The following is a 57671-nucleotide window of genomic DNA, read 5'->3' as shown; positions in this document are numbered from 1 at the left end:
TAGTCCACCGCTCCCCGCAGGCCGTCCACGCGCGTGATCGTCGAGCCGGTCACGAAGAGGCGCGCGTTCGACCGGGTGTCGCCCGTGCCGTCGATCAGGAGCCCGGCGCGGATCGTGAGGGGCGCCTCCTCCTGGGCGAGGCCGATCCCGGTCGCGGCGATCGCGAGCACGGCGGCGAAGAACGCCGGGCGGCGTATGCGGCGTGAAGACATGGCGGGTCCTTTCAGGATCAGGTGTACATCTTGCGCATCGCGCGGTGCATGACCCGGGTGCGTTTCTTCTCTTCGAGACGCGCCAGCTCGTCGCGCCGCCGAACCAGGTGCGCCCGTTCGTCGTGGAGACGCAGGTAGTGCGTCAGGCGGATGGCGGGCAGGCGGCCGGCGTCGACCGCCGCGCGGACCGCGCACCCCGGCTCCTGCCGGTGGAGGCAGTCCCGGAACCGGCAGTCGGCGGCGAGCGCGTCGATCTCGGCGAACGCATCCTCGAGCGCGCGGTCGTTGTCCCAGAGCTGCAGCTCGCGCATGCCCGGCGTATCGATGATGATGCCGCCGCCCGGCGCCGCGATGAGCTCGCGGTGGATGGTCGTGTGCCGGCCCCGGCTGTCGGCTGCGCGGACCGCCTGCGTCTTCTGCCGCGGCTCGCCGAGCAGGTGGTTGATGATGGTCGACTTGCCGACCCCGGACGAGCCGAGCAGGGCCACCGTCCGGCCCGGCGCGAGATAGGTACGGAGGTCGTCCAGACCCAGGCCGGATTTGCAGCAGGTCACGTGGACCGGGACGTCCGGCGCTGCCGCGCGCACCGTGGCCATGCAGGACGCCACGTTCTCTTCCAGGTCGGCCTTGTTCAGCACCACGACGGGCCGCGCGCCGCTGTCGGCCGCCGCCACCAGGTAGCGTTCGATGCGGCGCGGGCTGAAGTCGCCGTCGAGTCCCGCCACCACCAGCACGACATCGATGTTGGCGGCCACCACCTGCTTGGCGGTCGGGTCGCCGGCCGCCTTGCGGGCGAAGCTGCTCCGCCGGGGCAGGATGGCGCGAATGGTGCCGGCGCCGTCGTGGCGGTTGACGCGGATCGCCACCCAGTCGCCCACCGCCGGGAGGTCGTCCTGACCGGCCGCCCGGTGCCGGAGCCGACCGGCCGCCTGGGCCACCAGCTCGCCCCCGGAGGTCAACACGCGATAGAAGTGGTTGTGCTCGATCCCGACCCGCGCCGGGACGAGGCCGCGGTCTCCGAGCGCGTCGAACGATGCGGCGAAGCCGTCGTCCCAGCCCAGCTCTCCGAGTGTCATGCCTGTCGCTCTCTCATGCCCCGGTCGCCACGTCCCACAGCAGCGGCTCGCGTGCGTTCTCAGTAGCGGCCCGTGGCCGCAGTCCGTGCACGCCCACGCCGAGCAGCCTGACGGGCCGGCGGCCGGCGTCCGTACGGTCGAGCAGCGCCCGCGCCCGGCGCGTTATGTCGGCCGCGTCGACGGTGGCGACCGCCCGCGTGTCGCTGCGGGTGACCGTCTTGAAGTCGTTGTAGCGCACCTTGAGGGTCACGGTCCGGGCCGCGGTCTCGGCCCGCTGCAGCCAGTCGGCGGCCCCGGCCGCCATGCGGTCGATCTCCGCGCGAATCCTGTCGATCTCCCGGAGATCCTCGGCGTAGGTGTGCTCGGAGCTGCGGGACTTCCGCTCGCGGTCGCTGACCACCGGCCGCTCGTCGATGCCCTGCGCGAGCCGCTTCAACCAGTCCGCCTGGCGTCCGACGAGGCCGTGCAGGGTCTCGTCGTCGCCGGTCCGGACGTCGACCAGCTTCTCGATCCCGGCCGCCCGCAGCCGGCGCGCCGTCACCGGTCCGACGCCCCACAGGGCGTCCACCGGCAGCTTCTGCAGGAAGCTCTCCAGCCGCTCCGGAGCCACCACCGTCAGTCCGTCGGGCTTGCGCCAGGCGGAGGCTATCTTGGCCAGGAACTTGTTGGGGGCGGCGCCGGCCGAGGCGGTCAGGCCGGTCTCTTCCCGGATCCGCGCCTTGAGACGCTTCGCGACGTTGGTGGCGAGCGGCTCGCCCCACGCGTTGTCCGTCACGTCGAGGTAGGCCTCGTCGAGCGACAGCGGCTCGACGGCCGGCGTCACGGTGCGGTAGAGGTCGAACACCTGTCGCGAGACGTCGCGGTACTTGCGGAAGTCGGGCGGCACGACGATCAGCTCCGGACAGAGCCGCACCGCCTTGGCCATCGACAGCGCCGAGCGCACCCCGAACGTGCGGGCCTCGTAGCTGGCTGCGGCGACCACGCCGCGACCTTCGGGCCTGCCCCCGACCGCCACCGGCCGTCCCCGCAGCTCCGGCCGGTCACGCTGCTCGACCGACGCGTAGAAGGCGTCCATGTCGACGTGGATGATCCGGCGCGCAAGCAGGGTCACGGCGGAAGTCTACTACCATGGAGGTCATGACCACCCGTAACGAACCCATGGCGAAGAAGGCGGCCGGGGCAGGGGTGAAGGAGCGGTCCGCCACGCCGGAGAAGAAGCGCAAGCTGACGCCGGGCGCTTGGGCGGAGGCGCGCGCGCTGTTGAGGCGCTATCGCTATCGGCTCGCACTCGGGCTGGTCCTGATCTTCGTCAGCCGTCTGGCCGGGCTCGTGGTGCCCGCGATGGTCGGCTACATCGTGGACGACGTCGTTCCCAATGGCCGGATCGACGAGCTGTTCCTGCTGGCCGGCGTCGGGTTGGTGGCCTCGGTCGTGCAGTCGGCCACCGGTTTCGGCCTCTCGCAGGTGCTCGGCGTCGCCGCGCAACGGGCGATCACCGAGATGCGCAAGCGGGTCATGGCCCACGTCTCGCGCCTGCCGATCCGTTACTTCGACTCCACGCAGACCGGGATTCTGATCTCGCGCGTGATGACCGACGCCGAGGGGATCCGGAACCTCGTCGGGACCGGGCTGGTCCAACTGGCCGGCGGACTCCTCACGGCGTCGATCGCGCTCGCGTGGCTCTTCTACCTGAACTGGCAGCTCACGAGTCTGACCCTCCTCATTCTGCTGCTCTTCGGCGCCACGATGGCGTTCGGCTTCTCCAGGCTGCGCCCGGTCTTCCGCGAGCGGGGAAAGATCAACGCCGAGGTCACCGGCCGGCTTGGAGAGACCCTCGGCGGCATCCGCATCGTGAAGGCCTACGGCGTCGAGAAGCGGGAGCAGATCGTCTTCGCCCACGGCGCGCACCGGCTGTTCCGCAACGTCGCCAAGGCGGTCACGGGGGTGTCGGCGGTCACGTCCGTCTCGACGCTGGTCATGGGCTTGATCGGCGCCCTGATGATCGTGCTGGGCGGACGCGCGCTGATGAGCGGGGCGTGGTCCGAAGGCCAGCTCCTCCAGTACATCTTCTTCACCGGCCTCGTCATCGCGCCGGTAATCCAGATCTCGTCGATCGGGACGCAGATCACGGAAGCGTTCGCCGGCCTGGACCGGATCCGCGAGATCATGCAGATGGCGACCGAGGACCAGGAGGACGAGGCGCGCGAGGAGCTCGGATCCCTCGCGGGGGAGGTGCGGCTCGACGGGGTATGGTTCGAGTACGAGCCGGACGTGCCGGTGCTGAAGGGCGTCTCGCTGGCCGCGGCGCCGGGCACCACCACCGCGCTCGTCGGGTCCAGCGGTTCGGGCAAGAGCACGCTGATCAGCCTGATCATGGCGTTCAACCGGCCGACCGCGGGGCGGGTTCTCGTCGACGGCCGCGACCTGGAGTCGATCCGGCTGAAGGACTACCGGTCGCGCCTCGGGGTCGTGCTGCAGGAGAACTTCCTCTTCGACGGCACCATCCGCGCGAACCTGGGCTTCGCCAACCCGCATGCGACCGTCGAGCGGATCCGCGAGGTCAGCCGCATCGCCCACTGCGACGAGTTCATCGCCGGCTTTCCGGACGGCTACGACACCATCGTGGGCGAGCGCGGCGTCAAGCTCTCCGGCGGCCAGCGGCAGCGTGTCGCCATCGCCCGCGCCATCCTCGCCAACCCGCGCCTGCTCATCCTCGACGAGGCGACCTCCAGCCTGGACAGCGAGAGCGAGGCGATGATCCAGGACGGCTTGCGCGCCCTGCGCCGCGGCCGGACCACCTTCGTCATCGCCCATCGGCTGTCGACCATCCAGAGCGCCGACCAGATCCTCGTGCTCGAAGGGGGCGAGGTGGTCGAGCGCGGCACCCACGACGAGTTGCTCGTGCTCGACGGCCGCTACAAGCAGCTCTACGACAAGCAGTACGGTCTCGAACGGAACCGTTTCATCAACCCCGGCGAGGACTTCACACCCGAGCCGGCCGCAGTCGAGGTGGCGGCGGGGCACGGCCGGGGCGGTCTGTAGGGCGCCGCGAGGCGCCGCGCGAAGGCCTTCTCCGGTGTCACAGGTCGACGCCCTCCGCCGGCATCACGGCGCCGCGGCCCATCCTCCGATAGTGCCCATCGTCCCGACGCGCCGACGGATCCGTCCCCTGGCGGCCCGGCGGCCGTGCACCGGCCGCGCGATTCGGGCCCCGTCTACCGCCGGACGATTGCTTGCCCTCGCCAGCCGCCCGGCTGCCGATGGGGTACGTGTAGGATTGATTCTTCGGTTCGAAGGGGGGCGCGAGGCTGCATATGGATCGCCGCAATCGAGTGCGTGTACGGAGCGTGTCGGGGTTGGGCGCGGTTGTCGTCGGTGCCGCGCTGGTCGCGACCGTCCTCGCCGCATCGCCGGCAGTGCCGGTTGCCGGGGGCGGTGCGGGACAGGCGCACGGATCGATAGTCGGCCGGGTCGTGCTGACCGATCCGCCGGAGCCGCGGATGGTCGCGGTGACCAGCGACCAGGCGGTCTGCGGCACCGAGGTCGAGGACCAGGCGGTGGTCGTCGATGCGTCGGGCGGTCTCGCCAACGCGGTGGTCCTCGTCGCCGGCGTGCCCTGGAGCGAGCGGCCCTCGGACGCGTCGATCGACAACGCCGGCTGCTACTTCGTCCCGCGCGTGCAGGTGCTGCCGACCCGGACGGTGGTCACGATAAGGAGCCAGGACGACACGCTCCACTCGACGCACGCCTACGACGACCGGCAGCGCACGCTGTTCAACATCGCCATCCCGTTTCCCGGCCTGGAGGTTCAGCGGCCGTTCCGGCGTCCCGGACCCGTGCGCATCGAGTGCGACTCGCACGGCTGGATGCGGGGCTGGGTCTACGTCTCCGACGATCTCGGAACCGTGACCGGTTCGGACGGGACCTTCGAGCTGACCGGGGTCCCGCCCGGCGCCTACCAGCTCACCGTCTGGCACGAGCGCTACGAGGGCGCCACCCGGCAGGTCACGGTGACGGCCGGCGGGACCGTCGAGGCCGACTTCACGCTCGAGTAGACCGTGACGGTCAGTGGCGCCACCGTTCTCACGCCCGAGTAGATCGCAACGTCCAGTGTCCCGACCGCTCATCCGCCGGAGCGACGCTTCGTGAGCTCCACCGACGTCCCGTTCCGGGCTGCCAATCCGCTCGTCGCCTGGGCCGATCGCGCGGTGGCCGCTGCCTGGTTCCGGCACGGCGTCACCGCCGTTATCGCGATCAACGCCGTCGTCATCGGTCTCGATACCTCGGCGGCGCTGTCCGCCGCCTACGGCCCCCTGTTCGAGACCGTCAGCCAGTCCTTCCTGGCCATCTTCGTGGTCGAGGCGCTGATCAAGATGGCGGCGAAGTGGCCGCGCGTGGGGAACTACTTCAGGGACGGCTGGAACATCTTCGATTTCACCGTCATCGTCGTCAGCCTGCTGCCCAACACCGGCGAGCTGGCGACGCTCGCCCGCCTCGCCCGCCTGTTCCGGGTGCTGCGCCTCGTGTCGGCGCTGCCCGGGCTGCGGCTGATCGTCGCCACCCTGATCCGGTCGGTGCCGGGCATGTTCAACGTGCTCGCGCTGATGTCGATCGTCTTCTACGTCTACGGCGTCGCCGGCTACCACCTGTTCCACGAGATCGATCCGACGCACTGGCGCACGCTCGGCATCTCCCTCCTGTCCCTCTTCCGCATCGTCACCCTGGAGGACTGGACCGACATCATGTATGCGGCCCTGGAGCACCACTGGTGGGCGTGGGTCTACTTCGTGAGCTTCGTCGTGGTCGGGACGTTCGTCGTCATCAACCTCTTCATCGCCGTGGTGATCAACAGCCTGGACGAGGCGAAGCAGGAACGGCTGCAGGACCTGCAGGCCCCGCCGACGCGCGACGAGCTCATGGCGGAGCTCAACCGGACGCGCGCAGCGCTCGCGAGGCTGCAGGAGCGCCTGGAGCGCGACGGGAGCTGACGAAGGGCGTCGCTATTCCCGCGGTCCGTAGGTCCTGCTGAACCCGTTGCGGCTGTTCGTCACCGTGAACGAGCCGTCGCGGCGGGCCGAGACGTGGATCCAGTGGGACGTTCCCATGTGCAACCTGCGGCCGTCGGCCAGTTCGGTGTCCTCTTCCAGGTTGGCGATGAACTGCTCGGGCCGGTTGTGGGCCTCGCCGCCCGGGATGGAGTAGTGGTTCTGCCAGAGCTCCGGGGGATTGTCGGCGGCGGCCAGGATCTCGAACGTCTGCACCGCGCCGCCCTTGCGCGGGCCGTTGTTCATGATGGCCGCTCGCGGCGCGATGGCGTAGACCAGCGCCTCCGAGCCGGAGGTCTCCGAGCCGTGGTGCGAGACCAGGTACAGATCGATCGGGCCGATCCGGTCATCCGGGCACATCAGCGGGTGTTCCTTGTTCCAGTTCAGGTCGCCCATGATGACGCTGCGGAAGGCGCCGAAGCCGACGAACGTGCTGATGGACTGGTCGTCCTCGGCGTTGCCGTAGCGGCTGGTGATGTCCTCGCCGTGGAAGGTGAAGCCCTCGCAGTAGGGGTTGGCGCCGCCGGCGCCGTCGAGCGGGGCGTCGAGCACGGCGCCGCCCGAGGCGATGATCACCACGTCGAGGTCGCCCAACGTCAGACGGTCGCCGGGGGCCACGACCCGGTGCGCGCCGCCGCTGCGCAGGTCCGTGTAGAGCCGGAAGGCGGCCAGGCGGTTCTCGCCCTCGTCGACGGTGGTCCCGTGGTCGATGAAGTTGCGGATCGGCAGCCGCTCGGCGAGCTGCAGCGCGCCGCCCATGTGGTCGCCGTGGAAGTGGGTCACGACCAGGTAGTCGATGCGCGTCACCCCGGCATCGGCCGCCGCCGCCGCGATGCGGTCGGCGTCGCGGCCCTCGAAGCCGGGCCAGCCGGTGTCGAAGAGCATCGATTCGCCCGACGGCGCCACGAAGAGCGTGGCCTCGCCTCCCTCCACGTCGACCATGTAGATCTCCAGCGTGTCGTCGGACTCGCCCTGGGCGGTCGGCGCCGCCGCGGCGAGCGCAAGGCAGAGCAGCAGGGATGCGATGGCACGCATGGGACACCTCCTGCGCGCCATTGTCGGACGCGGCGGCCCGCGTTGGCAATGGCGGCGGACTGCTAGGATCCCAGAACCATGCCGCCACAGTACGTCTACACGATGAAGGGGCTCGGCAAGCGCTATCCCCCGGACCGCACCGTGCTCGAGGACATCTGGCTGTCGTTCCTGCCCGGCGCGAAGATCGGCGTGCTCGGCGCTAACGGCGCGGGCAAGAGCACCCTGCTGCGCATCATGGCGGGGGAGGTCACCGAGTTCGACGGCGAGGCGTTCCCGGCCCAGGGGCTCTCGGTCGGCTACCTGCCGCAGGAGCCGCGGCTCGATCCGTCGAAGACCGTCTCGGGCAACGTCAACGAGGGCGTGGGGGACATGCGGGCGCTTCTCAAGCGCTACGACCAGATCGCGAGCGACCTCGCCTCGAGCGGCCCGGGATCGCTCGAGATGGAGGAAGCGCTCGAGGAGCAGGGCGAGCTGCAGACCCGGATCGACGCCCTCGGCGCCTGGGATCTCGACTCGCGTGTCCAGATGGCGATGGACGCGCTGCGCCTGCCGCCCGGCTCGGCCGACGTCACGACGCTGTCGGGCGGGGAACGGCGGCGGGTGGCTCTCTGCCGGCTCCTGCTGCAGTCACCGGATCTGCTGCTGCTCGACGAGCCGACCAACCATCTGGATGCCGAGTCGGTCGCCTGGCTCGAGCGCTTCCTGGCGGACTACCCGGGGACGGTGGTGGCGGTCACCCACGACCGGTACTTTCTCGACAACGTGGCCGGATGGATTCTGGAGCTCGACCGCGGGGCCGGGATTCCCTGGGAGGGCAACTACTCGTCTTGGCTGGCCCAGAAGCAGCAGCGGCTCGATGTCGAGGCGAGGCACGAGGCGAAGCGGCGCCGCACGCTGCAGCGCGAGCTGGAGTGGATCGCGATGTCGCCGCGCGCCCGGCAGGCGAAGGGCAAGGCGCGGCTGAACGCCTACGAACGCCTGCTCGCCGAGGACACCGCACAGAAGATCGACGCGGTCGAGATCTACGTGCCGCCGGGCCCGCGACTTGGCGACGTGGTGGTCGAGGCGACCGACGTCATCAAGGGCTACGGCGACCGCGCGCTCATCGGCGGGCTGTCGTTCACGCTGCCGCCGGCCGGCATCGTCGGGGTGGTGGGGCCGAACGGGGCCGGCAAGACGACGCTGCTGCGGCTCATCACCGGCGAGGAGGAGCCCGACGCGGGCGAGATTCGGCTCGGCGACACCGTGCAGGTCGGCTACGTCGACCAGGGCCGCGAGCTCGATGCGGAGCAAACGGTCTGGGAGGCGATCTCGGACGGGCAGGACGAAATCACCCTGGCGAAGCGCACCGTCGCCTCGCGCGCCTACGTCTCGTGGTTCAACTTCCGCGGGACCGACCAGCAGCGGAAGGTGGGCACGCTGTCGGGCGGCGAGCGGAACCGGGTGCATCTGGCGAAGCTGCTGCGGGGCGGCGCGAACCTGCTGCTGCTCGACGAGCCGACCAACGATCTCGACGTCGACACGCTGCGCGCCCTCGAGGACGCGCTGGTCGAGTTCGCCGGATGCCTCGTGGTGGTCAGCCACGACCGCTGGTTCCTCGACCGCATCGCGACCCACATCATCGCCTTCGAGGGGGACAGCGAGGTGGTCTGGTTCGCCGGCAACCACGCCGACTACGAGGCGGACCGGCGCCGCCGGCTCGGGCGCGCCGCCGACCAGCCGCACCGCATCCGGTTCCGGAAGCTGACGCGGGTCTGACCGCGCCGTTCCGGCGCTCAACCGTGCCAGTCGACGACCTCGAGACCGTCGACGCGGTCGAAGTGGCGGCGGTCGTGGGTGACGATGGCTGGTTGCCGGCGGCTGTCCCGAACCGCACGGCAGAACGCCGTGGCGGGCGAGCCAATGGCACCGGAGCGGAACTGGGAATGACGTCCTACAGCGGCCAGTCCCGCAGGATCCGCTCCGTCTCCTCCAAGTGGCTGCTCTCGTCGCGGATGAAGTCCTCGAGCTGTACGGCGAGGCCCTTGTCGCCGTAGGCATCGGCCTCCTGCGCCCGCGTGGTGTAGCCCTTCATGGCGTGCGTTTCGGCCTCCACGACCGCTTCGAGCATCGCGCGGTTGCCCTCGGGCAGGGATACGTCGCGGGGCGCGGTGGTCGGCCTGCCGCCGAGGGAGACGATCTTGTTGGCGAGGAACTGCGCGTGCATCTGCTCGTCGGCCACTTCCGCGAGGAAGAACTGGGAGAGCTGCGGCCGGTACGGCCCGGTGGCGCGGGCGGCGTAGACGATGTACTGGATGATGGCGCCGAGCTCGTCGGCGAGGTCGCCGTTGAGCTTCTCGATCAGATCGTCCTTGGTCAACGTTGCTCCTTCGCTTCCGGTGTCTCGATCCCACTGTCGCCGACCCGCCGGATAGGCGTGGTAGAGACCACCGGCGACCGGACCGTTCCGCCGTTCGAGGGCCGGCCGAGGCACTTGCTCATCGTGGGGAGCGGAGCGACCGGAGCCGCCGGCCGGCCCGCCCACGAATCCGCGCGATGCCTCAATCGACGATCGCCTGGTAGACCAGCGACCGCACCTTCTGCTGATCGTCCAGGTTGATGGCCGGGATGATCTGCGTCAGGTAGACCACCACCATCTCCTCTTTCGGGTCCACCCAGTAGACGGAGTGGTAGGCGCCGGCCCATGCGAACTCGCCGACCGAGCCGGGCAGGCCGCCGGCCGCCGGGTCGTTGGTGATCGAGAAGCCGAGGCCGAAGCCCTGGCCGTTGCGGAACGGGATGTCGCCCAGGTGGTCGGAGATCATCGACTCGACCGTCTTGCGCGACAGGATGCGCGTGCCGTTCAGCTCGCCGCCGTTCAGCATCATCTGCAGGAACGTGGCGTAGTCGGTGGCGGTCGACAGCACCCCGGCGCCTGCCGAGAACGCCTTGCGCGGGCCGTTCACGTAGTGCCCCTGACCGACCATGTGGCCCGGGTCGGGCGCGCGCTCAAAGCGGCTGCCGCCGTCCACCGACGAATAGACGGTGGCCAGCCGGCCGAGCTTGCCTTCCGGCAGGAAGAAGTGCGTGTCGCTCATCCCGAGCGGGTCGAACAGCCGCTCCTTCAGGAAGTCGCCGAGCGTCTGGCCGCTGATCTCCTCGATCATCGCGCCCAGGATGTCGGTGTTGTAACCGTAGATCCAGCGCTCGCCGGGATGCGCGTCCATCGGCAGCTTCGCCAGGCGCGCCATCGTCTCGCCCACCGTCTCGTCGCGGTCGGCGAAGTACCAGCCGGTGATGCCCGCCTCCGCCCACGCGTCGGCGGCCGGCCCGCGGTTGGCGAGCAGGCCCATGCCGTAGCTGATGCCGGCGGTGTGGGTCAGCAGGTCGCGGATGGTGATCGGTCGGCGCGCCGGCACGACGTCGTAGCCGCCTTCGTCGTTCCGCTCGGCGACGGTCGTCTCGGCGAACGCCGGGAGGTACTTGCCGACCGGGTCGGTGATCAGCAGCTTTCCTTCTTCCTGCAGCAGCATGACCCCCACGCTGGCCAGCGCCTTGGTCTGCGACGCGATGCGGAAGATTCCGTCCGACGGCATCGGCGCCTGCGCCTCGACGTCGCGGTAGCCGATGCCCTCGCGGTAGGCGATCTTGCCCTTGCGGACCACGATGGTGACCGCGCCGGCCAGCCGGCCCTCGTCGACGTAGCTCTCGAGCGCCAGGCTCAGCCGGTCGAGCCGCTCCGACGACATGCCCACTTCTTCCGGACTGACGCGTTCGAGTCCCTGCGCGAGCAGGGTCTGGGGAACGAGCAGCAGGGCGAACACGACGGCGAGCGCCGTCAGGCGAATGCTTGATCTCATGGTGTTACCTCGACCTTCGGGATTATCTCAGCGGGTTCTAACCAGATGCAGCGCGATGGCCGCGCCGAACAGCACCAGTCCCATGATATCCGTCACGGTGGTCGCGTAGAAGAGCAGCAGGCCCCCGGCCACCGCGACGACCCGTTCGACCGGGTTCGCGGCCTGCCGCAGCCAGCCGCCGAGGCCCATGGCCAGGGCGCTGACGCCTATGACCGCGGTGCCGACGGTCCGGACGATGTCCGCGAGCGGCGCCTGCAGCAGGACGCCGGCGCCCTCCGGGCTGACCGTGAACGCGAACGGCACGAGGAACGCGGGCAGCGTGTACTTCCAGGTCAGCATCATCGTCTGGAACGGATTGCCGCCCGTGATGGCGGCGGCCGCGAACGGCGAGAGCGCCGTCGGCGGGCTGACCTCGGAGAGCACCGCGTAGTAGAAGATGAACATGTGGGCGGCGAAGTCGGGCACGCCGACCAGCGTCAGCGCCGGGGCGATCATGACCGCCGCGATGATGTAGGAGGCGGTGACCGGGACCGCGAGGCCGAGCATCCAGACCGCGACGGCCGCGTAGACGACGGTCAGGAAGATGTTGCCGCCCGCGAGATCGACGATGATGCCCGACAGCTTGAGGCCCAGGCCGGTGAGCGTCACCACCCCGACGATGATCCCCGCCGTCGCCGTCGTCGCCGCGACCGACAGCACCCCGCGCCCGCCCGCCTCGAGCGCCTCCACCAGCCGGCGCGGCCAGAGCGCGTTCTCTCGCCGGATGAAGCTGAGCCCGACCGCCAGCAGCGTCGACAGGAAGACGGCCCGGAACGGCGTCATCCCGCTCACCAGCAGCACGACGATGGCGATGAGCGGCAGGAACTGGTAGCCGTAGCGGCGCGTCAGCTCGCCCACCGACGGAACGTCGACGGTGACCGCCTTCGTCCCCAGCCGGCGGGAGTCGGCCTCGATCATCAGCACGATAGAGAAGTAGTAGAGGACGGCGGGGACGATCGCCATGACGATCACCTGCAGATAGGTGATCTGCAGGAACTCGGCGATGAGGAACGCGGCCGCGCCCATCATCGGCGGCGCCATGATCGCCCCGATGCCGCTGGCCGACAGAATGCCGCCGCCGACCTCGGCCGAGAAGCCCGCGCGCCGGAGCAGCGGCCAGACCACGGCGCCGAGGGTCACGGTGGTCGCGACGCCGCTGCCCGACACCGTGCCGAGCAGGAACCCCGACAGGGTGACCGTCCGGCCCGGCCCCGCCCCGCTCTCCGAGCGCCCGAACGCCGCCATCGTCCAGTTGATGAAGAACGGCCCGGCGCCCGACTTGGCCAGGATGGCGCCGAAGATGGTGAACAGGATGATGAAGGTGGCGCACACGTTCAGGGGCACGCCGAAGATGCCCTCCAGCGTCATGTACAGCGTGCCGACGAGGCGCGCGGCGTCGTAGCCGCGGTGTGCGAACAGCTCCAGGCCCACCAGTTCCAGGTACGGTCCGTAGTAGCCGTAGAGGAGGAACACGACCGCCGTCACCGGCAGGATCGGGCCGACCGTCCGGCGCGTGGCCTCCAGGACCAGCAGGGTCGTGACCACGCCGAGCACGAGATCGATGGTCAGCGGCGTGGCGGCGCGGTAGACGAACTGATCGAAGTCGATGACCGGCCAGGCGAGCGCCGCGACCGCGGCGGCGCCCAGTGCCCAGTCCATCCACATGACGCGCGGCCGCCAGCGGGGATGGGCCGGAAAGACGAGGAACGTCAGGACGAGGGTGACGAGGAGAAAGCTGACCCGGTAGATCTGCGGCTGGACGATGCCGACCACCCAGTACAGGGCGTACAGCGACAGCCCCGTGGCCAGCACGGTGACCAGTGTCGCCGTCCAACCCTGCAGCTTGCGGGTCGGGACATCCGCTTCGGGGTCGTCGTAGGCCGCGGCCGGCGAGTCGGGTGTCGTCACTCGGACCAGGCGCCCCGTTCCTGGTAGTAGCGGATCGCGCCGTCATGGAACGGAATGGGCGAGCCGGCGGTCGCGGTCTCCATGGTCAGGATGGCGGCCATCGGGTGCACCGCGGCCAGCTCCTCGTGGTGGTCGAACAGGACCCGCGTCAGATCGTAGGCCAGCTCTTCGTCCATGTCCGCGTGGACCACGAGCACGTTCGAGACCGCCACGACGGTCACCGTGTCCTCCATCCCCGGGTAGACGGTCGGCGGAATGGGGGAGTTGTGGTAGACGAGCGAGCCGTACTGCTCCTGCAGGGTCGGCAGCGTCCCGCCGTTCGGCACCACCTTGATCGTGCGGCCGGGGGTGGAGGCCAGGTCGAGGATGGCGCCGGTCGGCAGCCCGCCGCTGAAGAAGAACGCGTCGATCTTGTCGTCCTTGATGGCGTCCACCGACTGTGCCGCGCCGAGGCTCTGCCGGGTGATGTCGGTCTGGGGATTCACGCCCGCCGCCTCGAGGATGCGAAAGGCGCTCACTTCGGTGCCGCTGCCGGGAGCACCGGTGGAGACCACGCGGTCCTTGAGATCGGCGACCGTCTCGATGCCGGTCGCGGTGACCGAGACGAGGTGGTTGTAGTTGTCGTAGAGCACCGCGAGCCCGCGCATCGGCACCTCGCCGAAATCCGCGAACACGCCGCGTTGTTTCGCGGCGTCGTCGATGGAGTCGGCCAGGCCGAACGCCAGGTCCGCCGACCGGTTGGCGATGAACTTCAGGTTGTCGACCGTGCCGGCCGTCACCTCGGCGGTCGCCTCGACGCCCTCCACGTTGTCGCTGATTACCTTGGCGATGCCGCCGCCGTACGGGTAGTAGACGCCGCCGGTGCCGCCGGTCGCGATCGACAGGCGCACCGTCAGGCCGCCGCCCCCACCGCCGTCGGGCGCGGCACACGCCAACATCGTGGCGCCGATCACGGCGATCACCGCCAGTGCGAGCGGGCGCCGGCTGGTTTCCATCCGACCGGGAGCGTTTCCAGGGTGTGGTGTCGTCGTCATCTGCCGTCTCCTGTTCACGTGCGCCCCCGCGGCCGCAGCTTTCCGGCATTCTATCCCGATGCGCCGCTCGGGCGTTGCGACTCCTCGCGGCAGGGCCGGCATCTTGTCTCCGAGCATGCCACTTCGCCTATCCTGAGAGAATGACGACCCTTCGTACCCGTCTGGCGGCAGTCAGCGTCACGTGCGCCCTGGTGGTCGCGACCGTCGGCGGCAGTTCCGAGCCGGCCCGCGCCCGCCGCGGCATGGTGGTCGCTTCGGACAGCGTGGCCGCGGAGGTCGGCCGCGACGTCTTGCAGGCCGGCGGATCGGCCGTGGATGCGGCGGTGGCAACCGCCTTCGCGCTCGCGGTGACGTTGCCCGCGGCCGGCAACATCGGCGGGGGCGGGTTCCTGGTATACCGGGCGGCGGACGGATCCGACGCCGCGTACGACTTCCGCGAAACCGCGCCGGCCGCGGCCTCGCCGGAGATGTTCCTGTCCGGCGGTGCCTACGACTGGGCGCGCCACCACGACAGCCACGTCGCGGTCGGTGTGCCCGGGACGGTCGCCGGGCTCCATCGGGCCTGGAGCGACCACGGGCGTCTCCCGTGGCGGCGCCTGGTGGACCCGGCCGTTGCCCTCGCGCGTGACGGTTTCGTTCTCACCCACGCCCGCGCGGCGTCGCTGGCCGGCGTGCTGCCCCGCATGGCCCGGTATCCCGCCGCGGTCGCTGCCTTCTCCAACGCCGGTGCACCGTACGCGGCCGGCGAGCGCTTCCGGCAGCCCGACCTCGCGGGCACGTTGGAACGCATCGCGGCTGAAGGGCCTGACGGCTTCTACCGTGGACGGACCGCGGCGCTTCTTGCACGGGAGATGGCGGCGCACGGCGGGTTGATTACCGAGGCCGATCTGGCCGGGTACGAGCCGCAGGTCCGCGAGCCCATCCGGGGCGATTACCGCGGCTACGAGATCGTATCGATGCCGCCCCCCAGCTCCGGCGGGATCACGCTGGTCCAGATGCTCAACGTGCTGGAGGGCTACGACCTGCAGGCCGCCGGCTACGGTTCCGCCCTCAACGTCCACCGCATCGCCGAGGCCATGCGCCGCGGCTTCGCGGACCGGGCCCGGCACCTCGGGGATCCCGACTTCAACCCCGCCATGCCGGTGCTCCGGCTGACGTCGAAGGAGCACGCGGCGGGGCTACGCGCGACCATCGACCCCGATCTCGCCTCCCGGTCCGGTCCCGACACGTTCGAGTGGCCGGCGAGAGGGAACGAGACCACGCACCTGTCGGTGGTCGACGCCGATCGCAACGCGGTCGCACTCACCACCACGCTCGAGCAGTCCTACGGATCGAAGATCGTCGTACCGGGCGCCGGCTTTCTGCTCAACAACGAGATGGGCGACTTCAACGCCGCGCCGGGGCTGACCACCGCGGCCGGGCTGATCGGAACCCGGCCCAATCTCGCGGAGCCGGGCAAGCGCATGCTGTCGAGCATGACGCCCACGATCGTGGAGAAGGACGGCCGCCTCTTCATGGTCACCGGCAGTCCCGGAGGACGGACCATCATCAATACCGTGCTGCACACCATCCTCAACGTCGTCGATTTCGGCATGAACGTGCAGGAGGCGATAGACGCGCCGCGCTTCCACCACCAGTGGCTGCCGGACGAGCTGCGTTACGAGCGGCGCGGCCTCTCGCCCGACACCGTGCGGTTGCTGGAGGCGCGCGGCCACGTGCTCGCCGCCCGCACCAGTCAGGGTGCCGCGCACGCCATCGTGCTCGACGCCGAGGCGGACGTGCTGGAGGGGGCGGCCGATCCGCGCCGCGCGGATGCGGCGGTTGCCGGCTACTGAGACTACCGGGCGCCGTAGATCCGCTCGTAGGCGGCGTAGTTGGCCAGCACGCCGCGCGTGAAGTTGCGTGTCTCCGTGTAGGGAATGCTGTCGACGAAGAAATCGTCGCGCAGCGCGCGCGCCGCGGCCCACCACTCGCCGGCGCGGTCCTCGCCCGCATTGTAGGAGGCAATCACCGGCAGCCGCGCCCCGTCGAACAGCTCCAGCAGGTCTGCGTTCAGGCGCGCCGCGATGGCGATGTTGACGCGGGGTTCGGCCAGCGTGGCGTCGTCGAGGGGGCTGGCCAGGATCTCGCCGACCCCGGCCCGCTCGGCGAGCGCCTCGGCGGTGTACGGCATGATCTGCAGCAGTCCGACGGCCCCGACGGCCGAGCGGGCGGCGGGGTCGAAGCGCGACTCGCTCCGCATCAGCGAGACCAGCAGCACCGGATCCGCGTCGTGGGCACGGGCCGCGTCGACGACCGTGTCCCAGAAGGGCCGGGGATAGGCCATCCTCAGGAAGTCGTCCGGCAGTCCGCGCGCCGGCCGGTTGAAGTACGCCGTGAAGTGGTTGAAGAGCACCCGCGCGGCGCTGGCGTGATCGCCGGCCTGCGACGAGGCGCGGGCCGCGAGCAGGGCCAGGCCCCGGTCTCCCCGGCTGCGGTCCAGCAGGCGACGCAGGTACCAGGCCGCGTCGTCGACGAGGCCGGCGCGGGCCAGCGCCATGGCGGCGCGGAACTCCGCCCGCTCGCGTGATGCGGGGCGCAGCGCCAGGTTCGGGAAATCGAGGGGGGCGGGAGCGCCCAGGCCGCCGTCGGGCGCACCGCGGATCTCCACCAGCCGCTGTCGTGCGGTCAGGCCGTAGTAGTGGTAGGGGTAGCGCAGAGCGAGCGGCTCGAACACACGCTCGGCCGCACCTCGATCTCCGCTCCGCTCGTGGGCGACGCCCAGCCAGTACTGCGCTGCCAGGGCGAGCTGTCCACTCGGTTCCCTCTCGATGAGCCCGCGGAGATTGGTCAGCGCGCGGTCGTACTGTCCGGTTCGCACCGCCGCCACGCCGGCCCGCCAGAGGATCGCACGCTGATCGTCGGGTGTGGGAGCGGTCTCGAACAGGCCGGGGAAGAGCGCCAGGCCGCCCTCGACGTCGCCGGTCGCCGGGAGGACGGCGGCCAGCAGCACCCCGGCGCCGCGCCGTTGCTCGGGAGTGGCGCCGGAGACACGTCCCTCCCAGAGGTCGGCGCCGAGGCGTCGGGCGCGGTCCATGTCGCCCATGCGTACGGCCAGGCGGAATTCGGTCAGGCGGACGGCGGGGACCAGCGGGCTGGCCGGAAAGCGGTTGCGGAACGCGGCGCCGGCGGCGACCGCCGCTTCGTTGTCGCGCTGGGCGTACAGCGTTTCGATTCGTTCCGCGGCGATACGTTCCCGCGACCCGCGGCCGGGGAACGCCGCGGCCCATTCGTCGAGCAGCGAGAGTGCGGGTTCGAAGCGGGACGCGCTGCGGAGCCGGCGTACCAGACCCCGGTACTCCGTCTCGCTGAACGGCGACAGGGTCTCGCCGCGGGCGCGCGCCAACCGCCGGGACTCGCGGCGTCCTGCGACGAACGCATCGGAGGTTCGATGACGGAGCTGCGCCTCGCGCAGCGTCGCCAGGGCCCGGGCGCCGTCTCCCGCGGCTTCGAGCGCGGCGGCGAGGCCCAGGCGGGCGGCGTCGGCGGCCGCGCCGGCGCCGGTTGCGGCGAGCACTTCCCGGTAGCGTGCCGCCGCCCGGAGCGGCGCACCGGTGGTCAGATGCGCTTCCGCCACGTGCAGGACCAGATCCCGATGGCGTACGGGATCGCCGCGCGTGAGCTCGGCGAGGAACGGCTCTGCGTCCGCCGGCGCTCCCCGGCCGGCGGCGCTCTCGACGATGGCGCGCCGGGCGAAGGTGCGCATGAAGACGGCGCGCTCGATTACCGACCGCCAGGCGGACTCGGCTTCCGCCCCCCGACCTGCGGCGGCGAGCAGCGTGGCGCGCAGGATCGTGTGCTCCAGGGCGGGAGGGGCGGCGCCGGTCGGGGCGTTCCGCTCCAGTCTCGCCAGTGCCTCGGCGGGCCGGCCGGCGTGCAGCTCCGCCGCGGCGCCGGCAAAGGTCGGGGGCGGAAGCCGGAGGCCGGCCGGGGAGTCCCGTTCCTGCGCGAGAGCGGCAGCGGCCAGAAGCCAGGAGAGGCAGGCGATTCCGACTGTGCCGCGGCGTTTCGTTGTCGAGTGCACGGCGTGCTACCTCCTGGTTCCGGTGCCGGAGCGTTATGAGTTTCCAGTATAATATCAGTCGCTGTGTATGAGAATTGCTAATACAGGGAGGCAGCCGCCTGCCCGTGGAGGGAGTGGAGCCGACGTGAAGATCACACCAGGAAAGCTAGCCGGGATGAAGGCGGTGTCCACCGGGACAGGCACGATTGCGGCGGCCGCGATGGACCAGCGCGGGTCGCTGAAGAAGGCGCTCGGCAAGGCCGCCGGCGGCGACGCGACGGATGCGATGCTCGAGGAGTTCAAGTCGATCGTGACCGCGGCGCTGACCCCCCACGCCTCGGCGATCCTGCTCGATCCGCAGTGGGGTATCGAGGCGTCGAAGCGGCGGAGCGACAACGCCGGCCTCCTGCTCGCCTACGAGGAGAGCGGCTACGACAACACCCGCCCCGGGCGGCTTCCCGACCTCCTCCCGCACTGGTCGGTCCGCCGCTTGAAGGAAGCGGGGGCGGACTGCGTCAAGGTGCTCATCTACTACACGCCCTACGATGCGGCGGCCGTCAACCACGAGAAGCACGCATTCATCGAGCGCATCGGCGACGAGTGCCGCACGAACGACATTCCCTTCTTCCTGGAATTCGTCGGCTACGACCACGAGGGCGGCGACGAGAAGGGACCCGCGTTCGCGCAGCGCAAGCCGGACGTCGTGGCGGGGAGCATGGCCGAGTTCACCAAGGACCGCTACGGCGTCGACGTGATGAAGGTGGAGATCCCGGTCAACATGAAGTTCGTGGAGGGGACCCGCAGCTTCCAGGGAACGAGGGTCTGCACGAAGGAGGAGGCGATTCACTCCTTCCGCCAGGCCGCCGCGGTGGCGCAGAAGCCGTTCATCTACCTGTCGGCCGGGGTGAGCAACGCCGAGTTCACCGAGTCGCTGGAGCTGGCCACCGAGTCGGGCGTCGAGTTCGCGGGCGTCCTCTGCGGGCGGGCGACCTGGAAGGAGGGCATTCCGGTGTACGCCACGCAGGGGGGCGACGCGTTCCGCGCGTGGCTCGACACCGAGGGCGTGCGCAACATCGGCAACGTCAACGACGCGCTGCGCGGCGCGACCTCGTGGTTCGGGGCCTACGGGGTGGAGTCCGTCGAGCCGCAGCCGGCCTAGGCGCGCCGGGTACGGATCGATCGACGCGAGGTGGTTCGCCCCGGTGGGAGCGCGTTATCGCTATCGGCCACAGGTGCTCGAGGCCCTCGCGGCCCACGGCGTCCGCCCGACGCCATCCACCCGCCCGGAGCTCGTGCACGAGTTCGTGAGCGATCTGTACCGTTTCGAGCTGCGGCGGCTCCGCGCGCGGCAGGTGCGTGGGGAGATCCCGAGGCAGGAGTACTCGAACCACGTCGTCGCCCTGCGCCGACGCTATCTGCTTGTCTCGGTGCCGCTACGGCACTGGACCTGCGACGTGTGAGGAAACTCCTGCGGCAGGTCCGGTGGGGAAGACCGGGTCAGCGCCAGCCGAAGAGGTTGCCGGTGCTGATGGCGCGGGGCCGCCACTCGCGCGGCGTCGCGGCCTCCAGCATCTCGCGGTGGGTGGGTGAGCCGTACGAGACGTTCTCGCTGTCCAGATCGAAGTCCCGAAGCAGCTCGATGGCCGGCGCGCGCGCGTAGACGTCGACGTAGAAGTTCAGGTCGAGGAGGCCGCGGCGGCCTTCCCGCGTGGGCTCGGCCGCCGCCATCCGGCGCTTGATGCGTTCGAGCGACACGGGCAACCTGCTCGCGTCCACCGTCTCGACGGCGCTCGGCGCGTCCGGTTCCTGGGCCCCGGCGGCCGCCGGGACGGCAAGGCCCATCCCGAGAGCCACCGTGAAGCTGAAGTGCACAAGTCGCATCTGTCCTCGGCCTGCAGCCGATCCTCAACCTACGACGGCTCGGGCAGGCTGTCAAGATCCTCGGTACGGCTCGCCTCGGGCGGTTCGGGAGCGCGCGTCCAGGTGTGCGGCGTGCTGCCGGTAAGATCGCTCCGTGACCCTGCTGGGGGCAGCCGGTGTTCTCATCGGCCTGCTCCTCGTCCTTCTCGCGGGCCTGGTATGGCGGCTGCGGGCCGTCCGGGCCAGCCACGACAGGGCCCGGGCGCGGATCGCGGCGCTGCTCGAGAGCGACGGCGCGGGGCTGGCGGTCTGGGATTCCGGCGGCCGGCTCGTCGCTTGCAACGCCCGCTTTCGGGAGTTCTATCCCGAGGTGACCCTGCAGCGCGGTCTCGAGTTCGAGGATCTCGTGCGCTACACCGCCACCCGGGCGGTGGTGATAGTGCCCGAGGAGGAGATCGAGGACTGGATCGAGAAGCGGCTTGCCGGTCGCGCCGAGGCGTCGACCGAGACGCGCCGCACGCCGGACGACCGCCGGATCGAGATCCGCATGCGGCCCACCGAGCAGGGAGAGACCCTGCTCGTCTACACCGACGTCACCGCCGCCTGCGCCGCCGCGGCCGGCGCTGCGGCTGCCGCACCCTCGGCGACCGCGCAGGCGGCGGCGTTGCGCGTACTCCAGGAAGCCGTGGCCGTGGGTCACGAGGCGGGGTCGTTCCACCAGGCCGTCCGCGACGTGACCCGGCTGCTGGCCGAGTCGGGGGGATGGGATGCCGGCACCGCCTATCTCGCCGCGGCCGACGGCAGCGGCGCGCTGGTCTCGACCGGCGTGTGGCACGTCGCGAACGAACAGGTCGCACCACTCGCGACCCGCTCCGCGATCGACGCCTGCTGCGACGATGCGGACGATCAGGTGCTGCGGCGCGCCGTCGCCTCCGCGGCGGCGACCTGGATAGCGAACGTGACCGTCGATCCGCGACTGTCCGACGCGCGCCGGGACGCCCTGGGCGGCATTCGATCGATCTGCGCGGTCCCGGTTTCATCGGCAGGCCGGGTGGTCGCCGTGGTCGAGCTCTTCGCGGCGGCTTCGACGGCCCCGGATCCGATTCGGGAACGGCTCATCGTCAGCGCCGTCGGACAGCTCGCCCACGTCATCGAGCGCGAGCGGGCCGCCTTTACGCCCGCTGCGGCGCCGGACGCCGGATTTCAGCCGGGCTGACGGCCGGTGGCGCGGGGGCTCTTGCTTCCGCGGGGGCGTACGTGGGCGAGCACGGCGGCCAGGCTCGCCGCGATCGGCGCGGCGCCGTCGACCACGACGTCCGCGAAGCGCGCCGTCGGTTCGACGTGGCGCCGGTACATCGGCCAGACGGTCCTCTCCCACTGCTGCCGTACGGACGCCGGGCTGCGCCCGCGGGATTCGCAGTCGCGCGCCACCCGCCGTGCCAGCGCGGCGGCCTCGTCGATGCGCATGAAGACGCTCGTATCGTACAGGTTCCGCAGCATGGACCAGTAGAGGGCGAGAATCCCTTCCACTATCACGCAGCGGCCGGGCCGCACCGTCCACGTGGCCGTCGTGCGCCGGTGGATGCGGAAATCGTAGGTCGGCCGCTCGACGGCGCGACCGGCGCGAAGCTGCCGCACGTGCGCCTCGAGCAGGGCCGCGTCGACGGCCTGCGGCGCGTCGTAGTTGGCCGTGTCCAGCTCCGCGGCGGTTGCTTCCGGGCGATCCCGGTAGTAGGCGTCGAGCGGAAGCACCACCGCGTCGGGCGGTCCGAGGGCCGCGGCGAGACGTTGCGCCAGGGTCGTCTTGCCGCTCCCGGAGGCCCCGGCGACCGCGATCAGATGGGGCCGCGTCATTCGGTCATGCTACGCCGCGCCGGTCGCGGCGGTTCCTTCCGGGCCGCGATGCGGGATGCGGCGAGTCGGTTCGAACGGTCAGTATAGAATCGCTTCGATGTCCGACCCGACGACACTCGATCCGGCAACTGTCCCCGCCGGTCGGCCCGCCGCAGGCGGCCCGCCCCCCGGCGTTGCAGCTCGCGGCGGCGGTCACGACGAAGGCGCCCCGGACCTGCGGGAGCATGGCGCGCCGGTCCGCGGCGTGCCGCAGACCTCCACCCGCCGGCTGTTCGTGCAGCTCCACGTGTTCACCGACTGTCCCCCGCCGGACGGGGTCGTCGACGCGGTGCGGCGGAGCGGCCTCGACGCCGCCGTCTACGCCGATCTGAACGACCCGCGCGGCCTCGGGGTGGTGCTGATGAGCGAGGATCCGGCGTGCTTCGCCGAGGCGGGTCGCAGCCTGCTCACCGGCGTGTGCTTCCGGAGCCTGACGCGGCGGCCGGAGATGACCATGATCGGCCGCACCTATTCTTCCGGGCGCGAGGCCGACCTCGAAGACTTCCTGCTGCGCAAGGTTCCCCGCAACGTGTTGAGTCCGGACCATCCCTGGGCCGTCTGGTATCCGTTGCGGCGCATCGGCGCCTTCAATCAGCTTCCCCGTGCAGAGCAGGGGCGCATCCTGATGGAGCACGGCATGCTGGGGCGCCGCTACGGCGAGGCGGGCTACGCGGTGGACGTGCGGCTCGAGTGCCACGGACTCGACCGGGACGACAACGAGTTCGTGATCGGTCTCATCGGGCCGGAGCTGTACCCGCTGTCGCGGCTGGTCAAGGACATGCGCGCCACCCGGCAGACCTCGGAGTTCATCCAGCAGATGGGTCCGTTCTTCGTGGGCAGGGCGCTGTACCAGTCGCCGCTCCCCGGTTCGCCTTCCACGTAGGGGACCCGGAGCCTGCGCCGCAGGGACGGCGCCCGCACACGACGCGGACCAGGGGCCCGCGGGCGGTCTGATACGATTGCCGCCATGCCGAACGACCAGCCGTCCGCTTCCGCGCGATCCGGGTCCGCGGCGTCCGAGAGTCTGAATCGGCTTCCGCTGCCCGACACCGGCGCGCGCGGGCTCCTGCGCCACTTCGGGCCGGGGTTGATCCTGATGATGACCGGGATCGGCACGAGTCATCTCGTCACCGCGCCGGTGGCCGGCGGGCGTTTCGAATACGCACTGCTCTGGTGCATTCCGGTGGCCTACATCTTCAAGTACTACGGCTTCGAGATGGCGTTCCGGTTCACCAACGCGACCGGCCGCAGCATGCTCGACGCGTATACCACCGCCCCCGGCAAGTGGCCGGTCTGGTACGTGCTGATCACCACGATCGTCCAGTGCGCGCTCGGTCAGGCGGGACGTCTGGCCGCCGCCGCCGCCGTCCTGTTCTATGTCTTTTCCGAGTATCTCGGCCTCGGCCTGCCGGCGTGGCTGTACGGGCTCGGGCTCGGGGCCCTCTCGGTCGGCATCATCCTCTACGGGCGCTACGCCGCCGTAGAGCTGTCCACCAAGGTGCTGGCCGGACTGCTGTTCGTGTCGACGGTCGGCGTCTACCTCTTCGAGCCGGCGCCGATGTCGGCGATGGGTCGGTTCTTCGTCTTCGAGACGCCGGTCGGCTCGTGGCTCGTCATCGCCGCGTTCCTGGGGTTGCTGCCCACCGGCATCGACGTGTCGCTGCAGGCCTCGGAGTGGGGCAAGGCGAAGCGCGTCGGCATGGGGCGCATCCGCGAGCAGCTCGAGCGGGACGGGCTGGCGAAGCGGTTCGATCCGTTCGGCGGGTCGCCCAGCACGGACCTGGCGGTAGACGTCTCGAAGTTGCCCGAGCACGCGCAGGAGTACTGCCGGCGCTGGTTCCGCATCGGGCTCTGGGACTTCACGCTCGGTCACGTCGTGTCGTTCCTGCTCGCGGTCATCTTCCTGTTGCTGGCCGCGGTCTGGCTCTACCCGGCCGAGGTGGCGGGGAACGCCGTCATCGGCGAGATCGCGCGCATCTTCACCGACAGCATCGGACCGGGAATGATGCTGATCTTTCTGCTGGGCGCGTTCGCGGCCACTTTCTCCACCGCCTTCAACTACTTCGACGGCTGGCCGCGGGTGGTCGCGGCCTGCTGCCGGAACCTGTTCCGCGCCACGGCCGCGCTGCCCGGCATCGCCGCCGACCAGTTGACCGACGACCACCGACGGACCGCGGCCTCCGAGTACAACATCTACCGCATCACGATGTTCTACTCGCTGATCGCCGCCGTGCTGATCCTCGCCGGCCTGCCGCGCCCGGTGTTCCTGGTGCTGGTCTCCTCGGCGCTCGCGTTCTTCATCGCGCCGGTGATCTTCTTCCTGAACCTGTACTACTGCGTGACGGTGATTCCGAAGAACGACACCGCCTTCTATCCCTCGCCGGCGGTGCGCGCCTTCGCGTGGTTCAGCCTCGTCGTGTTCACCGGCCTGACCGCCGTGGTAATCCTGGCCCGCGTGTTCGGAGTGACGCTTTTCGGATAGGAGTTCGTGGTGAAGGCCCGCGTTGCACAAAGATCGGCCAGGCGCCAGGATCGCGCCGCCCGACCTCGGATTCGCGTGACGGCGTGGTGCGTGTGCGCTGTCGTCACGGCGTTGCTGACGGGCGTTCCGGCCGCGTCCGCCGGCCAGGGCGCCGCCGATCTGATCGTCAACGTCACCCATCGGGCGCGCGCCCTGCATCCGGGGGAGATCGTGGTCCTCAACGTCCGGACCTCCGAGGCGCCGGCGGCGCTCGCGGCCACGGCGTTCGGCGCCGAGCTGCGTTTCTTCCCGGCCGGGCCCGCCAACGTCTGGTCGGCGCTCGTCGGGATCGATCTCGAGGTAGAGCCGGGAGAGCACGTGGTCGCCGTTCGGGCGACGGCCGTCGACGGTTCGCTGGCCGAGACCGACTACACGCTCGCGGTCGAGCCCAAGCAGTTCGCCACCCGGAGGCTGCGCGTCGAGCCGCGTTACGTCGATCCGCCTCCCGAGGTCGTGGAGCGGATCCTGCGCGAGCGGGATCAACAGGCGGCGCTCTTTCCCGTTTCCACCGCCGTGCGGTACTGGCGCGGCGGGTTCCTTCGCCCGGTTTCGGCGCGTGCGAACAGCGCCTTCGGGCGCCGTAGCGTCTTCAACGGCCAGCCCCGGAGCCCGCACAGCGGCGCGGACTTCCTGGCCGGGACGGGCACGCCGATCGCGGCGCCCAACGACGGTGTCGTGGTCCTTGCCACCGATCTCTATTTCTCGGGCAACGTCGTGATAATCGACCACGGCTGGGGTCTCTACTCCTACTTCGCGCACCTGTCCGCGATCGATGTCGCCGAGGGCGATCGCGTGCGCAAGGGCATGGTGGTCGGCAAGGTCGGCGCGACCGGCCGGGTCACCGGCCCGCACCTCCATTGGACCGTGCGCCTGAACAACGCCCGCGTAGACCCGCTGTCGTTGCTGGAGCTGTTTCCGGCCGGAGGCGGCCGCTGATGGGACGAATGGCGCCCCGGTCGATGCTCGGGCTGATCCTCGCAGGCCTGGTCGTTTTCCCGCCACCCCTTGTTGCGCAGCAGGTCGGGCCCGCGAGGGGATCGCTCGTGCTCGTGGGCGGGAGCATGCAGGACCCGGCCATCGTCGAGCGCTTCCTGGATCTCGCCGGCGGCCCGGATGCCCCGATCGTGCTCATCCCGACGGCAGGCGGAGCGGAGTCGTACGACGGGACATGGCGGGGCACCGAGGCGTTTCGGGCGTCCGGGGCGACCCGGCTCGCGATCCTGCACACCACGGACCGCGACACCGCGAACACGGAAGCGTTCGTCGAACCCTTGCGTCACGCCCGCGGCGTCTGGTTCGGCGGCGGGCGCCAGTGGCGGCTCGCCGATGCGTACCTGGACACGAAGGTGCACGAGGCGCTCCGCGAGGTGCTCGACCGCGGCGGCGTCATCGGTGGATCCTCGGCGGGGGCGACCATCCTGGGCTCGTACCTGGTGCGCGGCGATACGCGGACCAACACGATCATGATGGGCGATCACGAGGAAGGGTTCGGGTTGCTGCGGGGCGTCGGGGTCGATCAGCACCTGCTGCGGCGCAATCGCCAGTTCGACCTGATCGAGGTGGTTCGCGCGCGCCCGGATCTGCTCGGCATCGGTATCGACGAGGACACCGCCATCGTCGTGCAGGGCGACCGGTTCGAGGTCATCGGTCGGAGCTACGTCGCCATCTACGATCGCGAGCGGCTGCTCGATTCAGGCGGCCTCTTCTACCTGCTGGCGCCCGGCGACGTCTACGACCTGGCGGCCAGGGAGGCCTACCGTCCCCAGCCGGCGCTCGGACCCCTCGACCGCGTCGTGGCCGGGCCGTGGCCCGACGCGCCTCACTGACGTATCGCTGCGCCCAAGACGTCGATCAGCGCATCGAAGTCGGCGTCGTCGTTGTACAGATGCGGGGCGATGCGGATGGCGCCCCCGCGCAGCGACACGGACACCTGCCGCGCCCTGAGGTCGCGTCCGAGCCGGGGGATGTCGACGCCGGCCGGCAGGCGCACCCCGAACAGGTGCCCGGCCCGCCAGCGGTCGTCATCCATCCGGCAGCCGAGATCGCGGAGGCGCGGGACCGCGGCGGCGGTCAGCTCGCGCGTGTGGGCCGCGACCGTTTCCGGCCCCCAGTCGAGAACCTGCTCCAGCGCGGCCTCCAGCATCGGCAGCAGCACGAAGTTCGATCGCTCGCCCATGTCGTAGCGAATGGCTCCCGGCTGGTAGTCGTCGCGGTAGTTGACGAGCTCGTTGAAGTGGTCGCTGCCGCGGCGGGTGATCCAGTTCTCCTCCAGCGGTACGCCGTCGTCGAAGGCGGGGCCGTACCACGCCAGGCCGATCGCGTAGGGACCGGTCAGCCACTTGTAGCCCGCGCAGATCAGCGCGTCCGGGCGAATGCGCGCGACGTCGAACGGCTGTGCGCCCACCGATTGCGTACCGTCGACGACGAGCCGGGCCCCGGCGCCGCGCGCCCGCTCGCCGATGGCGTCGAGGTCGAACCGGAGGCCGTCGGTCCAGTGCAGCGGCGGCAGCACGACCGCCGCCGTGCGGTCGTCGATGGCGTCCAGCAGGGCTTCGTTCCAGGCCTCGCCCCGCGATCCCGCCGTGTCGGGGGCCGCCACGGTGCGCAGCGTGGCTCCGGCTTCGCGGCAGGCTCGCCGCCAAGTGTAGACCGCGCTCGGGAACTGCTCCTCGACGACGATCACGGTCCGGCCGGCGGCGAGCGGCGTATTCCGGGCTACTGTCGCCATGGCGTAGGAGACGGACGGCATGATCGCCACCCCGTCCGGATCGGGTGCGTTGACGAGGCGGGCGAAGAGCCCGCGGACACGCGTGGCCGGCTCGAAGAAGTCGCCGGTCTCCAGGCGGCTGGGGACGGCGATGCGGTCGATCGCGCGGCGTCCGGCGTCCGCGACCCGCTTCGAGGCCGGCGCCATGTACGCGCAGTTGAGATAGTGGAGACCGGCCGGCAGCGAGAAGAGCGCGCGGTGCGCGTTCGGGCGTGGGGGGCTGCGGAACCACCGGGAGATTGGGGAAGCGACCGTGCGGCCTACCGACGCCATGCAATCCAGCTTACTACCGTCCACGTGCGCGCGCGGCCGGTGGTATGCTCATCCGTTTCAGGAGTCTGCCATGGCCCCCAGGACGGCGAACGGATCACTGGCGCTGGCGCTCGCCGCCGCGATCGCCGGCGGGTGCGCCCTCGGGACGCCGGAGGAGCGCGCGGAGAGGGCGCTCACCAACCGCGCGACCGCGATTCACGAGCGTGTGTTGACGCTCGACTCGCACATCGACATCCCGCTCAACTTCGCCACCCGCGCCGTCGACCCCGGGGTGTCCGCCGACTTCCAGGTGGACCTGCCGAAGATGCGCGCCGGCGGGCTCGACGCCGGGTTCTTCATCGTCTACGTCGGCCAGACGGAGCGCACGCCCGAGAACGAGGCGCAGGCCAGGGCGGACGCGATGACGAAGTTCGAAGCGATCCACCGCATGGCCGAAGAGCTGTACCCGGACGAGATCGAGATCGCGTACACCGCGGCCGACGTGGAGCGGATTGCCGGCAGCGGGAAGCTGGTGGCGGCGATCGGCATCGAGAACGGGTACGTCATCGGCCGCGCTCTCTCTCTTCTGGAGACCTATCACGAGCTCGGCGCCCGCTACATGACGCTGGCGCACGGCGGACACAACGACATCGCGGACTCTGCGACGCCGCGCGAGGCGCTGGGCGACGGGGAGGCCGAGCACGACGGCGTGAGCGCGTTCGGGGAGCAGGTCATCGCGGAGATGAACCGCCTCGGGATGCTGGTCGACGTGTCGCACATCTCGAAGGCGGCCATGCTTGACGCGGTGCGTCTGTCCGAGGCGCCGGTCATCGCCTCGCATTCGAGCATGCACGCCCTGATGCCGCATCCGCGTAACCTGGACGACGAGCAGCTCCGGGCGCTGGCCGCCAACGGGGGCGTGGTTCAGACGGTGGCGCTCGGCGCTTTTCTGTCCGAGGTCGCTGCCCGGCGCGCCGCGGAGTACCGCAACATCCGCGGCGCATTCGGCATGATTCCGGGCCAGCAGCCCGAAGACCTCGGCGCCGAGCCGTACGAGGACTACCTGGGCCGGGTCGAGGCGCTGGACGCGCGCTGGCCCGATGCCACCGTCGCCGATTTCGTGGACCACATCGACCACGCGGTCGACCTGATCGGCATCGACCACGTCGGGATCAGTGCGGATTTCGACGGCGGCGGCGGCGTTCTGGGCTGGTACGACGCGAGCGAGACGCTCAACGTCACCGTCGAGCTCGTGCGGCGCGGCTACAGCGAAGAGGACATCGCCAGGCTGTGGGGCGGGAATCTGCTGCGCGTCTGGGGCGAGGCGGAAGCGGTGGCCGCGCGGCTCGGCCGGTAGCGGGACGGGCGGAGCATCCACCATGTCCAGCACGAGTTCGCCGGCGGCGCCTCGGCCGGGGCGCGTTGCGACGCGGACCACCCATGCTCTGCCGTGGGCCCTGCATCCGGACGTGCGCACCGTATGGCTCGCCGCGGTCACGCGCGGGGCGCCGGGCGTGTTCCTCGACTACGACGGCACCCTCACGCCGATCGCCGATCGGCCGGAGCAGGCCACGCTCGTCGCGTCCACCCGGGCGCGGCTCGCCCGACTGGCGTCCCGCTGCCCGGTGACCATCGTTACCGGCCGCGACGTCGCCGTCGTGCGGGATTTCGTGCAACTCGATGAGATCGGCTACGCCGGCTGCCACGGCCTGGACATCGAGGGGGCGGCCGGCAGCGGCCTGCGCTACGAGGCGGCGGAAACGTTGCTGCCCGCGCTGGACGGCGCCGAGGCCGATCTGCGGCGGGGATTGTCGCGCACGGCGGGCGCGCTGGTGGAGCGCAAGCGCTACAGCGTTTCCACGCACTACCGGCTCGTCGGCCGGGGCGACACGCCGCGCGTTGAAGAGGTGGTCGCCACCGTGGCGCGCCGCTACCCGGAGCTGCGCCGCGAGCGGGGAAAGAAGGTGTTCGAGTTGCGTCCGGACGTGGCGTGGGACAAGGGAAGCGCCGTCGGGTGGCTGCTCTCCGCCCTGTCGCTGGATCCCGGGGCGGCCACCTACATCGGCGACGACGAAACCGACGAGCACGCGTTCGAGCTGCTCGACGGCGCCGGTGTTCCCATCGTCGTCGAGCACGGCGACCGTCCCACGAGCGCGCGCTATCGCGTACGCGACCCCCGTGAGGTGACCGAGGTTCTGGATCTCCTGATCGAAGCGCTGGCGTTGTCCTGAGGCTGTCGCGACGGGCTTCGCTGTTGCGGTTCCCGCAACGCTGGGATACGCTCGGGACGAGGTCTTCGAAGGGGTGCGACTTGGATTCGGTTCCGGGCGCCGTGCCGCGCGCCGCCGATGAACTCAACCAGTTGAAAACGCGCCTGCTCGCGATGGGCGGCGAAGCGGAAGAGCAGGTGCGCGCGGCGGTGCGGGCGCTCGTCGACGGCGATCTGGGGCTTGCCGAGCGGGTCCTCTGCGGCGACGAACCGATCAATCGCCTGCACATGGAGATCGACAAGCGCTGCTACGATCTGCTGGTCGAGCATCATCCGTCGGCCACCGACGTGCGCGTGGTCGTCTCGGGCGTGAAGATCAACAGCGATCTCGAGCGCATCGGCGACGTCGCCGTCAACATCGCGGAGGCGGCCTTCAGCTATCTGCAGCACCCGCCGGTCAAGCCGCTCATCGACATCCCCCGGATGGCCGAGCACGCGCAGGGCATGCTGCGGGACGCCCTCAATGCGTACGTGCGTCACGCCACCGATATGGCTTACGACGTGCTCGACCGGGACGATACCCTGGACGGGCTCAAGGACCAGGTGTTTCGGGAGTTGCTGCGGTACATGGTGCAGAACCCGGCCACGACCGAACCGGCGCTCGACCTCATCCTGATCTCCCGCCATCTGGAACGCATCGGCGATCACGCCACCAACATCGCCGAAGAGGTGATCTTCATGGTGTCGGGCCAGGACGTCCGGCATCATGCGCAGGAGGGGAGGGACCCCACTGAGCACTGAACCGCCGGCCGTCGCGCCGCACGACGCAGAAGCACCTTCCAACCGCCGGTCCATCGACAGCGCCGACCTCGTGCTCGTGGTCGAGGACGATCCGGACATCGCGGAGCTGGTCGCGCACCAGCTCCACAAGGCCGGTTACGCGTCCGAGATCCTCACCTCCGGCTCGGACGTCATGCCGCTCGTCCGGGAGCGGCCGCCGGCGCTGGTGGTGCTCGACCTGATGTTGCCGGGCCGCAACGGGCTCGACGTCTGCCGCTCCATCCGCGCCGATCCGAAGACGTCGGGCGTGCCGATCATCATGCTGACGGCCAAGACCGACGAGACCGACCGCATCGTCGGTCTGGAGCTGGGCGGCGACGACTACGTCACCAAGCCTTTCAGTCCGAAGGAGCTGGTGGCGCGCGTCGGCGCGGTGCTGCGGCGGGCGCGGCGCGAGCAGCCGCCCCCGAGCCTGCTCCGCTTCGGGCCCGTCACGGTCGACACCGACCGGCACCTGGTTACGTGCGACGGCCGGGACGTGCGACTGACGGCGAAGGAGTTCCTGCTCCTGCGCTACCTGATCGAGCATCGTGGGCGGGTCCATTCGCGAGACGTCCTGCTCTCCGACGTCTGGGGCTATGCCTACACCGGCGGCACGCGCACCGTCGACGTCCACATCCGCCGGCTGCGCGAGAAGCTTCCGGCGCTGGCCGGCGCCATCGTCACGGTGAAGCAGTTCGGTTACAAGCTCATCGAGGAAGAAGCAGACCTGCCGGCCCGGCCATGAGACTGCGCACCAGGTTGTTTGCGGCGGCGTTCGGCATCGCGGGGCTGAGCCTGCTGCTGGCCGCTGCGCTCGTGGCGTGGCTGCTCGAGCGCCAGCTCCTCGACCGCATCACGACGGACCTGCTGGCCGAGGCGCGGCTGGTGGCCGACCTCGTCGCGCGGAGCGGGCCGACGCCCACGGTCGACGAGCTGGACCGGGAGGCCGATTCGCTCGGCATGAGTCTCGGCGCACGGGTGACGATCATCGAGCCGGGCGGGCGCGTCGTCGGCGATACGGCCGAGGACGGTTCTTCGCTGGCGGCGATGGAGAACCACGGCGCCCGGCCCGAGATCGAGCTCGCCCGGACCGCCGGCGTCGGCGTGACGCGCCGCTACAGCACGACCGTAGAGCGCGACCTGCTGTACGCGGCAGTGCGCATGGATCATCCCGGCGTCGGGTTCGTCCGGCTGGCGCTTCCCTTGACCGCGGTCGACGACCAGATCGCTACCGTGCAGCGGGGTACGGCCGGTGGGCTGTTGCTGGCACTGGCCGGGGCGCTCGTCCTGGCCTGGGTCACCTCGGCCGCGATGAGCCGGCGTGTCAGTGCGATCGCGGCGGTGGCGCGCCGCTACGCGGCGGGGGATCTGAATCCGCAGAGCGGTCCGTACGGGGACGACGAGATCGGCACGGTGGCCCGGGCGCTCGACGCCTCCGTTCAGGAGCTCGGCCGCCGGCTCGCGGAGCTGTCGCGGAACCGCCGGCTGACGGACGCGATTCTCGGCAGCATGACCGAGGGCGTGCTCGTCGTGGACGCGCGTGGGCGAGTGAAGATGGCGAACGAAGCGGTCCGCCGCCTGCTGCAGATCGAGGCGACGCCGGTCGACCGGCACTACGTCGAGTTGATCCGCCATCCGGAGGTCGCGAAACAGATCGGGCGTGCGCTCGAGGCCGGCGGGTCCAGCCAGACGGAGATCACGCTGAGCACCGAGCCGGTCAGAGTCTGTCTGGCGAGCGCGGCGCCGTACACCGAACAGGACGAGCCGGGCGTGGTAATCGTCCTGCACGACGTGAGCGACTACCGCCGTGCGGTGCAGATCCGCCAGGACTTCGTGGCCAACGTCTCCCACGAGCTGCGGACGCCGCTGACGGCGATTCGCGGCGCCGTCGACGCGTTGGCGGACGAGACGGAGGTCGCGGTGCGCCAGCGGTTCCTGGATATCGTCGCGCGTCATACGAACCGCATGGAGAGGTTGGTCACGGACCTGCTGCGCCTCGCCCGCCTGGATGCCGGACAGGAGGTTCTGCATCCCGACACGTGCAACACGGCGACGGTCTTTTCGAGCGTCGCCGCCGAGCTTGCGGCCGTGCTGGAGGTGAAGGAGCAACGTGTGCAGTCGCGCATCGAGCCGGGCGCCGAGCGGCTGGTGGTCGACCCCGTCAAGATCCACGACGTCATCAGAAACCTCGTCGAGAACGCCGCGCACTACGCGCCCGAGCGCAGTGTGATCGAGCTGGAAGCCGCGGCCGGGGATTCCGGGAGCGGCGTGGTCCTGCGGGTGTCCGATCGCGGGCCGGGCATCCCGGACACCGATCTGTCGCGCGTATTCGAGCGCTTCTACCGCGTCGAGCATTCCAGGGCCCGAAATCCCGGCGGAACCGGACTCGGTCTCGCCATCGTGAAGCACCTCGTCGTCCTGCACGACGGAACGATCGAGGCGGCGCATCGCGCCGGTGGGGGTTCCGTCTTCACGATCATCCTGCCGGTTCGTGCGGCCGGTGACGGCGGTCCGGGAGCGGCTGTCCGGCAGCCCGTCAGCGTTAGGGGGGTGCAGTCCGGGATTCGATGAAGACCCGCAGCTTGCGGAACGCGCGCCCGCGGTGGCTGACCGCAGCCTTCCGGTCGGCCGAGACCTCGGCGAGCGTGCAGCCGTACGGCGGGTAGAAGAAGATCGGGTCGTAGCCGAAGCCGGCGTGGCCGGCCGGCATCCGGGCGATCCGGCCCTCGATCGTGGCGGTGGCTTCGAACACGATGCGGTTCCCCTCGGCCGCCGCCACGGCGCAGACGAACCGCGCGGGGCTGGCGAGCGCGCCGCGAGCGCGCAGGCGCGAGTAGATGACGTCGAACTTCTCGCGGTACGTCGCGCCGTTGAATCGCGCCGAGTGGACGCCCGGTTCGCCGTCGAGACCCTCGATCTCGAGTCCGGAGTCGTCCGCCACCGTCAGATGCGGTACGAGCCGCCCGTAGTGCAGGGCCTTCAGCCGCGCGTTTCCGGCGAAGGTCTGCGCGGTTTCTTCGGGCGTCGGTCCGGTAGCGTAGGCGGTCACCGGGCGGACCGCATACGCCAGACCGTCGAGAATGCGCGTGATTTCGGCGAGCTTGTGAGCGTTGGTCGTGGCGACGACGACGGTCCGGGCGGTCTGGGCCTGCACGATCGCACCGCTCGCGGGGCGGCCCTTCAGCCGGCGTCGGACGAGAGCGACCCGCCGACGATCTCCCGCTGCATGGTGACGAGCCGCTCGATTGCATCGCCGGCAAGCTCCAGCAGGGCGTCCAGCGCGTGCCGGTCGAAGGGCTCGCCCTCGGCCGTGCCCTGGACCTCGATGAACCGGCCGTCACCGGTCTTTACGACGTTCATGTCGACCTCGGCCCGCGAGTCCTCCGCGTAGGCCAGATCGGCCAGCGGCCGGCCGTCTACGATTCCCACGCTGGTGGCCGCCACGTAGTCCGAGATCGGCAACCGTGCGATCTTGCCGGTCTCGCGGAGCTTCTGCAGGGCCAGGGCCAGGGCCACGAAGCCGCCGGTGATGGAGGCGGTGCGCGTGCCCCCGTCCGCCTGGATCACGTCGCAGTCGACCCAGACGGTGCGTTCGCCCAGCTCGTCGAGCCGGGTGACCGCGCGCAACGAGCGCCCGATCAGCCGCTGGATCTCCTGCGTGCGGCCGCCGACCCGGCCTGCCGAGGACTCGCGGGTGGAGCGCGTCGAGGTCGACCGGGGGAGCATGCCGTACTCGCCCGTCACCCAGCCCGTACCCTTGCCGCGCAGGAACGGCGGCACGCGGTCTTCGACGCTCGCGGTGCAGATTACGCGCGTAAGGCCGGCCTCGATGAGCACGGAGCCTTCCGCGTGCACGACGTAGTGGGGCGTGATGCGGGTCTCGCGCAGTTCGGCCGCTCGGCGGCCGTCGAAACGGGGTGCGTCGGTCAGGGCGCTCGGCGTGGCCATGGGGAAGTCTAGCAGCCCGATGTCGGGGTATCCGGCTAGGGAACCGCGGGAGCGGGTTCCGATGAGCCCGGTTCGTCCTCGCCAGCCGATTCGTCCGGCGGTTGGTTGCCGTCATCGGCCGCCGCCGGTTCGTCGTCGGGCGGAGGAGGAAGGTCGACGACCCACGTCAGGTTCGGGGTGAGCGGCTGGCGCAGGTCGATATGGCCCGCGAGCGTGTCCACCTCGCGGCCATCCACCAGTATCTGTACCGCCGCGACTTCGTGGACGTTGGTCGTGACGGCGTTGACGAGGGCGTAGACGGTGAGCAGCTCGTCGAGCGAGCCGCCCGAATGCTCCGTCGTCACCTCGCCGCTCAGGTCGACGAACAGGTTGCCGTCGTCGGCCAGGTACACCGCGCGCAGCCGCGTTCCCGTCGGAAACGCGGACAGGAGTCGGCGCGGCGGCCTCTCGAGCTGCCGTTCCACGATGATGCGGGCCCGCAGGAGAGGATCGGCCGAGTACGGCACATCGATCTCTCGGCGGACCAGGCCCAGGCCGTTGCCTGCCACGTAGTACATGGTCGCCGTGAACGGGGAGCCGGCGCCTCCCGGCCCTCCCGTACCGTCCAGCTCCGATGATCCGCCGGCCGCGGATTCCCAGCGCTCGACCAGAACCAGCGTCAGTGTCGCCGCGCCGATGGCCAGGGCCAGCAGCACGGTACCGGCGATCCGGTACGAGCGCCGAAAGCCTCCGCGCGTCGGGCGCTGCCCCTCCGGGCTCGACGATTTCATCGGTGTCGGCGTTGCTGCGTTCTGCGGCGCAGACTCCTAGTCGCGCTGCTGCGGGTCCTGGGCGGCACCGGCCGGCGCGGCGTCGCCGGGGTCGGCGGCGGTCTCTTCGTCCGGCGCATAGGGGTATGTCGCCAGGTAGTCCCGGAAACGAACGACCCCGGCCACGATCGCCTCGGCCACCCGCGTCTGGAATCCGGGCTGCCCCATCTCGCGTTCCTGCTCCGGGTTCGAGATGAACCCCATCTCGACGAGGATGGCGGGCATGTTCGCCCCGACGAGGACCCGAAAGGGGGCCTGCTGGACAGGCCGGGGACTCATCGGAACCCGCAGGCGCAACTCGTCGCCGACGAATTCCGCCAGATCCGCGGAGGGCGCGAGATGGCGCACTTGGGCCAGCTCCCACGGAATCACGTCGATCTCCCGGAAGCCGCCGCCCGACACCGGCAGGTAGCGTCCATCGCGGTTGGCCAGCTCGCGCGCCTCGGCCCCGTACTCGTCGATGCCGAGGTAGTACACCTCCGCTCCCGTCGCGACGTCGCGCAGCGCCGAGTTGGCGTGCAGACTGATCAGCAGGTCGGCCCGGTCGTTGTTGGCGAGCGCGGCGCGCCGGTCGAGCGCGACGAGGGTGTCGCCGGTGCGGGTCAGGATGACGCGGACGCCCAGGCGCCGCTCGAGCAGGGTGCGCAGCCGCTGCGCGACGCTGAGCGTAACGTCCTTCTCGAGCGTACCCTCCGGCCCCTGCGCTCCCCCGTCGGCGCCGCCGTGGCCCGGATCGATCACGATCGTGCGAATCTCCGACGGGGCGCTGAAATCGGGAAGCGGATCCGCATCGCCGAGGCCGGGGTCCGGGGCCGAGCTTGCCGGTGCCGCCGGACTCGCCGCCGCCACCGCGGGGGCCGCCTCTTCGAGGTCGACCACGAGCTCGGTCGAGTTGCCCGACTCGCCGCTCACGATTCGATGCGAGGCGTAGGCCGGACCCGGTTCGATGGCGAATCCCGGCAGCGCGTCGAGCAGCTCGATGGCGCGAACGGCCTCGCCCCGCGGCTCCGCGAAACGAACGACGTCTATCGCGTCGGCGTCGAAACGAATCAGCAGGCGCCCGCGCTCTTCCGTCACCTCGTGGGCGGTGTTGGGAGTGATCTGCAGCCGCAGCCGGCCGGATTGCGCCCGCGGCCGGTACTGCGCCGAGACGCGGGGCACACGCACCGCGCCGACGAGCAGCAGTCGGGAACGCCGGCGGAGCTCGAGCGGCTGGTCGTGGATGGGCGCGAGCGCCCGGCCGACGAAGTCGAGCGGGACGAACCAGCGTCCCGCGAATCGATGCACGGGGCCGTCCAGCGACACCAGCCGTCCGTCGACCGTTGCGAGCGCCTGCTCGGCGGTGAGGACCACCGTTCCCCCGGCGGCGTCGACGGTGATTGTTCGGCCCCCGGTCTCCTCCCCGACATCGAGTCGGAACAGGGCGGAGAGATCGTCGAGGGCGATCGCTTCGCTGTCCCGCACGCGGACCGTGTCGAGCGACCGCCGCCCCTCCTCGGTGATCAGCGTGAGCCCCGCGGCCGGCTCCTGGGCAGTGAGCGGAAGCAGTCCGATCACGAGGGCCAGACCGGCGCCGGCCAGAGCGAGCGTGGCAAGGTCGGTCGGAGGCCGCTTCCCGTGGAGCATTTGACCGTTCATCATAGCATCGCATGAGCGACCCGGCGGCAGATGCGACATCTCTACCTCCAGCCGGTTTCGCGCGGCTGGTCGCTCCCGTCTGGGACTATCTGACAGTGGCCGAGCGGCCGGCGCGCGCGGACGTCATCTTCGTCTTCGGCAGCCAGGCTCTCGCCGTACCGGATCACGCGGCCCGCCTCTACCAGGCGGGGCATGCGCCGTTCGTGCTGGTCAGCGGTCGCTACGGCCGGATGACCCGAAATGTCTTCGACCAGCCGGAAGCACTGGTCTTCAGGGACAGGCTCCTGCGCCGCGGCGTCCCTTCCGCGGCCATCGTCGCGGAGACCGAGGCGGGCAACACGCTCGAGAACGTGCTGTACGGGCTGGCCGCGCTCGGCCGCCGGGGGGTCGCGGCCGGTTCTGCGCTGCTCGTGGCGAAGCCGTTCGTGATGCGCCGCTGTGCGGCCACGTTCGCGCGCCAGGCGCCCGGCGTCCGCGTGCGGTGCTGTCCACCGGAGACCGATCTGCTGCGGTCGATGGATCGTGCGCCGGCCGCCTTCGCGTCCCGCCTCGTCGCCGAGGTCGGCCGCCTCGAACGCTACGGTGCGGCGGGCGACATCGCGGAGCAGACGGTGCCGGCGGCGGTGCGGCGGGCGGTCCGGCGGATTGCGGATGCCGGTTGGGGGGAGGGTCGGGTGCCCGGGCGTTCGTGACTATCGTCGCGGTGCGCCGCTCCGGGCTCCCGCGGTCAGGCCGCAGCCGGCCAGGGCGCCCAGCAGACCGATCATCGCCGGCGTCATTCCGAGCACGGGCTCGCCCATGGCGAGCACCTCCACCGCCACGTAGGTCCCGACGCCGCCGGCGATGGCGCCCATCGCTTCCGCCGGTCCCACGCGCCGCGTGTACAGTCCGCCGAGCACGGGCACGAAGAGACTGACCGTCAGCAGGTTGTAGAACAGCCCCAGCACGCTCACCATCGAGGCTGCGCCGACGGCGAGCCCCGTGCCGAGAATCCCCCCCGCCACGGCCGCGCGGCGCGCCACCTTCAGGACCTGCCCGTCGCTCGCGTCGGGGTCGACGTAGCGCCGGTAGAGGTCTTGCGAGAGCGACGTGGCCAGCATGAACAGGATGGCGTCGGAAGAGCTGACCTCGGCCGAGAAGATCGCGGCCAAGCCGAGCGCGCCCACCGCCGGCGGCAGGGCCTGCATCAACAGCGTCGGCAGCGCCAGCTCGGGGTTGTCCAGCCCCGGCTCGACCGCCCGGGCGATCATCCCCAGCAACGGCGGGAGGGCGGCGAAGACCAGCAGCACGGCGGCGTTCAGCCCGACTCCCAGCCGCACGGTCCGATCGTCGCGGGCGCCGTACGTCTTCTGGAGCAGCCCCGGCGAGATGATGAAGGCGGGACCGAGCATCGCCAGGTAGAACCAGCCCGAGCTCCCGCCCTGCCAGACGTTCCAGTAGTCGTCGACCGCGTGCGTCGCGGTCTGGATGGCACCCCAGCCCCCCGCGCTCGCGACGGTGAGCGGCAGCGCCACCAGGAAGCCGGCCAGCAGCACCACGAGCTGCACGGCGTTGACCCACGCGGCGGTCAGGAGCCCGCCGGCCGTGAAGTAGACGATGACGACGCCGCCGCCGATGAGGCAGCCGAGCCACGGCGGAAGACCCACCACCACGTTCAGGATCCAGCCGATGCCGATGATCTGCGCGGCCAGGATGGCCAGGGTTCCCATCCACAAGAGCACGGTGATCGTTGCTCGTACGTGTTCGCCGAAGCGGTACTCGAGATAGTCGCCCAGCGTGTGCAGTCCCTGATCCGCCGCGATGCGCCGGATACGCGGGCCGATCCAGAAGGCCAGCACGATCGATCCCAGTCCCGCCGATCCCACCCACCACCAGGCGCTCAGGCCGTCGGCGTAGCCGAGCCCCGCCGCGGCCACCGTCGAGCCGGCTCCGATGTTGGCGGCGAGCATGGTGGAGAAGAGCAGCGAGGGACCGAGCCGGCGCCCGGCGACGAAGAAGTCGGTCGAGCTTCGCACGCGCCGGCCGATCCACAGGCCGACGCCCATGAGGATCGCGGCGTAGACGAGGAGCACGGCGAGGTGCAGGTTCATGGCGTTCAGCGCGGCGCCGCATCGACCCGCACTGTCCTCGACGGGATGCGCGGCGTCAGCGACGGGCTGCCCTCTATAATGCCTGATCGACGTCACTTGGAGCCGGCGGGCGCACCCGGTGGAGAACATCACGATTCGCCGGTGGCCGGTTTGCGCCAACGGCCGGCAGCCGGGAGTCACGCGCGGTTCTCGTTCGTCCGACTCGCTCGATACGATGCTCAAGAGCCTGCGATTGACCAACGTCGGCCCGGCGCCGTCGATGGATCTCGATTTCGGTCGGCGCCTCAACCTGCTGACCGGCGACAACGGGTTGGGGAAGAGTTTCCTGCTCGACATCGCCTGGTGGACCCTGACCCGAAAATGGCCGGCGGAGATCAACGCGAAGTTGACCACGGGGAAGGCGGCCCGGCCGGCGGGTTCGGGTACGGCGATCATCGGGTTCTCCTTCACCGGGAAGACGACGAGCGAAGACTACGAAAGCAGCTACTCGCGTCGAGACCAGTCCTGGACGGGTCGTGCTGGCCGTCCGACCAATCCGGGGCTCGTGCTCTACGCGATGTCGGACGGCAGCTTCGCCATCTGGGATCCGAGTCGCAATTACTGGCGCAGTCGGGGGGGCGTAGACGTGCAGGACCGCCGTCCGGCCTATGTCTTCGATCCTGCCGAGGTTTGGGACGGGTTGCCGGGAGACAACGGAACCTGGGTTTGCAACGGATTGATTCGCGACTGGGCGGGCTGGCAGAAAGAGAATGGGGCCGCGTTCGAACACCTGAAGCGACTGTTGAAGAGGATGTCTCCGTCCGGTGGTGAGACGCTGGCGCCGGGCGACCTCACACGGATCAGCCTCGACGATGCCCGGGACATGCCGACCCTCCGCATGCCCTATCGACAGGATGTCGCCGTCGTACACGCATCGGCCGGGATGCGCCGGATCATGGCGCTGGCGTACTGCCTCGTTTGGGCCTGGCAGGAGCACAAGCACGCGGCCGGGCAACTCGGCGAGGAGCCGGCCGGGCAGGTCACTTTCCTCATCGACGAAATCGAATCCCATCTGCATCCGGCGTGGCAGCGCAGCGTCGTTCCGGCCGTGCTCTCGGCCATGCAGGAATTGAATCCGGATGCGGAGGTGCAACTCCTGGCCGCAACCCATTCCCCGTTGATTATGGCGTCCATCGAGCCCGAGTTCGACGCCGGTACCGATGCCTGGTTCGATCTCGACTTCGAGCAGGAAGGAGTCGTTCTCCGCCGCCGTGATTTCGAGAAGCGGGGCGACGCCGCAACCTGGCTCATCAGCGAGGCGTTCGACCTTTCGAGCGGACGGCCGTTGGAGTACGAACGGCTTGTCGACGACGCCCAGGCGCTGCTGAACGACGAGGATCCCGACCTCGAGCGGATCAGGCAGATGAATGATGATCTCCTCGCGGCGTTGAGCCCGAAGGACTATTTCCTGCTCAACTGGCACCACATCTGTCGGAAGAAGGGCTGGCCGACGTGATTCCCGTCGATTTGCAGGAGGAACCGCCAGACTTCCACGAGAATGTGCGGCGGCGCGGCCGGACTTGGCTGGCGAGCCATGGCGTCGAACCGGATGCGCCTCCACCGGATCCCTCTGCTCTTCCGCCGTACTGGCGGCGGTCCAACCGGCAGCTCTGGGATGCATATTCCGGCGTGTGCGCATACCTGGCGATTTACTTCGAGTGGTGCACCGGCGCCGCGTCGACGGATCACTTCGTCGCCAAGTCGAGGAATGCCGGAGACGCGTACGAGTGGCGCAACTACAGGTTGTCCTGTCTTGCAGCGAACCGCAACAAGGGCAGATTCGACGACATTCTGGATCCCATCGGTCTTGAACCGAATACCTTCATACTCGATCTGGCGACTGGAAGAATCCGAGCCAATCCGAGCCTCGATGACGAGCTGAGGATCGGGGCCGAGAGGACCATCGCCCGATTGAAGCTCGATAGCCCCGAGCACAACGAGATGCGGGCGAAACGCTTTGCCCGCTATGTCGACGGCGGAGACGTACAGACCCTGAGGGAATGGTCGCCGTTCGTTTGGTATGAAGCCCGGAGGCAGAACCTGCTGTGAGAAGGGCACGAGGGACGTGCGTCGCCTGGATTTCCCGACCTGATGAACATCACTGCCAGGGTCGAGTCACGTCCCCGGGCAAGTCGGCTCGTCCCAGGGTGACGAGATGGCGCTACCGGTCAGCCACGCACCTGAAGCTCGCCGCGTCGTCCGGGTCCCCGCTGCCGTCCCACGTCGAAGCCGCCGGGTAGGCGCAGATCGGACGGCTGCGGACCACTTCGCCGTCCTCCACGCGCGTGCCCAGGATCGTGTCCGGCGCGACGCCGTCCTCCACCCAACGCTCGAGCGCGGGCAGCGGATCCACGCGGTTGTAGCCCGGACCACCGGAGCAGTGTCCCATGCCGGGGACCAGGAACAGGCGGAAGAAGGCCTGCGTATCCGAGAGCACCTGGTCGCGGGCAGCTTCCCCGGACCCTGCGGCGCCGCCGGCCGCCGCCAGCACGTCCTCGTAGTAGTTGATCGATCCGAGCGGCGAGATGTCCGGATCGCTCCAGCCGTGGTAGACGATCAGCTTCGAGCCGCGCTCGTGGAACCGGTCGAGGTCCGGGTCCGCGCTGTCGAGCGCCGTTCCCGCCTTCTCGAGGGCGAACGCGAGGTCGGCGTCGTAGTCGAACGTCCGGAAGTTCCAGTCGGGATCCTCGAAGACCATGTACTTGAAGAATCCCTCGGCCGCGAGCCAGTGCAGGCTCGTGAACGGTTCCCGGCCGGTCACCCACGAGCCCCAGCCGCCGCCGGGTCCGTTCTCGCCGCCCGGCACCAGGCCGGGGAAGATCACCTCTCCGGCGGAGTCGCGCGAGCCGGCCCGGATGGAGCGGACCGCCTGCACCTGCGGCGGCGTGAGACAGCCGTCGTGGTCTTCCCCGTCGGGGCACGTGAGCGCCGCCGGGTCGAACCGGCACTGCCGGGGGTCGTCGAGCACACCGTCCTCGACGCCGTCCAGGGTGTCGCACGCCGCGTTGACCGCGCCGGCCAGCGCGGGGAGCTTGGCAGGGGGAATGTAGCTGCCGGCATCGCGCAGGGTGGCGAGGGCGTACCAGAGGTGCGCGCCGGCATAGAAGCGCGTCCAGTCGTTGGCCGGGTTGCCGGCGACGATGCCGTCGAAGTCGCCGGGGTAGCGCTGCGCTTCCATGAGTCCCTGCTGCCCGCCCTTCGAGCAGCCCACGAAGTACGAATAGCGCGGAGGCCGCTCGTAGAACGCCGCGGTGATCGCCTTGCCGTTGTCGGCCGTGACGTGGAGGGCCCGGTGCCCGAAGTCCTCGACCAGGTCCGGCCGGCCCAGCGCCCAGGAGGCGTCGAAGCCGCCCGTGCCGGGCCGCACGTGCCCCGTGTCGGTGCTCGCGGCGGCGTAGCCGCGTCGGAGCGCGCCGGCCATGGCGCCATAGCTGACGACGCCTGCCATGCCGCCGTTGCCCGAGACGTGGAACTTCCCGTTCCAGTCGTCCACGGGCAGCCAGACCTCGAAGGTGACGGCCGGCCGCGTCACCCCCACGACCCGGCAGAACGCCGGAATCGTCAGCGCCGCGTTCGTACCCGGCGGCGTGAACGCGCCGGCCGGAACCACGTCCGCACTCTGTATGGCGGTGTCCGGCAGATCCAGGCTCGAGAGGGTTGCGCAGGGTGCTGCTGCGGCCGGGCGGGACGCCAGAAGCAGGATGGCGCCGGCCGCCAACATGCATGCAGGCAGGGTGGGGCGCGCAGGAGCAGCTGCGTGGTCGAATGGCGACATGGGGCGGACCTCCACGAAACGTCGGACCGGGCGCGAAGCCGTTACAGCTTGACGGCGTTTGCGGTAGACTGCAAGAGTGTCGGTGCATGGCCGCCGGCATGCCGTTCGAGTTCGGGTAGACGAAGCGGGGTCGAGTCCGTGGGCGTCCTGACCGACAGGTACTCCAGCATGAACACGACTTGTTGCGCGCGAACCGGTATGGCGATTACCGAGGGCGGGTTGCGACGCGCCGCTGCTCTGGCTGCGGCGGCCTGCCTGGTCGCGGTGTCCGCCGGTGCGCAGAGCGCGCCGTCGGGGAACGGCTCGGGGGGCAGCGACCCGGCGGGAAGCGATGTGCCCGTGCCGCGCGCGGTCGCGGGGTTCGAGCTCGCCGCCCAGTCGTCGATCAAGGTGGTCCGCGCGGTGCGCGTGGAGCAGGAGCCCCGGATGGACGGCAACGTGCTCGGCGATCCCGTCTGGGCCGCCGCGCAGCCGGTGGGGGGATTCCGCCAGACTTTCCCGGACGAGGGTCTGCCGGCGACGGAGCGGACCGAGGTGCGCGTCCTCTTCACGGCCGACGCCATCTATTTCGGCGTCGTCTGCTACGACAGCGACCCGTCGGGCATCATCATGAGCGACAGCCGGCGCGACTCGTCGATGACCGACGCCGACAGCTTCCAGATGGTTCTCGACACGTTTCAGGACCAGCAGAACGGCTTCATCTTCGGTACGACACCGGCCGGTCAGGAGTACGACGGGCAGGTCATCAACGAGGGGGGCTCGCGCGGGTCCTCGCGACGATCGGGCAGCGGCGGCTTCTCGCGGGGCAGCGCCGGCGGCTTCAACCTCAACTGGGACGGCGCGTGGCAGGTGCAGACGGCTATCTCCGACATCGGCTGGAGCGCCGAGTTCGCCATCCCGTTCACGACCGTCCGATACCCGGCACGGGAATTCCAGTCGTGGGGGGTCAACTTCCAGCGCAACATCCGGCGCCGCAGCGAAATCGCCTACTGGGCCCCGCTGCCTCGGCAGTACAACCTGTACCGCGTGTCGATGGCGGGCCAGCTCGCCGGGCTGGCCACCCCGGCCGGTCTCACCAACAACCTGCAGGTGACGCCCTATGCCATCGGCGAGACCGGCGTCCGCCACCGCGCGGACGCCGGGGCGTCGACGATGCAGGGCGACTACGCGTACGGCGCCGATCTGAAGTACAGCATCAACTCGGGCCTGACCCTGGACGGAACGTTCAACACCGACTTCGCGCAGGTCGAGGTGGACGACCAGCAGATCAATCTCGATCGCTTCAACCTGTTCTTCCCCGAGAAGCGGCCGTTCTTCCTGGAGAATGCCGGCATCTTCACCGTGAACAACCAGTCGGCGAGCGGACGCCAGCTCGGCCAGACGGAGCTGTTCTTCAGCCGGCGGATCGGGATCAGCGACGCGGGAACGCAGATCCCGATCCAGGCGGGCGCCCGCCTGTCGGGCAAGGTCTCCGACAATCTCACCGTCGGCGTAATCAACATGCAGACGGAAGGGGTGGAGGGTGTCGCCGGCGCCAACAACTTCGCCGTGACCCGCGTGCGCCGCGACCTGCCCAACCGCTCCAGCATCGGGGGGCTGTTCGTCAACCGGCAGGGAACCGGGCGGCTCTCCCACGCGGACGACTACAACCGTACCTACGCGATTGACGGCCGGTGGGGAATCGGCCAGAACGGCATGGTGTCGGGCTTCTACGGCGGCACCCAGACACCCGGACTGGTCGGCCGCGATCACGCCCTGAGCCTGTCGGGGACCTACAACTCCGAGATGTGGCGCATCAGCAGCGGCTACAAGGAGAACGGCGAGGACTTCCATCCCGAGGTCGGTTTCGTCACGCGCACCGGGTTCCGCAACTACGACCTGGCGGTCCAGAACACCTCGCGGCCCGAGGGGTTCCTGAAGTTCCAGGAGCTTACGCCGCACATGTCCTACAGCCACTTCTGGAACTTCGACGGCATTACGGAAACCACCTATCTCCACACCCACTTCCAGGGCGAGTTCGAGGACAGTTCGTCGGCGGGTATCGCGTACGACGTTCGCAGCGAGGAAGTCTTCGACACGTTCTCCGTCTCCGGTCTGGCGATTCCGCCGGGACGCTACGATTGGGGCGAGGTGAGCTCGTCGTTCTACTACGACCGCTCGGCCCCGGTCAGCGCCGGCATCCGGGCCGAGGCCGGCGGGTTCTTCGGCGGCTCCATCGTGACCCTGCGACCGCAGGTGCGCGCCCGTATCGGCGAGATCTTCAACCTGCAGCTCAGCTACAGCCGCAACGACATCGAGTTGCCGTCGGGCAGCACCATCACCAACCTGACCAGCGTGCGGGCCGGCTACAACTTCTCACCCCGCGTGTTCGTGCAGACACTGCTGCAGCACAATGACAGCGCCGAGCTCTGGTCGCTGAACTTCCGCTTCGGCTGGCTGCAGGACGCCAACACCGGCCTGTTCCTGGTCTACAACGAGACCGAGGGCCTTATGGATTACGTGCCGATGGGCGCCGGCCGCAGCGTGATCGTCAAGTACAGCTATCTGTTCGACGTCCTCGACTGAGCCGCGCCGCCGCGCGGCCTGAACCCATGACGAGCGGTCCGGCGGACAGATGCGGTGTCTTGCCCGGTTGCGGGCGCCCGGGCAGGGTGGAGGGGCGGCGTGCGGGCGCTGCCGGGAGATTGCCCCGGGGCTCCGGTCGGGGGGCCGCCGTCGGGCTTGCCGCCGCCCTGGTCCTGTTCTCCGTCCCGCGGGAGGGACGGACGCAGGCCGGGCAGGGATCGTCGCCGGCGCCGGTCGAGGCGGCGGAGACGGCGCAGTCGGCGGCCGGCTTCGAGATAGCGGCGATCGGCGGCGCCCGCAGCGCGACCGCCGTGGAAGCCGCGGTGGCGCCGGTCCTGGACGGGGTGGTGCTCGACGATCCCGCGTGGGCGCTCGCCCCGCCGGCCACCGGGTTCGTGCAGACGCAGCCGGACGAGGGTCGGCCGGCCTCGGAGCGCACCGAGGTTCGCATCGTCTACACCGCGGACACCCTCTACTTCGGCGTCGTCTGCTACGACGACGACCCGTCGGCGATCATCGTCACCGACAGCCGCCGCGACTCGTCGCTCGCCGACAGCGACAGCTTCCAGCTCATCCTCGACACGTTTCTCGACCGGCAGAACGGCTTCATCTTCGGCACCAGTCCCTCAGGACAGGAGTACGACGGGCAGCTCGTCAACGAGGGGGCGGGCGGCAGCGGCATGGGACGCGGCGGCCAGACGCAAGGCGCGGGCGGTGGCTTCAACCAGAACTGGGACGGCGTGTGGCAGGTGCGCACGGCCATCTCCGACGTGGGCTGGACGGCCGAGTTCGCCATCCCGTTTCGCACGCTGCGCTTCCCGGCCGGCCGGGAGCAGACCTGGGGCCTCAATTTCCAACGCAACATCCGCCGGCGCAACGAGTTGGCGTACTGGGCGCCCCTGCCGCGGCAGTTCGACCTGTTCCGCGTCTCGCTCGCCGGGCAACTGGGCGGCGTTCGGGCGCCCGAGGGGCTCTGGCGCACGCTGCAGATGACTCCCTATGTCATCGGCGAGACGGTCGATCGCGTCGACCGGCCGGACGGCCGCACGCTCGCACTGGGCGATTTCGGCGGCGACCTGAAATACGGCGTGACGTCCGGACTGGCCCTCGACCTGACCTACAACACCGACTTCGCGCAGGTCGAGGTGGACGAGCAGCAGATCAACCTCGATCGGTTCCGGCTCTTCTTTCCCGAGAAACGCCCGTTCTTCCTGGAGAACGCCGGGGCCTTCACGGTGACCAACAGCGGCGGGGCGGCGTTCAACGACCCGGGTCAGACGGAGCTCTTCTTCAGCCGGCGCATCGGCATCGGCGACGCGGGGCAGGCCATCCCCATCCTGGGCGGCGCGCGGCTGTCCGGGAGGGTGTCCGAAGACGTCACCGTGGGTTTCCTGAACATGCAGACCGAGGCGGTCGGCAGCGCGACGCCCGCCAACAACTTCACCGTGGCGCGGTTGCGGCACGATCTTCCCAACCGGTCGAGCGTCGGCGGCCTGCTCGTGAACCGGCAGGCCACCGGGCCGCTGGCCGGGTCCGACAACTACAACCGGACCTACGCCCTCGACGGGCGTTGGGGCTTCGGCCAGAACGGCACGGTTTCGGGGTTCGCGGCCAGGACGGAGACGCCGTTCCGCGCTGGACGGCATTTCGACCAGGATCACGCTTTCGACCTCGCGGTCGACTACAACACCGAGGCGTGGCGCCTGCGCGGCAGCGTCATGGAGATGGGCAGGGACTTCAATCCCGAGGTCGGCTTCGTGCGGCGGACCGGGTTTCGCAAGGTGGATGCCGGGATCTTCAACACCTCCCGGCCGCCATCGAACTGGCTCCGAATTCAGGAACTGCAGCCCCACGTCACGTTCAACCGGTTCTGGGACATCGAGACGGGCTTCATCGAGACCTCGCTGCTGCACATGGACAACTTCACGGAGTTCGAGGACAGCTCAATGGTGATCTCGGCGTGGAACGTCCGGAAGGAGGGCGTGATCCGCCCGTTCACGATCTCCGGGGTGCCGGTGGCCCCCGGGTCGTACCACTGGAACGAGATCAACCTCAGCTACAACTCGGACCGGTCGGCCCGGATGGGCTACGGGGTCCGCTACCAGCAGAGCGGGTTCTTCGGAGGCGCGCTGCAGGTGGTCGGTCCGACCTTCAACTTCCGGCGAGGCGAGGCGCTGAACGTCGAGCTCCGGTGGAGCCGCAACGACATCGACCTGCCGGCCGGGCACGTCGTGACGAACCTGGCGTCGAGCCGCATCGCCTACAACTTCTCTCCCCGAGTATTCGCTCAGAGCCTCGTTCAGTACAACGACAGCGCCAACCTGTGGTCGGTCAATCTCCGCTTCGGCTGGCTGCAGGAGGGCAACACCGGATTGTTCTTCGTGTACAACCAGTCCGACGGGCTGGGCGACTTCATTCTTCCGGGCAGCGGACGCAGCGTGATCCTGAAGTACACGCACCTTCTCGACCTGCTGCGGTAGCCGCAAGTCGGACGCGGCAACGGCACGATCCATCAGGTCCTGCGCCTGTCCGGCCTGAACCGCATCGTCGTTCAGCCGCAGCCGTGCGGACCCTATAATGATCCGATGATCGACGCCTTCATCTACGACGGCCTCCGGACGCCGTTCGGCCGCCACGCGGGTGCGCTCGCGCCGGTCCGCGCCGACGACCTGCTCGGCGACCTCGTCGGCGCACTGGTGCAGCGCGGCCCGTTCGCCGCGGACCGGTTCGAGGACGTGATCGCCGGCTGCACGAATCAGGCGGGCGAGGACTGCCGCAACGTGGCGCGGCGCGCGGGACTGCTGGGCGGCCTGCCGGTCGAGGTGGCAGGCATGACCGTGAACCGGCTCTGCGCGAGCGGGCTGGCCGCGGTGGTCGACGCCTCGCGGGCCGTGGCGTGCGGGCAGGGCGACCTGTTCGTGGCCGGCGGCGTGGAGAGCATGAGCCGGGCGCCGTTCGTGATGGCGAAGGCGGAACGTGCCTACGGCCGGCAGCTCACGACGTTCGACACCACGCTCGGGTCGCGCTTCCCGAACCGGCGGGCCACCGCTGCGTTCGGCGATCATGCGATGTTCCAGACGGCCGAGGAAGTCGCGAAGGACCTCGGCATCGGGCGCGGCGAAAGCGATCGCTTCGCCGCCGGGTCCCAGGCGCGTTACGCACGGGCGAAGTCCGAGTGCTTCTACTCCGGCGAGATCCACCCGGTCGTCGTGCCGGGGCCGAAGCGCGGGCAGACCACCGAGGTGGCCGGCGACGAGCACCCGCGGCCCGGAACCAGTCCGGAGAAGCTCGCGACGCTGCGGCCTCTGGCGGAGGGCGGCGTGGTCACGCCCGGCAACGCCTCCGGCATCAACGACGGCGCGGCGGCGCTCATCGTCGGGTCGCGCGCGGCGGGCGAGGAGGTGGGCGCCGCGCCGCTGGCGCGCGTCGTCTCGGCGGCGGCCGCCGGGGTCGAGCCGCGGGTCATGGGGCTGGGACCGGTGCCTGCCTCGAAGAAGGCGCTGGCCCGCGCCGGGCTGACGCTGGCCGAGATGGACGTCATCGAGATCAACGAGGCGTTCGCCACGCAGGTGCTCGGTTGCCTGAAGCTGCTGGGGATCGATCAGGACGACAGCCGGGTGAACCCGAACGGGGGAGCCATCGCCATCGGCCACCCCCTGGGCGCGTCGGGCGCCCGCCTGACGCTGACCGCCGTCCGCCAGTTGCAGCGGGTCGAGGGCCGCTACGCCCTGGTGACGCTCTGCATCGGCGTCGGTCAGGGGCTGGCCGCGGTTCTCGAGCGGGTCGACTAGGCCCCGGTCATGGCTGGCAAGCCGGTCCGGCTGCTCGCCCTGCTCGGCATCTATGTGCTCGTGGCGCACGTGCTGCCGGTTCCGGACGGTGTGGACCCGCAGGGGTGGCGCATCACCGGCATCTTCTTCGCCACCATCGCCGGGCTGATGCTGCAGCCGCTGCCCGGCTCGCAAGTGGTCCTGCTCGGAATCACGATGGTGATCCTGGTAGGGCGCGTGCCGATGGCGCGGGCGTTGGAGGGCTACTCGGCCGCGTCCGTCTGGATGGTGCTGGCCGCGATGCTGATGTCGCGCGCGCTGCGCGAGTGCGGCCTCGCACGGCGCATCGCCCTCTGGTTCGTGCGCGCCATCGGCCGGACGTCGCTCGGCCTGGGCTACGCGCTGCACCTGACGGACCTGACGCTGGCCACCGGCGTGCCGTCGATCACCGCCCGGTCGGCCAGCATCGTCTTTCCCATCGCGCGCAGCATCAGCACCCTCTACGAGTCGGAGCCGGGGGAGACCTCGCGGCGGCTCGGCACGTTCCTGATGACGTGCATGTACCAGACGAGCACCATCGCCTCGGCGATGTTCTTCTACAGCAGCGCCGCCAACCTGCTGCTCGGCGACCTGGCGCGCGAGTTCGCCGGGATCGAGGTCACCTGGACGAGCTGGTTCGTCGCCGCGCTGGCGCCGGGCATCGTGTCGAGCGTGGCCGTGCCGCTGCTGATGCTGCGGGTCGTGCCGCCCGACATCCGGCACACGCCGGCCGCACGCGATTTCGCCCAGCGCGAGCTCGACGGGCTCGGTCCCATTCGGGGCGCCGAGGCGGTCGTGCTGAGCGTGTTCGTGTTTCTCATCGGATTCTGGGTGCTCTCGTCGTACGTCGACTGGCTGTCGCCCGGGCTGGTCGCCTTCATCGGTCTCGGCGTGCTCTTCGTAACCGGGACGCTGACCTGGGATGCGGCCCTGGGCGAGCGGTCGGCGTGGGACGTCTTCGTCTGGTACGGCGGGCTGCTCACCATGGGCGGCCTGCTGAACGAGACCGGCGTGACCGTGGCCTTCTCCGGGTGGGTCGGCGCCTGGTTCACCGGCGTCCCGTGGATCGCGGTGCTGATCGTCACCCTGGTCATCTACTTCTACACGCACTACTTCTTCGCCAGCACGACGGTGCACGCGCTGGCGCTCTACGGTCCGTTCGTCACGCTGCTCGTCGGGGTCGGCGCGCCGGCCGGGATCGTGGTCTACAGCCTGCTCTTCCTCAACAACCTGCAGGCCTGCCTGACCCACTACGGCACGACGACGTCGCCCGTCATCTTCATCGAGGGCTACGTCAGCCTGCGCGACTGGTGGCGCGCCGGGTTCTACTCGTCGGTGGTCAACCTGGTCATCTGGCTGGCGGTGGGGATCGCGTGGTGGAAGGTACTGGGGTTGTGGTGATGACTGCTCAATGCTCGACGGACCCGGATCGGCGCGGCTGGTCGGCGGTCGGACGCGCGGCGGACTCGGCAGACCTCGGGCGAAAACGGATCTGCGCGCTGGCCCTTGCCGTCGCGTGCGCGGCGGCGGCGTGCTCGGGCGGCGAACCGGCGCTGATGGAGCCGGTCGCGTCCGCACGCGAGGCGCACGATCTGGTGATTGCCGGCGGACGGGTCATCGATCCCGAGAGCGGGCTCGACGCGGTGCGCCACGTCGGAATCCAGGACGGCGCGGTCGTGGCGATCTCCGAAGACCCGCTGGAGGGGAGCGCCACCGTGGACGCCGCAGGCCTCGTGGTGGCCCCCGGCTTCGTCGATCTCCACGCGCACGGCCAGGACCCGGCCAGCAATCGCTACCAGGCGATGGACGGGGTGACCACCGCGCTGGAGCTCGAGATCGGGGCGTTTCCCGTCGAGCGCTGGTATGCGCGCCGCGGCGGCGCGTCGCTCATCAACTACGGCGTGTCGGTGAGCCACCAGGCGGCGCGCATCCGCGCCCTCGGGAGCGCCTTCGCCCGCGGCAACGCGAACGGGACGTTCTCGCTCGGCGAGAGCGCCGACGACACCCTCTATCGCGCCGCGAGCGACGAGGAGATCGCGCGGCTGCGGCAGCTCATGGTGCGCGGCCTGCGCGAGGGGGGAATCGGGCTCGGCTTCGGAGTGAGCTATACGCCGGGGGCGACTCACCGCGAGCTGCTGCAGATGTTCCAGGTGGCGGCGGAGTACGAGGCGCCGGCGTTCATCCACCTGCGATCCGCGGCGGCGTTCCGGCGCGGCGGCGCGCTGGCCCCGTTCCAGGAAGTCATCGCCAACGCCGCGGTCACCGGCGCGCCGCTCCACATCGTCCACATGAACAGCACCGCCGGCGCGCGCGCGGAGGAGGCGCTGGCCATGATCCGCGGGGCGCGGGAGCGGGGCATCGACGTTACCACCGAGGCGTATCCCTACACCGCGAGCGCGTCGCTCATCCAGTCGCCCCTGTTCGACGGCTGGGACGGCCGCCCGCGCGAGGCCTACCGGGCGCTGCAGTGGGTCGACACCGGCGAGCGGCTGACGCCGGAGACCTTCGCGCTCTACCGGCGCCAGGGCGGGTGGGTGATCATGCACGGTCGGTCGGAGGAGATCAACGAGTGGATCGTCGGCCAGCCCGACGTCATCGCGGCCAGCGACGGCATTCCGTTCAGCCAGGGCCGCGCCCACCCGCGCGGGGCCGGCACCTTCGCCCGCATTCTCGGCCACTACACCCGCGACCGCGGCGTTCTGTCGCTGATGGACGCCCTCAACAAGATGACCCTGCTGCCGGCCCGCCGGATCGAGTCCATCGTGCCCGAGATGACCCGCAAGGGACGCGTGCAGGTCGGAAGCGACGCGGACCTGACGATCTTCGATCCGCAGCGGATCATCGACCGCGCGACCTACGACGCGCCGGACCAGTACTCCGCTGGCATCGAGCACGTGCTCGTCGGCGGCACGTTCGTCGTCCGCGACGGCGCGCTGGTCGAGGGCGTGCAGCCCGGCCGCCCGCTCCGGGGCCGGTACCTGGAGCAGGAGTAGCGGGCGGCCGGTGCGCTCGAACCGGCTCCCGCGCGTCGAGAGTCTTCGGGCGCTGCCGGACAGGAGATCGGGTTCCAGGTGGGAGTCGGACGCCGATGGGCCGGGCGATCGCCTGCTCGGCCGTGATCTCCAGCGAACGCAGCCGCGCGTCGTGGTCGAAGATGTGGCTGACGATCATCACCTCGTCGGCCCGCGTGCGTTCGACGAACGCCGCGACTCCGGCTCGGACTTTGTCGGGTGGTCCGACCACGGAGCACGACTGAGACTGGTTCAGGATCTCACGCTCGACCGGTGACAGCCGCTCCTCGAAGCCTGCCACCGGTGGCGGCAGCTTGCCCGGCCTCCCGCGGCGCAGGCTGAGGATTGCCTGCTGCGCGGACGTGCGCACGAGACGCGCTTCTTTCTCGGTGTCGGCCGCGAAGACGTTGAGCCCGGCCATGACGTAGGGCTTCGCGCACTGCGCCGACGGCTCGAACCGCTCGCGGTAGATTGCGATGGCGTCCATCAGCAGCGCGGGCGCGAAGTGCGAGGCGAAGGCGTAGGGCAGTCCGAGCGCCGCCGCGAGCTGCGCGCCGAACAGGCTCGATCCGAGGATCCAGATCGGAACGTCGAGCCCCATCCCGGGCACGGCGCGCACCCGTTGATCGGCAGGCGCGGCGAAGTACTGCTGCAGCTCGACGACGTCGCGCGGAAACGCGTCGACGTCGCCGTCCAGATTGCGGCGCAGGGCGCGGCTCGTGCGCTGGTCGGTGCCTGGGGCGCGGCCGAGTCCCAGGTCGATGCGCCCGGGAAAGAGCGTGGCGAGGGTGCCGAACTGCTCCGCGATCACCAGCGGCGCGTGGTTGGGCAGCATGATGCCGCCCGCCCCGACGCGGATCGTCGACGTGGCCGCGGCGACGTGCCCGATGACCACCGCGGTGGCGGCGCTCGCGATGCCGGGCATGTTGTGGTGCTCGGCCAGCCAGAAGCGTCGGTAGCCCCAGCGCTCCGCGTGCCGTGCGAGGTCCGCCGAGTTGCGCAGGGCGACATCCGCATCGGCGCCTTCCGGGATGGGGGAGAGATCGAGGAGCGAGAACGCAGTCATGGGTTGCTGCTCATGCCTGTAATCATAGTTTACATTTAGTCATACCAAATATAAAATAGACTGTATGGTGGGCCGGAAATACTGGCTGGACCGCATCGCGCGCGCCTGGTCCCACCGAACCATAGTCTGGCTCTCCGGCGTCCGCCGCGTCGGCAAGACCACGCTCGCCCGCATGCTGCCGGATGCGGTGTATCTGAACTGCGATCTGCCCTCCGTCGGACGGATGCTCGCCGACCCGGAACTGTACTTCGACGGCCAGCCGCCCGGCGCGGTGCTGGTTCTCGACGAGGTGCACCGCCTGGACGATCCCAGCCGCCTGCTGAAGATAGCGGCCGACGCCTATCCGGGGCTGCGTGTGCTGGCGACCGGATCTTCCACGCTGGCCGCGACGCGCAAGTTCCGCGACGCGCTCACGGGGCGGAAGGAGGCCGTGCACCTGTGTCCGGTGCCGTGGGACGAATGCGCCGACTGGCTCGGGGCGCCGGACCTCGACCGCCGCCTGCTGCACGGCGGCCTGCCCGAGCCGCTGCTCGCCGCGCGCAAGGAACCTGCGTTCTTCAGCGAATGGATGGACAGTTTCTACGCGCGCGACGTCCTGGAGCTGTTCGGTGTCCGCAACCGCCGCGGGTTCCTGGCGCTGTTCCGCGTGCTGCTGCGCCAGAGCGGCGGCCAGCTCGACTACGGCCGCCTGGCGACGCTGAGCGAGATGAGCCGCCCGACCGTCATGTCGCACGTGCAGGCGCTGGCGACCGCCCATGCCGTGCATCTGCTGCGTCCCTTCCACGGCGGCGGCGCGGGCGAGATCGTCAGGCGTCCGAAGTGCTACGCCTTCGACACCGGCTTCGTCACCTTCGAGAAGGGTTGGGAGCGTATCCGCGACGACGACCGCGGGCTGCTGTGGGAGCACCTCGTTCTGGACGCCCTGCGCATCCGGTTCGGGGACGAGCGGGTCTTCTACTGGCGCGACAAGCTGCACCGCGAGGTCGACTTCGTGATCCGCCGCGCCCGGAATCGGGTGGATCTGGTGGAGTGCAAGATCAATCCGGACCAGGTGGAAGCGAAAGCCATCGATGCCTTTCGTGCCCGTTATCCGGAGGGGAACGACTACGTGGTCAGTCCCGGGGTGAAGCAGCCCTACCGTATCCGGCGGGGCGGCCGCGTGCTGACGGTGTGCGCGACGGTAGACCTGTGACGGCGGTCGATACTCTTTCCGTCGGGGTGTGCGTGGACGGCCGGTGTTCCACGTCGGCTACGACGGCGGCCAATGAGTCGTCTCCGATCCGCGCGCGGCGACGGTCCGTCGTGGGCTTCCCGTCGTTCAGCCACGCGGAGGGAAGGGGTCGCTGCCGTAACTGTTGCGTTCTCTGATCCGGCCGTCCCGGCCGTGAATGATGACCTCCGAGCCGACGTTGACGGCCACATCGCGCGCGGCATCAATCGCTGTGTGCGGTGGATGGAGGTCGCACGCTGATTCGTTTCGGCTTTGACTGCCCAGCCGTTCGGCCGTGGCACTACATGCTGGTTCTTGGGAGCTATTTGTCATCTCCAGGTTGTATTTTTTCCATCCAGAACGATATCATAAACCGCGTGGAAGGAGGCACATGTTCGGACAGCGGCTCAGGCTGGCCCGGAAAAAGGCGGGTTTCTCGATGCGCAGACTGGCGGAGCGGCTGTCCCCGCCGATCACTGCGCAGGCGATCAGCAAGTACGAGGCCGGCAGGATGATGCCGAGCTCGGCGGTGTTGATCGGACTCGGCCGGACGCTCGACGTGTCGCTCGATTTCCTGACCGGCAGTCAGGTCGAGGCACTGACCGGCATCGAGTTTCGCAAGCATAGCGGCACGTCGGCGAAGGATCGGGCGCGCGCGGAAGCGATCGTCACCGAGCAGCTCGAGGACTACCTCACCATAGAGGACATCCTGGAGATCCCGCCTCCTGCGGATCCGTTCGGCGACCTGCGTTGTGATCTTGTCGGGAGCTTCGACGAGGTCGAGGACAAGGCCGGTGCGTTACGAAGGCGTTGGGATCTCGGACTCGATCCAGTGCCGAGCGTGACCGCCCTGCTTGAGGATCGCGGAATCCGGGTCGTGGCGGCCGATCTGCCGGCACGCTACGACGGCCTCGCCTGCGGTGTCGCCCGCGGTGGGGGCCGCCCGAGCACCGAAGCCGTTGTCATCTCGGTCCGAACCAACGTCGAGCGTCGGCGGCTTACGCTGGCGCACGAGCTGGCGCACCGAGTAATCCGTGACGCGGGCCGTTCGGACATCCGGATAGAGAAAGCGATGCACCGGTTCGCCGCGGCGTTCCTGGCGCCCGCCGAGCATCTGCGCGCCCAGGTGGGCCCGCACCGCCGGCGCCTCCCCTACCGGGAGCTGATGCGGCTGAAGCACTTCTACGGAATGTCGGCTGCGGCCATTCTGATCCGTCTTCGCGACGTCCGTATTCTGCCGCCTGCCTCCGTCGAGTACGCCTTCCGGACGTACGCCCGTTCGTGGCGGAAGCGCGAACCGGAACCGATGGTGGACAACGAGGGACTGGCGACCTTCGAACGACCCCGGCGCTTTGAGCGTCTGGTCTGGCGCGCGCTGGGAGAGGAACTGATCTCTCCGGTTCGGGCGGCGGAGCTGCTGAAGTGCTCGCTTCAAGACGTCGAATGGGAAATCCGAGGGCCGCTTGACCGGTGACATCCGTCATCGTCAACGACGCCTCGTGCCTGATCGACCTGCACAAGGTCCGGCTCCTGCCGGTCATGCTGAAACTGCCGTACCGGTTCGTGGTGCCGCTGCCGATTCGTCTGGCCGAGGCGCTCGACCTTACTGAACGGGACTGGCGGCCTCTTGACGATGCCGCGGCTCCAGGGCGATTCTGTGGGGGCGCCCCTCTGCGCGACCGGCCCTTGTTGATCCGGACTTCACGGAGCGGGCGGCTCTCGCCGACCCTCCCGTCCCGCTTTTCGCGATCCTCTGGTCATCGTATGCTACGCTGGCCCGTATGAGTACCGAGACAAAGTGGATAATCGGCACCGGCGTCGCGCTAGCCGGCCTCTTGCTCAACCAATTCGCCACCGTTAACGGTCGCATCACCGATTTGCGCGACACCTTTTCGAACCAGCTAGCAACACAGAACACCGAACTCCTGAGCATCCAGGCCTGGACCAGAGAACACCTGACAGATCACTCCGGGACCGGACTAGACACGGATCAGCAGGCCTCGGTAGCAGACGTTCAACTGACATCCGGTTCTGGCCCCGACCTTCTCTTGAACTTAGAGGAGCACGGAGACTCCAACGAACTAACTGACCGCGGCATCGAGTTCTACCTCGGTCAAGGTGTGCCGCAGGACTACGGAGAGGCCGTCAGGTGGTTCCGCCGTGCGGCCGACCAAGGAAACGTCACTGCGCAGAACAATCTCGGCGTCATGTACGCCAACGGTCAAGGTGTGCCGCAGGACTACGCGCAAGCTGCCCGGTGGTACCGCCGCGCGGCCGAAGGAGGTAGTGCTACCGCCCAGAACAATCTCGGGAACGTCTACGCCACCGGGCGAGGCGTCGCCCAAGACGACGAGGAGGCCGCCCGGTGGTTCCGGTTAGCGGGTGACCAAGGAGACGCGGCTGCTCAGAACAATCTCGGGAGCATGTACGACCACGGTCGAGGTGTGCTGCAGGACTACGGAGAGGCCGTCAGGTGGTTCCGCCGCGCGGCTGACCAGGGAAACGCGAAAGCGCAAAGCAACCTCGGCATCATGCACGCACACGGTCGGGGTGTGCCGCAGAACTACGAGGAAGCCGTCGAGTGGTTCCGCCGCGCAGCGGACAAAGGACACACTGAGGCACAGAGCAGTCTCGGCGTTCTGTATGCAACCGGTCGAGGCGTGCAGCAGGACTACGAGGAAGCCGTCAAGTGGTACCGCCTCGCGGCCGACAAAGGGGACGCCGCCGCCTTAAACAATCTTGGCGGTATGTACGCGTACGGTCGTGGCGTAGAGCAGGACTACCGGGAAGCCGTCAGATGGTTCCGCCGCGCGGCTGACCAAGGCGACGCCAGCGCTCAGAACAACCTCGGCATCCTGTACTCCGAGGGGCAAGGCGTGCCAACAGATTACGTCTCCGCACACAAATGGTTGAATCTTGCGGCTGCACAAGGCCATGAGGACGCCCGACAACGCCGAGACGCGATCGCCGCCGAGATGACCACCGAGCAAGTCTTGGAAGCGCAGCGAGCCGCACGCGACACTCTAAGTACCGCCCAATGAGGGGCCTACCGGGATCCCGGCCGATCCCGTCAACACCCTGTTGATCCCGCCTATTCGGATCGTCTTCGTTTACGGGGTGATTCGTCAATAGATACGGGCATGGAATGGGCCCGGAG

Annotated in this window: 45 protein-coding genes and 2 pseudogenes (1 of these 47 running past the window's edge); 27 read left to right on the top strand and 20 right to left on the bottom strand. The window is 69.8% G+C overall.

Annotated elements, in window-relative coordinates:
* The 3 genes in view from F4X11_11905 to dinB are tightly spaced (at most 17 nt apart) and all read right to left on the bottom strand, a layout consistent with a single transcriptional unit that may run on beyond the window.
* Positions 1–212 carry the 5' portion of an amidohydrolase family protein gene (locus F4X11_11905; GenBank protein ID MYN65716.1) on the bottom strand. It extends 1021 nt beyond the left edge of the window, so only the first 212 of its 1233 coding nucleotides appear in the window; the start codon lies at positions 210–212; its stop codon lies beyond the left edge, outside the window.
* Positions 213–229: 17 nt separating this feature from the next.
* Positions 230–1288, bottom strand: coding sequence for a ribosome small subunit-dependent GTPase A (rsgA, locus tag F4X11_11900; GenBank protein MYN65715.1), 1059 nt, complete (start codon positions 1286–1288; stop codon positions 230–232).
* Positions 1289–1301: 13 nt separating this feature from the next.
* On the bottom strand, positions 1302–2393 hold the full coding sequence (dinB, locus tag F4X11_11895; GenBank protein ID MYN65714.1) for a DNA polymerase IV: 1092 nt from the start codon (positions 2391–2393) through the stop codon (positions 1302–1304).
* Between the two features lie 53 nt (positions 2394–2446).
* Here dinB and F4X11_11890 point away from each other — a divergent pair, with 53 nt between their 5' ends.
* The 3 genes from F4X11_11890 to F4X11_11880 all read left to right on the top strand — a co-directional run bounded on the left by F4X11_11890 (position 2447) and on the right by F4X11_11880 (position 6276).
* Positions 2447–4330 carry an ABC transporter ATP-binding protein gene (locus F4X11_11890; protein ID MYN65713.1) on the top strand — a complete coding sequence of 628 codons (1884 nt, stop codon included), beginning with the start codon at positions 2447–2449 and terminating at the stop codon, positions 4328–4330.
* Between the two features lie 272 nt (positions 4331–4602).
* Positions 4603–5343: a PEGA domain-containing protein gene (locus F4X11_11885; GenBank protein ID MYN65712.1), complete on the top strand. Its 741-nt coding sequence runs from the start codon at positions 4603–4605 to the stop codon at positions 5341–5343.
* A gap of 153 nt (positions 5344–5496) precedes the next feature.
* Positions 5497–6276 (top strand): ion transporter, encoded by a 780-nt coding sequence (locus F4X11_11880; GenBank protein MYN65711.1) that lies wholly within the window; start codon positions 5497–5499, stop codon positions 6274–6276.
* A 12-nt stretch (positions 6277–6288) separates the two neighbouring features.
* Here the strand turns inward: F4X11_11880 and F4X11_11875 are convergent, their stop codons facing one another.
* Positions 6289–7389, bottom strand: a complete 1101-nt coding sequence (locus F4X11_11875) for an MBL fold metallo-hydrolase (protein MYN65710.1) — start codon at positions 7387–7389, stop codon at positions 6289–6291.
* 57 nt (positions 7390–7446) lie between these two features.
* Between F4X11_11875 and ettA the strand changes: the two genes are divergently transcribed.
* Positions 7447–9126: an energy-dependent translational throttle protein EttA gene (ettA, locus tag F4X11_11870; GenBank protein ID MYN65709.1), complete on the top strand. Its 1680-nt coding sequence runs from the start codon at positions 7447–7449 to the stop codon at positions 9124–9126.
* Between the two features lie 175 nt (positions 9127–9301).
* Here the strand turns inward: ettA and F4X11_11865 are convergent, their stop codons facing one another.
* From F4X11_11865 to F4X11_11850, 4 genes are all read right to left on the bottom strand, one after another.
* Positions 9302–9727: a ferritin-like domain-containing protein gene (locus F4X11_11865; GenBank protein ID MYN65708.1), complete on the bottom strand. Its 426-nt coding sequence runs from the start codon at positions 9725–9727 to the stop codon at positions 9302–9304.
* A gap of 181 nt (positions 9728–9908) precedes the next feature.
* Positions 9909–11207, bottom strand: coding sequence for a beta-lactamase family protein (locus F4X11_11860; protein MYN65707.1), 1299 nt, complete (start codon positions 11205–11207; stop codon positions 9909–9911).
* 27 nt (positions 11208–11234) lie between these two features.
* Positions 11235–13163 (bottom strand): TRAP transporter fused permease subunit, encoded by a 1929-nt coding sequence (locus F4X11_11855; protein ID MYN65706.1) that lies wholly within the window; start codon positions 13161–13163, stop codon positions 11235–11237.
* A complete protein-coding gene (locus tag F4X11_11850; GenBank protein ID MYN65705.1) occupies positions 13151–14305 on the bottom strand; it encodes a TAXI family TRAP transporter solute-binding subunit in 1155 nt (384 codons plus the stop codon). Before F4X11_11850 ends, F4X11_11855 begins: the two co-directional genes overlap by 13 nt.
* Positions 14306–14328: 23 nt before the next feature.
* On the opposite strand from F4X11_11850, the gene ggt reads away from it, so the two are divergent.
* Complete coding sequence (gene ggt, locus F4X11_11845) at positions 14329–16023, top strand: gamma-glutamyltransferase (protein MYN65704.1); 1695 nt, start codon at positions 14329–14331, stop codon at positions 16021–16023.
* 2 nt (positions 16024–16025) lie between these two features.
* Here ggt and F4X11_11840 read toward each other — a convergent pair whose 3' ends face one another.
* The gene (locus F4X11_11840; protein MYN65703.1) at positions 16026–18251 is read right to left on the bottom strand and encodes a transglycosylase SLT domain-containing protein; all 2226 of its coding nucleotides are present in this window, start codon (positions 18249–18251) and stop codon (positions 16026–16028) included.
* Between the two features lie 124 nt (positions 18252–18375).
* Here F4X11_11840 and F4X11_11835 point away from each other — a divergent pair, with 124 nt between their 5' ends.
* Entirely contained in the window at positions 18376–19389 is a 1014-nt protein-coding gene (locus F4X11_11835; GenBank protein MYN65702.1) for a tagatose 1,6-diphosphate aldolase, read from the top strand.
* A 43-nt stretch (positions 19390–19432) separates the two neighbouring features.
* Positions 19433–19690, top strand: a complete 258-nt coding sequence (locus tag F4X11_11830) for a hypothetical protein (GenBank protein ID MYN65701.1) — start codon at positions 19433–19435, stop codon at positions 19688–19690.
* Between the two features lie 37 nt (positions 19691–19727).
* On the opposite strand, the gene F4X11_11825 is transcribed toward F4X11_11830, so the two are convergent.
* Positions 19728–20111 (bottom strand): hypothetical protein, encoded by a 384-nt coding sequence (locus tag F4X11_11825; GenBank protein MYN65700.1) that lies wholly within the window; start codon positions 20109–20111, stop codon positions 19728–19730.
* A 133-nt stretch (positions 20112–20244) separates the two neighbouring features.
* On the opposite strand from F4X11_11825, the gene F4X11_11820 reads away from it, so the two are divergent.
* The gene (locus F4X11_11820; GenBank protein ID MYN65699.1) at positions 20245–21306 is read left to right on the top strand and encodes a GAF domain-containing protein; all 1062 of its coding nucleotides are present in this window, start codon (positions 20245–20247) and stop codon (positions 21304–21306) included.
* Here the strand turns inward: F4X11_11820 and F4X11_11815 are convergent.
* Complete coding sequence (locus F4X11_11815) at positions 21294–21944, bottom strand: uridine kinase (protein ID MYN65698.1); 651 nt, start codon at positions 21942–21944, stop codon at positions 21294–21296. The two genes, F4X11_11820 and F4X11_11815, sit on opposite strands and share 13 nt — an antisense overlap.
* A gap of 97 nt (positions 21945–22041) precedes the next feature.
* Between F4X11_11815 and F4X11_11810 the strand changes: the two genes are divergently transcribed.
* From F4X11_11810 to F4X11_11795, 4 genes are all read left to right on the top strand, one after another.
* Entirely contained in the window at positions 22042–22866 is an 825-nt protein-coding gene (locus F4X11_11810; GenBank protein MYN65697.1) for a chlorite dismutase family protein, read from the top strand.
* 84 nt (positions 22867–22950) lie between these two features.
* A complete protein-coding gene (locus F4X11_11805; GenBank protein ID MYN65696.1) occupies positions 22951–24465 on the top strand; it encodes a divalent metal cation transporter in 1515 nt (504 codons plus the stop codon).
* A 75-nt stretch (positions 24466–24540) separates the two neighbouring features.
* The gene (locus F4X11_11800; protein MYN65695.1) at positions 24541–25440 is read left to right on the top strand and encodes a M23 family metallopeptidase; all 900 of its coding nucleotides are present in this window, start codon (positions 24541–24543) and stop codon (positions 25438–25440) included.
* 8 nt (positions 25441–25448) lie between these two features.
* Complete coding sequence (locus tag F4X11_11795; GenBank protein MYN65694.1) at positions 25449–26330, top strand: cyanophycinase; 882 nt, start codon at positions 25449–25451, stop codon at positions 26328–26330.
* Here F4X11_11795 and F4X11_11790 read toward each other — a convergent pair.
* On the bottom strand, positions 26324–27544 hold the full coding sequence (locus F4X11_11790) for an aminotransferase class V-fold PLP-dependent enzyme (protein MYN65693.1): 1221 nt from the start codon (positions 27542–27544) through the stop codon (positions 26324–26326). The genes F4X11_11795 and F4X11_11790 overlap by 7 nt on opposite strands.
* A 70-nt stretch (positions 27545–27614) precedes the next feature.
* Here F4X11_11790 and F4X11_11785 point away from each other — a divergent pair, with 70 nt between their 5' ends.
* The 5 genes from F4X11_11785 (at position 27615) to F4X11_11765 (ending at position 33125) form a co-directional block, all read left to right on the top strand.
* On the top strand, positions 27615–28880 hold the full coding sequence (locus F4X11_11785) for a membrane dipeptidase (protein ID MYN65692.1): 1266 nt from the start codon (positions 27615–27617) through the stop codon (positions 28878–28880).
* 22 nt (positions 28881–28902) lie between these two features.
* Positions 28903–29754 (top strand): trehalose-phosphatase, encoded by an 852-nt coding sequence (gene otsB, locus F4X11_11780; protein MYN65691.1) that lies wholly within the window; start codon positions 28903–28905, stop codon positions 29752–29754.
* A 101-nt stretch (positions 29755–29855) separates the two neighbouring features.
* A complete protein-coding gene (phoU, locus tag F4X11_11775) occupies positions 29856–30533 on the top strand; it encodes a phosphate signaling complex protein PhoU (protein ID MYN65690.1) in 678 nt (225 codons plus the stop codon).
* Positions 30499–31299: a response regulator transcription factor gene (locus F4X11_11770; GenBank protein ID MYN65689.1), complete on the top strand. Its 801-nt coding sequence runs from the start codon at positions 30499–30501 to the stop codon at positions 31297–31299. The genes phoU and F4X11_11770 overlap by 35 nt, the downstream gene beginning before the upstream one ends.
* Positions 31296–33125: a HAMP domain-containing protein gene (locus tag F4X11_11765; protein MYN65688.1), complete on the top strand. Its 1830-nt coding sequence runs from the start codon at positions 31296–31298 to the stop codon at positions 33123–33125. Before F4X11_11770 ends, F4X11_11765 begins: the two co-directional genes overlap by 4 nt.
* On the opposite strand, the gene F4X11_11760 is transcribed toward F4X11_11765, so the two are convergent.
* The 4 genes from F4X11_11760 to F4X11_11745 are packed head-to-tail and all read right to left on the bottom strand — an operon-like array spanning position 33097 to position 36988.
* Positions 33097–33738: a non-canonical purine NTP pyrophosphatase gene (locus F4X11_11760; GenBank protein MYN65687.1), complete on the bottom strand. Its 642-nt coding sequence runs from the start codon at positions 33736–33738 to the stop codon at positions 33097–33099. The genes F4X11_11765 and F4X11_11760 overlap by 29 nt on opposite strands.
* Positions 33735–34502, bottom strand: a complete 768-nt coding sequence (locus F4X11_11755) for a ribonuclease PH (protein ID MYN65686.1) — start codon at positions 34500–34502, stop codon at positions 33735–33737. The genes F4X11_11760 and F4X11_11755 overlap by 4 nt, the downstream gene beginning before the upstream one ends.
* A gap of 35 nt (positions 34503–34537) precedes the next feature.
* A complete protein-coding gene (locus tag F4X11_11750; protein ID MYN65685.1) occupies positions 34538–35272 on the bottom strand; it encodes a GerMN domain-containing protein in 735 nt (244 codons plus the stop codon).
* A gap of 36 nt (positions 35273–35308) precedes the next feature.
* Positions 35309–36988, bottom strand: a complete 1680-nt coding sequence (locus F4X11_11745) for a hypothetical protein (GenBank protein MYN65684.1) — start codon at positions 36986–36988, stop codon at positions 35309–35311.
* Between F4X11_11745 and F4X11_11740 the strand changes: the two genes are divergently transcribed.
* Positions 36961–37641, top strand: coding sequence for a YdcF family protein (locus F4X11_11740; GenBank protein ID MYN65683.1), 681 nt, complete (start codon positions 36961–36963; stop codon positions 37639–37641). The genes F4X11_11745 and F4X11_11740 overlap by 28 nt on opposite strands.
* Here the strand turns inward: F4X11_11740 and F4X11_11735 are convergent, their stop codons facing one another.
* A complete protein-coding gene (locus tag F4X11_11735) occupies positions 37642–39219 on the bottom strand; it encodes a sodium:solute symporter family protein (protein MYN65682.1) in 1578 nt (525 codons plus the stop codon).
* Between the two features lie 34 nt (positions 39220–39253).
* Here F4X11_11735 and F4X11_11730 point away from each other — a divergent pair, with 34 nt between their 5' ends.
* On the top strand, positions 39254–40534 hold the full coding sequence (locus tag F4X11_11730) for an AAA family ATPase (GenBank protein ID MYN65681.1): 1281 nt from the start codon (positions 39254–39256) through the stop codon (positions 40532–40534).
* A complete protein-coding gene (locus tag F4X11_11725; protein MYN65680.1) occupies positions 40531–41127 on the top strand; it encodes a hypothetical protein in 597 nt (198 codons plus the stop codon). The genes F4X11_11730 and F4X11_11725 overlap by 4 nt, the downstream gene beginning before the upstream one ends.
* Before the next feature lie 112 nt (positions 41128–41239).
* Here the strand turns inward: F4X11_11725 and F4X11_11720 are convergent, their stop codons facing one another.
* Positions 41240–44686 (bottom strand): tannase/feruloyl esterase family alpha/beta hydrolase, encoded by a 3447-nt coding sequence (locus F4X11_11720; protein ID MYN65679.1) that lies wholly within the window; start codon positions 44684–44686, stop codon positions 41240–41242.
* An 851-nt stretch (positions 44687–45537) separates the two neighbouring features.
* Between F4X11_11720 and F4X11_11715 the strand changes: the two genes are divergently transcribed.
* The 4 genes from F4X11_11715 (at position 45538) to F4X11_11700 (ending at position 52220) form a co-directional block, all read left to right on the top strand.
* On the top strand, positions 45538–47898 hold the full coding sequence (locus F4X11_11715) for a carbohydrate binding family 9 domain-containing protein (protein MYN65678.1): 2361 nt from the start codon (positions 45538–45540) through the stop codon (positions 47896–47898).
* A 105-nt stretch (positions 47899–48003) separates the two neighbouring features.
* The gene (locus F4X11_11710; protein ID MYN65677.1) at positions 48004–49209 is read left to right on the top strand and encodes a 3-oxoadipyl-CoA thiolase; all 1206 of its coding nucleotides are present in this window, start codon (positions 48004–48006) and stop codon (positions 49207–49209) included.
* Between the two features lie 9 nt (positions 49210–49218).
* Entirely contained in the window at positions 49219–50628 is a 1410-nt protein-coding gene (locus F4X11_11705; protein MYN65676.1) for a DASS family sodium-coupled anion symporter, read from the top strand.
* A gap of 155 nt (positions 50629–50783) precedes the next feature.
* The gene (locus F4X11_11700; protein MYN65675.1) at positions 50784–52220 is read left to right on the top strand and encodes an amidohydrolase family protein; all 1437 of its coding nucleotides are present in this window, start codon (positions 50784–50786) and stop codon (positions 52218–52220) included.
* A gap of 115 nt (positions 52221–52335) precedes the next feature.
* Here F4X11_11700 and F4X11_11695 read toward each other — a convergent pair.
* Positions 52336–53304 (bottom strand): annotated as a pseudogene (locus F4X11_11695) (LLM class flavin-dependent oxidoreductase).
* 64 nt (positions 53305–53368) lie between these two features.
* On the opposite strand from F4X11_11695, the gene F4X11_11690 reads away from it, so the two are divergent.
* Positions 53369–54496: an ATP-binding protein gene (locus F4X11_11690; protein MYN65674.1), complete on the top strand. Its 1128-nt coding sequence runs from the start codon at positions 53369–53371 to the stop codon at positions 54494–54496.
* Positions 54497–54622: 126 nt separating this feature from the next.
* Here F4X11_11690 and F4X11_11685 read toward each other — a convergent pair.
* Positions 54623–54840 (bottom strand): annotated as a pseudogene (locus F4X11_11685) (DUF2188 domain-containing protein).
* 65 nt (positions 54841–54905) lie between these two features.
* Between F4X11_11685 and F4X11_11680 the strand changes: the two are divergent.
* Positions 54906–55988, top strand: coding sequence for an ImmA/IrrE family metallo-endopeptidase (locus F4X11_11680; GenBank protein MYN65673.1), 1083 nt, complete (start codon positions 54906–54908; stop codon positions 55986–55988).
* Between the two features lie 307 nt (positions 55989–56295).
* Entirely contained in the window at positions 56296–57555 is a 1260-nt protein-coding gene (locus tag F4X11_11675) for an SEL1-like repeat protein (protein ID MYN65672.1), read from the top strand.
* The last annotated feature ends 116 nt before the right edge of the window (positions 57556–57671 follow it).

The organism is Acidobacteriota bacterium (genome assembly GCA_009861545.1).
Lineage (GTDB): Bacteria > Acidobacteriota > Vicinamibacteria > Vicinamibacterales > UBA8438 > WTFV01.
The sequence above is the reverse complement of the archived record's forward strand: the minus strand, read 5'-3'. Positions and strand labels throughout refer to the sequence as shown.

Bases quoted from the DNA above. Each gene is read 5' to 3' on its own strand.
- F4X11_11785 (MYN65692.1), top strand. From the start codon at position 27,615: ATGGCCCCCAGGACGGCGAACGGATCACTGGCGCTGGCGCTCGCCGCC.
- ggt (MYN65704.1), top strand. From the start codon at position 14,329: ATGACGACCCTTCGTACCCGTCTGGCGGCAGTCAGCGTCACGTGCGCC.
- F4X11_11885 (MYN65712.1), top strand. From the start codon at position 4,603: ATGGATCGCCGCAATCGAGTGCGTGTACGGAGCGTGTCGGGGTTGGGC.
- F4X11_11680 (MYN65673.1), top strand. From the start codon at position 54,906: ATGTTCGGACAGCGGCTCAGGCTGGCCCGGAAAAAGGCGGGTTTCTCG.
- F4X11_11750 (MYN65685.1), bottom strand. From the start codon at position 35,272: ATGAAATCGTCGAGCCCGGAGGGGCAGCGCCCGACGCGCGGAGGCTTT.
- F4X11_11815 (MYN65698.1), bottom strand. From the start codon at position 21,944: ATGACGCGGCCCCATCTGATCGCGGTCGCCGGGGCCTCCGGGAGCGGC.
- F4X11_11705 (MYN65676.1), top strand. From the start codon at position 49,219: ATGGCTGGCAAGCCGGTCCGGCTGCTCGCCCTGCTCGGCATCTATGTG.
- F4X11_11790 (MYN65693.1), bottom strand. From the start codon at position 27,544: ATGGCGTCGGTAGGCCGCACGGTCGCTTCCCCAATCTCCCGGTGGTTC.
- F4X11_11700 (MYN65675.1), top strand. From the start codon at position 50,784: ATGGAGCCGGTCGCGTCCGCACGCGAGGCGCACGATCTGGTGATTGCC.
- F4X11_11740 (MYN65683.1), top strand. From the start codon at position 36,961: ATGAGCGACCCGGCGGCAGATGCGACATCTCTACCTCCAGCCGGTTTC.
- F4X11_11850 (MYN65705.1), bottom strand. From the start codon at position 14,305: ATGCTCGGAGACAAGATGCCGGCCCTGCCGCGAGGAGTCGCAACGCCC.
- otsB (MYN65691.1), top strand. From the start codon at position 28,903: ATGTCCAGCACGAGTTCGCCGGCGGCGCCTCGGCCGGGGCGCGTTGCG.
- F4X11_11710 (MYN65677.1), top strand. From the start codon at position 48,004: ATGATCGACGCCTTCATCTACGACGGCCTCCGGACGCCGTTCGGCCGC.
- F4X11_11675 (MYN65672.1), top strand. From the start codon at position 56,296: ATGAGTACCGAGACAAAGTGGATAATCGGCACCGGCGTCGCGCTAGCC.
- F4X11_11860 (MYN65707.1), bottom strand. From the start codon at position 11,207: ATGAGATCAAGCATTCGCCTGACGGCGCTCGCCGTCGTGTTCGCCCTG.
- F4X11_11690 (MYN65674.1), top strand. From the start codon at position 53,369: ATGGTGGGCCGGAAATACTGGCTGGACCGCATCGCGCGCGCCTGGTCC.
- F4X11_11730 (MYN65681.1), top strand. From the start codon at position 39,254: ATGCTCAAGAGCCTGCGATTGACCAACGTCGGCCCGGCGCCGTCGATG.
- F4X11_11890 (MYN65713.1), top strand. From the start codon at position 2,447: ATGGCGAAGAAGGCGGCCGGGGCAGGGGTGAAGGAGCGGTCCGCCACG.
- F4X11_11795 (MYN65694.1), top strand. From the start codon at position 25,449: ATGGCGCCCCGGTCGATGCTCGGGCTGATCCTCGCAGGCCTGGTCGTT.
- F4X11_11805 (MYN65696.1), top strand. From the start codon at position 22,951: ATGCCGAACGACCAGCCGTCCGCTTCCGCGCGATCCGGGTCCGCGGCG.
- F4X11_11755 (MYN65686.1), bottom strand. From the start codon at position 34,502: ATGGCCACGCCGAGCGCCCTGACCGACGCACCCCGTTTCGACGGCCGC.
- ettA (MYN65709.1), top strand. From the start codon at position 7,447: ATGCCGCCACAGTACGTCTACACGATGAAGGGGCTCGGCAAGCGCTAT.
- F4X11_11770 (MYN65689.1), top strand. From the start codon at position 30,499: ATGCGCAGGAGGGGAGGGACCCCACTGAGCACTGAACCGCCGGCCGTC.
- F4X11_11720 (MYN65679.1), bottom strand. From the start codon at position 44,686: ATGGAAGTCCTCGCCGTTCTCCTTGTAGCCGCTGCTGATGCGCCACAT.
- rsgA (MYN65715.1), bottom strand. From the start codon at position 1,288: ATGACACTCGGAGAGCTGGGCTGGGACGACGGCTTCGCCGCATCGTTC.
- F4X11_11765 (MYN65688.1), top strand. From the start codon at position 31,296: ATGAGACTGCGCACCAGGTTGTTTGCGGCGGCGTTCGGCATCGCGGGG.
- F4X11_11745 (MYN65684.1), bottom strand. From the start codon at position 36,988: ATGTCGCATCTGCCGCCGGGTCGCTCATGCGATGCTATGATGAACGGT.
- F4X11_11810 (MYN65697.1), top strand. From the start codon at position 22,042: ATGTCCGACCCGACGACACTCGATCCGGCAACTGTCCCCGCCGGTCGG.
- F4X11_11875 (MYN65710.1), bottom strand. From the start codon at position 7,389: ATGGCGCGCAGGAGGTGTCCCATGCGTGCCATCGCATCCCTGCTGCTC.
- F4X11_11825 (MYN65700.1), bottom strand. From the start codon at position 20,111: ATGCGACTTGTGCACTTCAGCTTCACGGTGGCTCTCGGGATGGGCCTT.